General features: G+C 58.9%; 53 protein-coding genes (1 of these 53 only partly in view). 34 read left to right on the top strand and 19 right to left on the bottom strand.

The features are described from left to right. The 5 genes from DW189_RS02135 to serC form a co-directional block, all read right to left on the bottom strand. Positions 1–528 carry the start of a 3-methyl-2-oxobutanoate dehydrogenase subunit VorB gene (locus DW189_RS02135; protein ID WP_018695837.1) on the bottom strand. It extends 567 nt beyond the left edge of the window, so 528 of the gene's 1,095 nt are visible here — the first part of the coding sequence; it begins with the start codon at positions 526–528; its stop codon lies beyond the left edge, outside the window. Positions 529–530: 2 nt separating this feature from the next. Then, on the bottom strand, positions 531–758 hold the full coding sequence (locus DW189_RS02130; RefSeq protein ID WP_022333079.1) for a 4Fe-4S binding protein: 228 nt from the start codon (positions 756–758) through the stop codon (positions 531–533). 250 nt (positions 759–1,008) lie between these two features. After that, entirely contained in the window at positions 1,009–2,253 is a 1,245-nt protein-coding gene (locus DW189_RS02125) for a DUF1015 domain-containing protein (RefSeq protein WP_026318363.1), read from the bottom strand. A gap of 71 nt (positions 2,254–2,324) precedes the next feature. After that, the gene (locus tag DW189_RS02120) at positions 2,325–3,248 is read right to left on the bottom strand and encodes a 3-phosphoglycerate dehydrogenase (RefSeq protein ID WP_032135858.1); all 924 of its coding nucleotides are present in this window, start codon (positions 3,246–3,248) and stop codon (positions 2,325–2,327) included. A 90-nt stretch (positions 3,249–3,338) separates the two neighbouring features. Beyond that, positions 3,339–4,412 carry a 3-phosphoserine/phosphohydroxythreonine transaminase gene (gene serC / locus DW189_RS02115; protein ID WP_117506705.1) on the bottom strand — a complete coding sequence of 358 codons (1,074 nt, stop codon included), beginning with the start codon at positions 4,410–4,412 and terminating at the stop codon, positions 3,339–3,341. Positions 4,413–4,613: 201 nt separating this feature from the next. On the opposite strand from serC, the gene DW189_RS02110 reads away from it, so the two are divergent. From DW189_RS02110 to DW189_RS02085, 6 genes are read left to right on the top strand one after another with little or no spacing between them, the layout of a single operon-like run. Next, entirely contained in the window at positions 4,614–5,486 is an 873-nt protein-coding gene (locus tag DW189_RS02110) for a YicC/YloC family endoribonuclease (RefSeq protein WP_117506704.1), read from the top strand. Continuing rightward, positions 5,486–6,055, top strand: coding sequence for a guanylate kinase (gene gmk, locus DW189_RS02105; RefSeq protein ID WP_117506703.1), 570 nt, complete (start codon positions 5,486–5,488; stop codon positions 6,053–6,055). Before DW189_RS02110 ends, gmk begins: the two co-directional genes overlap by 1 nt. Further along, positions 6,052–6,861 carry a nicotinate (nicotinamide) nucleotide adenylyltransferase gene (gene nadD / locus DW189_RS02100; protein ID WP_117506702.1) on the top strand — a complete coding sequence of 270 codons (810 nt, stop codon included), beginning with the start codon at positions 6,052–6,054 and terminating at the stop codon, positions 6,859–6,861. The genes gmk and nadD overlap by 4 nt, the downstream gene beginning before the upstream one ends. Positions 6,862–6,863: 2 nt before the next feature. Next, positions 6,864–7,850 carry a D-alanine--D-alanine ligase gene (locus DW189_RS02095; RefSeq protein WP_117506701.1) on the top strand — a complete coding sequence of 329 codons (987 nt, stop codon included), beginning with the start codon at positions 6,864–6,866 and terminating at the stop codon, positions 7,848–7,850. Next, complete coding sequence (locus DW189_RS02090) at positions 7,847–8,419, top strand: DUF3109 family protein (protein ID WP_018695828.1); 573 nt, start codon at positions 7,847–7,849, stop codon at positions 8,417–8,419. Before DW189_RS02095 ends, DW189_RS02090 begins: the two co-directional genes overlap by 4 nt. 31 nt (positions 8,420–8,450) lie before the next feature. Continuing rightward, a complete protein-coding gene (locus DW189_RS02085) occupies positions 8,451–9,497 on the top strand; it encodes a M23 family metallopeptidase (protein WP_117506859.1) in 1,047 nt (348 codons plus the stop codon). Between the two features lie 219 nt (positions 9,498–9,716). Here DW189_RS02085 and proC read toward each other — a convergent pair whose 3' ends face one another. The 3 genes from proC to DW189_RS02070 all read right to left on the bottom strand — a co-directional run bounded on the left by proC (position 9,717) and on the right by DW189_RS02070 (position 12,538). Then, positions 9,717–10,499, bottom strand: coding sequence for a pyrroline-5-carboxylate reductase (gene proC / locus DW189_RS02080; RefSeq protein ID WP_022333089.1), 783 nt, complete (start codon positions 10,497–10,499; stop codon positions 9,717–9,719). Between the two features lie 4 nt (positions 10,500–10,503). Beyond that, positions 10,504–11,172 carry a YggS family pyridoxal phosphate-dependent enzyme gene (locus tag DW189_RS02075; protein ID WP_117506700.1) on the bottom strand — a complete coding sequence of 223 codons (669 nt, stop codon included), beginning with the start codon at positions 11,170–11,172 and terminating at the stop codon, positions 10,504–10,506. 112 nt (positions 11,173–11,284) lie between these two features. Then, the gene (locus DW189_RS02070; protein WP_055203407.1) at positions 11,285–12,538 is read right to left on the bottom strand and encodes a WD40-like domain containing protein; all 1,254 of its coding nucleotides are present in this window, start codon (positions 12,536–12,538) and stop codon (positions 11,285–11,287) included. A gap of 191 nt (positions 12,539–12,729) precedes the next feature. On the opposite strand from DW189_RS02070, the gene DW189_RS02065 reads away from it, so the two are divergent. The 3 genes from DW189_RS02065 to lpdA all read left to right on the top strand — a co-directional run bounded on the left by DW189_RS02065 (position 12,730) and on the right by lpdA (position 16,812). Then, entirely contained in the window at positions 12,730–14,424 is a 1,695-nt protein-coding gene (locus DW189_RS02065) for a C69 family dipeptidase (protein WP_117506699.1), read from the top strand. Between the two features lie 15 nt (positions 14,425–14,439). Further along, entirely contained in the window at positions 14,440–15,294 is an 855-nt protein-coding gene (locus DW189_RS02060; protein WP_117506698.1) for a hypothetical protein, read from the top strand. Positions 15,295–15,435: 141 nt separating this feature from the next. Further along, positions 15,436–16,812 (top strand): dihydrolipoyl dehydrogenase, encoded by a 1,377-nt coding sequence (gene lpdA / locus DW189_RS02055; RefSeq protein WP_117506697.1) that lies wholly within the window; start codon positions 15,436–15,438, stop codon positions 16,810–16,812. Between the two features lie 138 nt (positions 16,813–16,950). On the opposite strand, the gene DW189_RS02050 is transcribed toward lpdA, so the two are convergent. The 4 genes from DW189_RS02050 to DW189_RS02035 form a co-directional block, all read right to left on the bottom strand. Beyond that, positions 16,951–18,987 (bottom strand): sensor histidine kinase, encoded by a 2,037-nt coding sequence (locus DW189_RS02050; protein ID WP_232045591.1) that lies wholly within the window; start codon positions 18,985–18,987, stop codon positions 16,951–16,953. A 105-nt stretch (positions 18,988–19,092) separates the two neighbouring features. Further along, the gene (locus DW189_RS02045; protein WP_117506695.1) at positions 19,093–19,281 is read right to left on the bottom strand and encodes a hypothetical protein; all 189 of its coding nucleotides are present in this window, start codon (positions 19,279–19,281) and stop codon (positions 19,093–19,095) included. A 25-nt stretch (positions 19,282–19,306) separates the two neighbouring features. After that, positions 19,307–20,071 carry a tRNA pseudouridine(38-40) synthase TruA gene (gene truA, locus DW189_RS02040; RefSeq protein ID WP_117506694.1) on the bottom strand — a complete coding sequence of 255 codons (765 nt, stop codon included), beginning with the start codon at positions 20,069–20,071 and terminating at the stop codon, positions 19,307–19,309. A 40-nt stretch (positions 20,072–20,111) separates the two neighbouring features. Then, entirely contained in the window at positions 20,112–21,542 is a 1,431-nt protein-coding gene (locus DW189_RS02035) for an aspartate ammonia-lyase (protein WP_117506693.1), read from the bottom strand. 365 nt (positions 21,543–21,907) lie between these two features. Here DW189_RS02035 and dapB point away from each other — a divergent pair, with 365 nt between their 5' ends. From dapB to DW189_RS01995, 8 genes are read left to right on the top strand one after another with little or no spacing between them, the layout of a single operon-like run. Next, on the top strand, positions 21,908–22,663 hold the full coding sequence (gene dapB, locus DW189_RS02030) for a 4-hydroxy-tetrahydrodipicolinate reductase (protein WP_117506692.1): 756 nt from the start codon (positions 21,908–21,910) through the stop codon (positions 22,661–22,663). Positions 22,664–22,677: 14 nt separating this feature from the next. Further along, complete coding sequence (gene lepB / locus DW189_RS02025) at positions 22,678–24,030, top strand: signal peptidase I (RefSeq protein ID WP_117506691.1); 1,353 nt, start codon at positions 22,678–22,680, stop codon at positions 24,028–24,030. A 3-nt stretch (positions 24,031–24,033) separates the two neighbouring features. Next, positions 24,034–24,639 carry an IMPACT family protein gene (locus DW189_RS02020; RefSeq protein ID WP_055210448.1) on the top strand — a complete coding sequence of 202 codons (606 nt, stop codon included), beginning with the start codon at positions 24,034–24,036 and terminating at the stop codon, positions 24,637–24,639. Next, complete coding sequence (uvrA, locus tag DW189_RS02015) at positions 24,640–27,429, top strand: excinuclease ABC subunit UvrA (RefSeq protein ID WP_117506690.1); 2,790 nt, start codon at positions 24,640–24,642, stop codon at positions 27,427–27,429. A gap of 47 nt (positions 27,430–27,476) precedes the next feature. Beyond that, positions 27,477–28,691: a M16 family metallopeptidase gene (locus tag DW189_RS02010; protein ID WP_117506689.1), complete on the top strand. Its 1,215-nt coding sequence runs from the start codon at positions 27,477–27,479 to the stop codon at positions 28,689–28,691. A 7-nt stretch (positions 28,692–28,698) separates the two neighbouring features. Next, a complete protein-coding gene (locus DW189_RS02005; protein WP_117506688.1) occupies positions 28,699–29,295 on the top strand; it encodes a type 1 glutamine amidotransferase family protein in 597 nt (198 codons plus the stop codon). After that, positions 29,295–29,942: an O-methyltransferase gene (locus DW189_RS02000; protein WP_117506687.1), complete on the top strand. Its 648-nt coding sequence runs from the start codon at positions 29,295–29,297 to the stop codon at positions 29,940–29,942. The genes DW189_RS02005 and DW189_RS02000 overlap by 1 nt, the downstream gene beginning before the upstream one ends. A gap of 57 nt (positions 29,943–29,999) precedes the next feature. Then, complete coding sequence (locus DW189_RS01995) at positions 30,000–30,320, top strand: nucleotide pyrophosphohydrolase (protein WP_022333104.1); 321 nt, start codon at positions 30,000–30,002, stop codon at positions 30,318–30,320. 278 nt (positions 30,321–30,598) lie between these two features. Here the strand turns inward: DW189_RS01995 and DW189_RS01990 are convergent, their stop codons facing one another. The 4 genes from DW189_RS01990 to DW189_RS01975 form a co-directional block, all read right to left on the bottom strand. Beyond that, positions 30,599–32,836, bottom strand: coding sequence for a M56 family metallopeptidase (locus tag DW189_RS01990; protein WP_117506686.1), 2,238 nt, complete (start codon positions 32,834–32,836; stop codon positions 30,599–30,601). After that, positions 32,836–33,219 (bottom strand): BlaI/MecI/CopY family transcriptional regulator, encoded by a 384-nt coding sequence (locus DW189_RS01985; RefSeq protein ID WP_018697198.1) that lies wholly within the window; start codon positions 33,217–33,219, stop codon positions 32,836–32,838. The genes DW189_RS01990 and DW189_RS01985 overlap by 1 nt, the downstream gene beginning before the upstream one ends. Positions 33,220–33,366: 147 nt before the next feature. After that, a complete protein-coding gene (locus tag DW189_RS01980) occupies positions 33,367–34,278 on the bottom strand; it encodes a hypothetical protein (protein WP_174760558.1) in 912 nt (303 codons plus the stop codon). A 158-nt stretch (positions 34,279–34,436) separates the two neighbouring features. Then, positions 34,437–36,179, bottom strand: a complete 1,743-nt coding sequence (locus DW189_RS01975; protein ID WP_117506685.1) for a phospho-sugar mutase — start codon at positions 36,177–36,179, stop codon at positions 34,437–34,439. Between the two features lie 227 nt (positions 36,180–36,406). Here DW189_RS01975 and dnaA point away from each other — a divergent pair, with 227 nt between their 5' ends. The 15 genes from dnaA (at position 36,407) to DW189_RS01900 (ending at position 49,697) form a co-directional block, all read left to right on the top strand. Continuing rightward, positions 36,407–37,819: a chromosomal replication initiator protein DnaA gene (dnaA, locus tag DW189_RS01970; protein ID WP_055203390.1), complete on the top strand. Its 1,413-nt coding sequence runs from the start codon at positions 36,407–36,409 to the stop codon at positions 37,817–37,819. Between the two features lie 254 nt (positions 37,820–38,073). After that, positions 38,074–38,973 carry a helix-turn-helix transcriptional regulator gene (locus DW189_RS01965; protein WP_022333109.1) on the top strand — a complete coding sequence of 300 codons (900 nt, stop codon included), beginning with the start codon at positions 38,074–38,076 and terminating at the stop codon, positions 38,971–38,973. Positions 38,974–39,016: 43 nt separating this feature from the next. Continuing rightward, positions 39,017–39,544 carry a cupin domain-containing protein gene (locus DW189_RS01960; protein ID WP_117506684.1) on the top strand — a complete coding sequence of 176 codons (528 nt, stop codon included), beginning with the start codon at positions 39,017–39,019 and terminating at the stop codon, positions 39,542–39,544. A gap of 121 nt (positions 39,545–39,665) precedes the next feature. Then, positions 39,666–39,878, top strand: a complete 213-nt coding sequence (locus DW189_RS01955) for a hypothetical protein (protein WP_022333111.1) — start codon at positions 39,666–39,668, stop codon at positions 39,876–39,878. 174 nt (positions 39,879–40,052) lie between these two features. Then, on the top strand, positions 40,053–40,514 hold the full coding sequence (gene bcp, locus DW189_RS01950) for a thioredoxin-dependent thiol peroxidase (RefSeq protein WP_018697190.1): 462 nt from the start codon (positions 40,053–40,055) through the stop codon (positions 40,512–40,514). Positions 40,515–40,539: 25 nt separating this feature from the next. Continuing rightward, positions 40,540–41,115, top strand: a complete 576-nt coding sequence (locus DW189_RS01945) for a hypothetical protein (RefSeq protein ID WP_117506683.1) — start codon at positions 40,540–40,542, stop codon at positions 41,113–41,115. A gap of 32 nt (positions 41,116–41,147) precedes the next feature. Next, entirely contained in the window at positions 41,148–42,161 is a 1,014-nt protein-coding gene (recA, locus tag DW189_RS01940) for a recombinase RecA (protein WP_117506682.1), read from the top strand. A 3-nt stretch (positions 42,162–42,164) separates the two neighbouring features. Continuing rightward, complete coding sequence (locus DW189_RS01935) at positions 42,165–44,381, top strand: RelA/SpoT family protein (protein ID WP_055203388.1); 2,217 nt, start codon at positions 42,165–42,167, stop codon at positions 44,379–44,381. A 1-nt stretch (position 44,382) separates the two neighbouring features. Next, positions 44,383–44,853 (top strand): hypothetical protein, encoded by a 471-nt coding sequence (locus DW189_RS01930; RefSeq protein ID WP_117506681.1) that lies wholly within the window; start codon positions 44,383–44,385, stop codon positions 44,851–44,853. A 19-nt stretch (positions 44,854–44,872) separates the two neighbouring features. Continuing rightward, positions 44,873–45,121, top strand: coding sequence for a hypothetical protein (locus tag DW189_RS01925; RefSeq protein WP_055210468.1), 249 nt, complete (start codon positions 44,873–44,875; stop codon positions 45,119–45,121). 71 nt (positions 45,122–45,192) lie between these two features. Beyond that, positions 45,193–45,579 carry an HIT family protein gene (locus DW189_RS01920; protein ID WP_055203383.1) on the top strand — a complete coding sequence of 129 codons (387 nt, stop codon included), beginning with the start codon at positions 45,193–45,195 and terminating at the stop codon, positions 45,577–45,579. 661 nt (positions 45,580–46,240) lie between these two features. Continuing rightward, positions 46,241–46,717: a helix-turn-helix domain-containing protein gene (locus DW189_RS01915; RefSeq protein WP_022333118.1), complete on the top strand. Its 477-nt coding sequence runs from the start codon at positions 46,241–46,243 to the stop codon at positions 46,715–46,717. Between the two features lie 571 nt (positions 46,718–47,288). Next, positions 47,289–48,086, top strand: a complete 798-nt coding sequence (locus tag DW189_RS01910; protein WP_117506680.1) for a CPBP family intramembrane glutamic endopeptidase — start codon at positions 47,289–47,291, stop codon at positions 48,084–48,086. Continuing rightward, entirely contained in the window at positions 48,079–48,930 is an 852-nt protein-coding gene (locus tag DW189_RS01905) for a metal ABC transporter solute-binding protein, Zn/Mn family (protein WP_022333120.1), read from the top strand. Before DW189_RS01910 ends, DW189_RS01905 begins: the two co-directional genes overlap by 8 nt. Then, positions 48,927–49,697, top strand: a complete 771-nt coding sequence (locus DW189_RS01900; protein ID WP_117506679.1) for a metal ABC transporter ATP-binding protein — start codon at positions 48,927–48,929, stop codon at positions 49,695–49,697. The genes DW189_RS01905 and DW189_RS01900 overlap by 4 nt, the downstream gene beginning before the upstream one ends. A gap of 100 nt (positions 49,698–49,797) precedes the next feature. On the opposite strand, the gene DW189_RS01895 is transcribed toward DW189_RS01900, so the two are convergent. The 3 genes from DW189_RS01895 to DW189_RS01880 form a co-directional block, all read right to left on the bottom strand. After that, a complete protein-coding gene (locus tag DW189_RS01895; protein ID WP_117506678.1) occupies positions 49,798–51,030 on the bottom strand; it encodes an MFS transporter in 1,233 nt (410 codons plus the stop codon). Between the two features lie 593 nt (positions 51,031–51,623). Next, positions 51,624–51,914, bottom strand: a complete 291-nt coding sequence (locus DW189_RS01885; protein ID WP_018697168.1) for a hypothetical protein — start codon at positions 51,912–51,914, stop codon at positions 51,624–51,626. A gap of 289 nt (positions 51,915–52,203) precedes the next feature. Further along, on the bottom strand, positions 52,204–53,214 hold the full coding sequence (locus DW189_RS01880; RefSeq protein WP_259295420.1) for a hypothetical protein: 1,011 nt from the start codon (positions 53,212–53,214) through the stop codon (positions 52,204–52,206). Between the two features lie 139 nt (positions 53,215–53,353). On the opposite strand from DW189_RS01880, the gene DW189_RS01875 reads away from it, so the two are divergent. Then, complete coding sequence (locus DW189_RS01875) at positions 53,354–54,217, top strand: prohibitin family protein (protein WP_018697166.1); 864 nt, start codon at positions 53,354–53,356, stop codon at positions 54,215–54,217. A gap of 563 nt (positions 54,218–54,780) precedes the next feature. Then, positions 54,781–57,636, top strand: a complete 2,856-nt coding sequence (locus DW189_RS01870; protein ID WP_147326487.1) for a fimbrillin family protein — start codon at positions 54,781–54,783, stop codon at positions 57,634–57,636. Positions 57,637–57,671: the final 35 nt, after the last annotated feature.

The following is a 57,671-nucleotide window of genomic DNA, read 5'->3' as shown; positions in this document are numbered from 1 at the left end:
CGCCCCGTCGGCGAGGATCATCGCCGGGTTGCGGTATTTGAACGCGAGGTCGAACGCCTCGGCCACATGGTCGTGCATCTCCTGCACCGAATTGGGCGCCAGTACGATCATGTGGAAATCGCCGTGGCCGCCGCCTTTGCAGGCCTGGAAATAGTCGCCCTGCGAAGGCTGGATCGTACCCAGCCCCGGGCCGCCGCGCTGGCAGTTGATCACCAGGCAGGGCAGTTCCGCCCCCGCCAGGTAGCTCAGCCCCTCGGACATCAGGCTGATGCCGGGGCTCGACGACGAGGTCATCACCCGTTTTCCGGTCGATGCGCCGCCGTAGACCATGTTGATCGACGAGATCTCCGATTCGGCCTGCAGCACGACCATGCCCGTGGTCTCCCACGGCTTGAGTTCCATCAGTGTCTCCATCACTTCCGACTGGGGAGTGATCGGGTACCCGAAATATCCGTCGCAACCGTAGCGAATCGCCGCATGGGCTATCACCTCGTTGCCTTTCATCAGTTTTACCTCTTTCTCTGCCATAGCTACTCGAATTTTTGACGATAAACCGTGATGACGCTATCGGGGCAAATCACCGCGCACGAAGCACACCCCGTGCAGGCATCGGGATTCACCATCCGGGATATGGGATAGCCCTTGCTGTTCACCTCTGCCGACAATTCCAGCACGTCGCACGGACACGAAGCCACACAGACCCCGCACCCTTTGCACCGTTCCTTGTCGACAACGATTGTTCCTTTTATTTTAGCCATAAGCCGTAGTATTGTTAAGTTCCTTACAAATATAAGAAAAAATCCCGGAAATTCTAAACGAATGCAACAAATCTTATCATGAAAAACGGATAAATGAAAGCAGTGCGCCCGGAATAACCCGCCCGAACGCACTGCGTACAAAATATTTCCGCCATTTTATTCCGCCTTCGGACAGGGGTTCGAAAACGCGCCGGACAGGCGGTTCCCCGAGGGTTGAATGACTTACCGGCCCCCGACCATCGCGGGGCGGTTACTCTTCGAACGAGTGGATCACCACGCCCGAGCGGAGTTTCGGCTCGAACCACGTCGTCTTCGGGGGCATGATGTTACCCGTGTCGGCGATGTTGATGAGCTGTTGCATCGAAACGGGGTAGAGGGCGAACGCCGCCTTCATCTCGCCGCTGTCGACACGGCGTTTGAGCTCGCCCAGACCGCGGATTCCGCCCACGAAGTCGATCCGCTTCGACGTGCGCAGGTCTTTGATGTCCAGTATTTTGTCCAGCACGAGGTTCGACAGCACCGTCACGTCCAACACACCGATCGGGTCGTTGTCGTCGTATGTCCCGGGCTTGGCCGTCAGGCTGTACCAGTGCCCGCCGAGATACATCGAGAAATTATGCAGCCCCGTCGGACGGTACTCCTCCGTGCCCTTGTCCTCGACCGTGAAACTTTCAGCGAGCTTTTCGAGCAACTGCTCCGGCGTCAGGCCGTTCAGGTCTTTCACGACGCGGTTGTAGTCGATGATCCGAAGCTGCCCCGCGGGGAAAGTCACGGCGAGGAAATAGCAATACTCCTCGTTGCCCGTATGGCCGGGGTTCTTTGCCTGGCACTCCTGTCCCACGCGCGCCGCGGCGGCTGTGCGGTGATGCCCGTCGGCGACATAGAGCGCCGGGATGCCCGCGAAAATCTCCGTGATACGGTCGTTGGTCTTCTTGTCGCGGATAACCCACAGCTTATGGCCGAAGCCGTCGGCAGCCGTGAAATCGTATTCCGGGTCGTTGTTCTTCACCACGTCGGCCACGATGGCGTCGATCTCGGCGTTGTCGGGATAGGCGAAGAACACCGGTTCGATATTGGCCTGCTGGTTGCGGACGTGGATCATGCGGTCTTCCTCCTTGTCGGGACGCGTCAGTTCGTGTTTCTTGATCGCCCCCGAGAGGTAGTCTTCGTAATGGCAGCACATGGTCAGTCCGTATTGCGTGCGGCCGTCCATCGTCTGCGCATAGATGTAATAATACTCCCCGGGATCCTGTTCGAGCCAGCCCTTCTCACGCCATGCACGGAAATTCTCGACCGCCTTGTCGTAAACCTCCTGCGAATGTTCGTCGGCAATAGGCTCGAAATCTATTTCGGGCTTGATGATGTGCAGCAACGAGCGTTCGGTGGCCTCGGCCTTGGCCTCGGCGGAATTCAACACGTCGTAGGGGCGCGACGCCACTTCGGACGCATACTGTTTCGGGGGACGTATCCCGCAAAAAGGTTTGATTTTCACCATAATGAATTAATGTATTAAAGCGAAAAAGGCGGGCGCAGCCTTCGCTCCCGCCTTTCACGCGCCGTTATCCGCTATTTGTTCACCTGGAACCGCGTATTGCCGTTCCTGAAAAAATCGACGATTTGGGTGGCTGCGGCCAGACCCGCGTTGATATTGGCCTCGGCGGTCTCGGCCCCCATCTTTTTGGCGGTGGCAAACACCCGCTTGCCGAATTTCTCGTCCAGCTCGGCCTGGTTCCCGGCAGCGATGTCGGTAATGTATTTCAGGTCTTCGCGTTCGGTCAGCGCACGCACGACACCCTGTTCGTCGATCACCTCCTTGCGGGCGGTGTTGACCAGCGTGGCACCCTTGGGCATCGACATCAGCAGTTCGTAGCCGATCGAGCCGCGGGTTTGCTCCGTAGCCGGGATGTGCAGCGACAGGAAGTCGGCCTGCCTGTACAAATCTTCGAGGGAATCCACCTTCTTCACACCGTCGGCTTCGAACACCGCCGCATCCGTGATGAAGGGGTCGTAGGCGATGACGTTCATGCCCAGCGCCTTACCCTTGCGCCCCACGAGTTTGCCCACATTGCCGTAGGCGTGGATGCCGAGGGTCTTGCCCTGTATCTCCGAACCCGTACCGGGCGTAAAGCGGTTGCGCGACATGAAGACCATCATGGCGAGCGCCAGCTCGGCCACGGCGTTGGAGTTCTGCCCCGGGGTATTCATCACCACGATACCGCGCGCCGTGGCGGCCGCGAGATCCACGTTGTCGTAACCCGCACCGGCACGAACCACGATTTTGAGGTTCTTCGCCGCCCCGATGACTTCGGCCGTCACCTTGTCGCTGCGGACAATGAGCGCATCGACATCGGCCACGGCGGCCAGCAATTGGGCCTTGTCGGTATATTTTTCAAGCAGGGCCAGTTCATAGCCCGCGTCCTCGACGATCCTGCGGATGCCGTCGACAGCCTCCTTGGCAAAAGGCTTTTCGGTCGCAACTAATATTTTCATACCTGTACTTTCTATCAGATGAATAAAATCGATGTCCGTGGCCGCCTTTTTCTTCGGGGTGAACGTAAAGAAATGCGCCATGGCCGTCCGTTATTTCGCGTGTTTGGCGGCGAACTCCTGCATGCACTCCACGAGGACTCTGACGCTCTCGATGGGTAGAGCGTTGTAGCACGATGCGCGGAAGCCGCCCACCAGGCGGTGGCCCTTGATGCCCACGATACCGCGTCCCTTGGTAAATTCCATGAACTCGGGAGCCAGTTCCTCGTAGCCGTCGGCCATCACGAAGCAGATGTTCATCAGCGAGCGATCCTGCTTGTCGACCGTACCGCGGAACAGCGGGTTGCGGTCGATCTCGTCATACAGCAGGGCGGCCTTCTCCTTGTTGCGTCGGTAGATTTCGGGTACGCCGCCGATCGACTTGAGCCAGCGGAGGGTCTCCATGAGCACGTAGATCGGGAATACGGGGGGCGTGTTGAACATCGAGCCGTTCTCGACATGGGTGCGGAACGAAACCATCGTCGGCAGGTCGCGCACGACACGGTCGAGCATGTCCTCGCGGATGATGGCGAACGCCACGCCGGCCGGGGCGAGGTTCTTCTGCGCACCGCCGTAGATCATGGCGTATTTCGTGACGTCGACCGGACGCGAAAGGATGTCCGACGACATGTCGGCGATCAGGGGCACGGGCGAGGCGAGGTCTTCGTGGTATTCGGTGCCGTAGATCGTATTGTTGGAGGTGATATGCACATAGTCCAGGTCGGCGGGGATCGCAAACCCCTTGGGGATGTAGGTGAAATTGCGGTCTTCGGACGAAGCGAGCAGCTCGACCTCGCCGTAACGCTTGGCTTCCTTGATGGCCTTCTTGGCCCAGACACCGGTATTCACATAGCCGGCCTTCCTGCCCAGGAAGTTGGCGGGCACTTCGTAGAAAAACGTGCTGGCACCGCCGCCGATATAGAAGATCTTGTAGTTGTCGGGGATGCCGAGCAGCTCACGGAAGAGCGCGTCGGCCTCGGCCATCACGTTCTCGAAATCCTTCGTCCGGTGCGAAATCGAAAGCAGGGAAAGGCCCGAACCGTTGAAATCTACGATAGCTTTTGCTGCGTTCTGGATGACTTCGTCTGCGAGGATCGAGGGTCCCGCGTTGAAATTGTGCTTTTTCATAATATTCGGATGTGAATTTAGTGTTTCGGACTCCAGCCTGTTAGTTTACTAACACAAATATAGGTAAAATATTCCGGAGAATACAACAGTTGTGCAAAACTTGTTCAAAGAAATTTCACTCGGCGTCCCGAACGCTCGGCATTTTGAATTGTTTTTATTACTTTTGCCCAAACTTAACATCCTCCGCAAATGGTAAAATCCATGACGGGCTTCGGCAAGGGCGAAGCCACGCTGCAAAATAAGAAGATCACGGTCGAAATCCGCTCGCTCAACTCCAAACAGCTCGACCTCGGGCTGCGGCTTCCGGCCGTTTACCGCCAGTCGGAATACGAAATCCGCAATATCATCACCCGCACGGTACAGCGCGGCAAGGTCGATGTCTTCGTGACCGTCGAATCGCAGACCGTGGAGACCCCGGCGCGTATTAATAAAGAGGTATTCGCCGCCTATGCCGGGCAACTGCGCGACGCGGCGCAAAACGCCCGACTCAACTATGCGGGGATCGGATGGGACAGCGCCGCCCTGCAGGCCATCATGCGCCTGCCGGAGGTCGTATCGACCGAAGCGGAGAGCATCTCCGACGAGGAACACGCGGCGCTGGTCGCCGCCACCGAAGCCGCCGTGGCGCAGCTCGACGCGTTCCGCCTGCAGGAAGGCGCGATCCTGATCGCCGACCTGCTGAGCCGCGTGGACAAGATCGAAGGCTACAAACAGGAGGTCGTGCCTTTCGAAAAGGCCCGCACGGAGACGGTCAGGGCCCGCCTGCTGGAAAACCTCGAAAAGCTGCAGGTCGACGTCGACCGCAACCGGCTGGAGCAGGAGATGATCTTCTACCTCGAAAAACTCGACATCACCGAGGAGAAGGTGCGCCTGGCCAACCACTGCAGGTATTTCCGCGAGGTGGCCGCCCAGGAGGAGGGCGCAGGCCGCAAGCTGGGCTTCATCGCACAGGAGATGGGCCGCGAAATCAACACGATGGGCTCGAAGGCCAACGAATCGAACATCCAGATACTCGTAGTTAAGATGAAGGACGAGCTGGAAAAGATCAAAGAACAGGTACTGAACATATTATAATGGGCAAGGTTATCATATTCTCCGCCCCGAGCGGTTCCGGGAAGACGACCATCGTACGCGAATTGCTGAAGCGTTTCCCGCAGTTCGAATTTTCGGTATCGGCGACCAGCCGCGCACCCCGAGGCTGCGAGCGCCACGGTTGCGACTACCACTTCATGACGCACGAAGAGTTCATGCGCGCCGTCGCGGAAAACCGTTTCGTGGAGTGGGAAGAGGTCTACCAGGGCACTTGCTACGGCACGCTGCGCTCGGAGGTGGAACGCATCTGGGCCAAGGGCAACATCATCGTCTTCGACGTGGACGTCATCGGGGGGATCAACCTCAAACGCATCTTCGGCGACGACGCTTGCTCGATATTCGTCATGCCGCCCTCGATCGGGGAGCTGCGCCGCAGGCTCGTATGCCGCGGCACGGACGCCCCGGAAGTGATAGACCGCCGTGTGGCGAAGGCCGAATTCGAACTGACGAAAGCCCCCGAATTCGACCATGTCGTCGTAAACGACTCGCTCGACGAGGCGATCCGCCAGACGACCGCGATCATCGACCAATTCATCGCACGGCAGCCATGAAACGCGTCATGCTCTATTTCGGGTCGTTCAACCCCATCCATAAAGGGCACATCGCCCTGGCGGAATACGCCGTGGAAAAAGAACTGTGCGACGAGCTGGTGCTCGTCGTTTCGCCCCAGAGCCCCTATAAACAGGCCGAAGAGCTGGCCCCCGAGATGGATCGGTTCGAAATGGCCGAGGCGGCCTGCGCGGCGTCGCGCTATCCCGACCGGATAAAACCCTCGGTCGTCGAATTCCTGCTGCCCAAGCCGTCGTATACGATCGACACGCTGCGCTACCTGGCCGAGAACCACGGCGCGGATATGGAGTTCTCGATCCTCATGGGCGCCGACCAGATAGAACGGCTCGACGGCTGGAAAGAGTACGACCGCATCCTCGAATACCCGGTATACGTCTATCCCCGCCGCGGCGAAAGGGTAGACAGGTTCCCCGGCCGCATCATGGTGCTGGAAGACGCGCCGCTGCAGGATTTTTCCGCGACACAAATCCGCGAACGCATCGGGCGGGGCGAGGATGTCTCGCAGATGCTCGACAAGGGCGTCGCCGAACATATCCGCCGCAAGGGGCTGTGGAACCCGACGGCCCGCAAATCGGCCCTGACGGCACAGATCGCCGCCGATCCGGAAAACACGGCGCTCTATATGGAACGGGGCAAGCTCCACTACCGCCTCAACGAGTGGGGCGCAGCCCTCAACGACTTCAACCGCGTACTGCAAGCAGACGACAGCCACGCCGAGGCGCGGCAGTATGCGCAGATGGTACGGGAAATACTGGAATTCAGATATAAGGACATATACAACCCCTGACAATGACACGCCTGAAGATTGCCCTCATGGCGGGCGGAGATTCGCCCGAACGGGGGATCGCGCTCCAGAGCGCCGCACAGATCGAAGCGGCGCTCGACCATACGAAATACGACATCACGGTCATCGACCTCCACCACCGCGACTGGCACTACACGGCCCCCGACGGACGCGAGTGGCAGGTCGACAAGAACGATTTTTCGCTCACGGTGGAAGGCGAGCGCAAAGCATTCGACTACGCCCTGATCATCATCCACGGCACACCCGGCGAGGACGGCAAGCTGCAAGGCTACCTCGACATGATGGGCGTCCCTTATTCGTCGTGCTCGATGACCTCGTCGGTCATCACCTTCGACAAGATCACCACCAAGCGCACCGTAGCGGGACGGGGCATCAACCTCGCCCGCGAGATTTTCCTCCGCAAGGGCGAAACGGCCGACCCGGACAGGGTGGTCGCGGAGTTCGGACTGCCGCTCTTCATCAAGCCCAACGCCAGCGGCAGCTCGTTCGGCGTGACGAAAGTCCATACGCGCGACGAGGTGCTGCCCGCCATCGAGGCGGCCTTCGCCCAAAGCGACGAGGTGCTGATCGAAGAGTGCATCGCGGGCCGTGAAATGGGCTGCGGCATGATGGTGGCCGGAGGCAGGGAATACCTGTTCCCGATCACGGAGATCGTATCGAAAAAGGATTTCTTCGACTACCAGGCCAAATACACCGAAGGCTATTCGGACGAGATAACCCCCGCCGACATCGCCCCGGAAATTGCGGAGGAACTGCACCGCATGACCCGCATCGCTTACAGGGCATGCCGCTGCTCGGGTGTCGTACGCGTCGATTTCATCGTCACGCCCGAAGGCAAACCCTACCTGATCGAAATCAACTCCATCCCCGGCATGAGCGCCGGGAGCATCGTCCCCAAGCAGGCACGGGCCATGGGCATGTCGCTGGGAGAGATGTTCGACCTGATAATCGCCGACACCTGCCGCAAATGATCGAAATCGATGACAAAATCGTGAGCGCAGACCTGCTGCGCGAATGTTTCGCCTGCGACATCGCGCAGTGCAAGGGTATCTGCTGCGTCGAGGGGAATGCCGGGGCGCCGCTCGAAGCGGAGGAGGTCGGCATACTCGAACGCGAATATGCGGCCTACAAGCCCTATATGACGCCCGAGGGCATCGAGGCCGTCGAGCGGCAGGGCTTCATGGTCATCGACGAAGACGGCGACCTGACTACGCCGCTGGTCGGCGACGCGGAATGCGCCTACACCTACTCGGAGAACGGCATCACGCTCTGCGCCATCGAAAAGGCGTGGCTGGAGGGCAAGACCGCCTTCCGCAAACCGATCTCATGCCACCTCTATCCGATCCGCGTCGTGCGGTTTTCGAACGGCACGGCAGGGCTCAACTACCACCGCTGGTCGGTCTGCGCCCCGGCGCGCGAATGCGGCCGCAGGCTGGGAATCCCGGTCTACAAGGCGTTGCGCGAACCGATCGTGCGCCGTTTCGGCGAGGAATTTTACAAGGCGCTGGAAGCTGCCGAAGAATTTATCCGACAACAATAAAATACAGATGAAAAAATACTGCCTCACCTATATGGCCGCCGTTGCGGCACTCTCGGCATCGGCCGCAGCGCCGCAGGCCGAACGCAAAACCGATTCGCTGCACATCGCATCCCTCTCGCCCAGGGAGGCTGCGACCATAGACTCCATCGTCGCAATGCGCCTGCGGCTCCAGCCCAAGCAGATCGAGTCGATTTTCGACACCAACGACGTGGTGGCCATCGACACGCTCGATTCGGGCAACGACGCCATACAGGTGGTGCTTTACAGCAACAACACGTGGAAATACGTCCGCAACCGCGAGATAGCCAAGGACAGCACCATCTTCGAGAAATACTGGGATACGACAACGCTCTTCCCCTACAAGGAGGTGGACATGTCGTCGATGCCCAAATCGGTGGTCATCGACCTGGTGGACTCGGTCACGAGCTACCACTGCCCCTACCAGGGTTCGGTGCACCCGCGCGGCAAATACGGCCCGCGGCGGCGGCGCCAGCATCAGGGCGTCGACCTGCCGCTCAAGGCGGGCGACCCGGTCTACGCCACGTTCTGCGGCCGCGTGCGTATTTCGGAATATAACAAGGGCGGCTACGGCAACCTGGTCATCATCCGCCACGACAACGGGCTGGAGACCTACTACGGGCACCTTTCGGAGCGCATGGTCGAACCCAACCAGTGGGTCGAGGCCGGGCAGATCATCGGCCTGGGCGGCTCGACGGGGCGCAGCACGGGGCCGCACCTGCATTTCGAGACCCGCTATTACGGGCAGTCGTTCGACCCCGAGCGGCTCATCGACTTCAAGAACGGACTGCTGTGCCGCGAGACCTTCCTGCTGAAAAAATCGTTCTTCAGCATCTATTCGAACGCCGGGCAGGACTTCGACGACGAGATCGCCAACGAAGAGCAGGACAAGAAGGAGGCGGCCGAAAAGGCAGCCATGAAGTACCACCGCATCAAGTCGGGCGACACGCTGGGCGCCATCGCCCGCAAGTACGGTACGACCGTGACGAACATCTGCCGCCTGAACGGCATCAAGTCGACCACCACGCTGCGCATCGGACGTTCGCTGCGGGTGCGGTAGACGGCGAAGTGCCGATGGGATACGGCACGGCTGCTCCCACACATAGACGAAAAAGGCCGGGGCTTTGGGGCCTCGGCCTTTTTTACTCGTCCCTGAGGAGAGCAATGCGGAATTACGGTAAAACGGTTTGGTGCCCGTTTATGCGACAGGAAGCCTCCGGAAAACGGCATGTTCCCGGGCGACAAGCAACTACTGGTAACAAGCAGCGCCCGGGCGAACCTATTTCTTATCCTGGATGGCGTCGATGGCGTCGATCACGGCTCCCCGGAAACGCTTGCGCTCCAGCTCCCCCACACCGACGATGGTCGTACCGCCGGGCGAACAGACGGCATCCTTCATCATGGCGGGATGCTGTCCCGTGGCGAGTTGCAGTTTTCCCGTACCGACGACCATCTGGCTGGCCATGCGGTAGGCATCGGCACGCACGATGCCGTGCTTGACGGCGGCGTCGGCCAGCGCCTCGATGAACATCGCCACGAAAGCCGGGCCGCAACCGCAGACCGTCCCCGCAATGCCGAGCTGGGCAGTATCCACCGGTATCACGAGCCCCACGTGCGACAGCAACGCCTGCACCGACTGCCACTCGGCTTCGGACAGCGAATGGCGGCGTTCGCAGACGACGATACCCTCGCAGACGGCCACGGGCGTATTGGGAATCGTGCTGAGGTGATGCGTCCCCGGCGCGAGGATCTCCTCGTAGCGGTCGAACGTCATCCCGGCGGCTACCGAAACGACGACCTTGCCCGCCAGCATCCCTTTGACGGGGGCCAGCACGGCTTCGACCTGGTACGGTTTCACCGCCACGACCACCACGTCGGCAAACCCCGCGACTCCCGCGGCATCGTCGAAAGCGAGGAACCCGTGGGGTTCCGTATTACGGTGCAGCTTCGCCCGGTCGCGGGCGCATGCGCCGATCTGCCCGGGCTGCAAAGCCCCCGATGCGGCAAGCCCTGCGGCCAGGGCCTGCGCCATGTTTCCGAATCCGATAAATCCTACCTTCATATCATCATTGTTTGGAATAATCCCTCTCCCCGAATATCAGCGACCCGACGCGCACCATCGTCGAGCCGCACTCGACGGCGATGGGGTAGTCGTGCGACATGCCCATCGACAGGATGTTGAACCGCGCCCCGAAATTGGGCTGCAACAGGTCGAAACAGCGCTTCAGCTCCCTGAAGTCGCGGCGTATCACCTCCCCGTCGTCGGTATTGGTCGCAATGCCCATCACGCCGCGTACGCAGATGTTCGGCATCTGCGCGAAAGGCGCCGTGCGGAGGTACTGCATCAGGTCATCCAGCTCCCAGCCCGATTTGCTCTCCTCGTCGGCGACGCGGATTTCGAGCAGTATCTCGATCGTGCGGCCGCATTTGGCGGCTTCGCGCTGGATGGTTTCGGCCAGCCGCGCACTGTCGACCGAATGGATCAGCGACACGAACGGGGCGATATACTTCACCTTGTTGGTCTGCAGGTGGCCGATCATGTGCCACTCGATATCCTTGGGCAGCACGTCGTATTTTTCACGCAGCTCCTGCGGACGGCTCTCGCCGAAAATGCGGTGCCCGGCATCGTAGGCCTCGCGGATCGCCCCGGCGGGGTGGGTCTTCGACACGGCGACCAGCGTGACATACTCGGGCAGGGTGCCGCGCACGAAGGACAATTGGTATGCTATCGACATAATCTATTCGGTTTTGGTGTGTAAAAATACGCAAAATTCGTACAAGACGAAACAAGCCCGGAAAAAATCCGGGCCTGCATACCGTTTTTATCCGTCCGGAATCCCGGACATGCTATCGGGCCAGTACGATTTCGGAGCAGGGGACGGCTCCGTCCAAGACCCGCTCCGAGCCGGACTCCATGTCGTAGACCCGGATCCGGTTGCCGCCGTCGCCGGTGTCGCAGAGCATGAACAGCTCCTCGGTCTTCCCGCCGTCATGGCGGACGGCGATCGAGCGGACGGTGCCCTGCACCGCCGCCAGCGTCCTGTCGAACTCCATCGACACGGGGTTATACAGACGCAGTTCGGTCACACCGCCCTTCGCCACGGCATAGCCGCCGACGGCGTAATAGGTCTCGCCGTCCTGCCCTTTGTCCAGCACTCCGAACGGCACCATCGCATCGGCCTGTTCGGCATCGCCCGTTTTTACGGCGTATCCCTCGCCGCTGCGACCGGTAAGCACCAGCGGCGTATAACTATCCGGGGCAGTGTGTGCCGCGAGCAGAAGGTAACCGCCGTAGACGGTCACGAAAGGATTTTCGCCCAGCATCTCGGGCGCAATGTCCGAAGGCAGCATCCACGACGGGGGCACAGGTGCGACGTTGGTACGGGTCATATTCAACTCCATGAGGACGAGCCGGCCGGCCTCATGGCGCAGGAAGGCGGCGAAATCGGAGAGGGTGCCCGCGACGACGACATTGTCGTAGCCCGAATCCCGGAAGTAACGCATCGTGAGGTCGTAGAACGCCGCAGCGCCGATATTTCCGCCGGGCGCGAGGCCGTAGATACGGTTCGAACCGGGGGTATTCACCACGCAGTGCATGCGGCGCAAAACGCCCAAGGTCTCAATGCGGGTTAGGTCGCCCGTCGTCAGGTCGATCCGGTCGATCCCGGTTTCGTCGCAATCGTACTGGGTGATGCCGTAGAGCGACGGCTCCTCGGGCGGGCGGCCGTCGGATACGGATATTTTACCCAGCGTCATGGCCTTGCCGCGGCGGAAGAGCTTCACCTCGGTCGTAGAGGCGGGGTAGCCTCCGGGGGCCAGGAACGTGATGTCCGATTCGGTACGTTCCGTCACGACGGCCCAGACACCGTCGGCATATCCTTCCGGGAGAGCCGCCTGCGACAGGGGCCACGCGATCCGCAGCATGATGTCGTCGTCGGCCTCGAAGCCGCGCGCCGCAACGGTCACCTCGTCGCCGGGCGCGAATAGCTGCGATGACGGGGGCATCACCACGTCGGTGACGAACGGCGCACCATCGCCCTCGTCCGTGGTACATGCCAGCAGGAAAAGCCCGAAAAAGGATAAAAACAATAGTTTCTTCATATAACCTACTATATAACAATTACATACCTCCGCACCGGGGGGGGGTATCCGCCGGAATGCAATGCGCTTGCATACGTCGTAAAGATACGACATAAAGCCCTAATATCCAAATAAAATGCGACATATTGTACCCGCTGCGTTTTGCCGTTTAGGATTTGTTTCGTACATTTGGGATCAAAACCGGAAAACCTATGAGAAAACTCCAGTATTGCCTCGCGGCGGCAGCCCTCTTCGCCTATGGCGCAGCCGCGGCCTGTACCAATTTCATCGTAACCAAAGGGGCATCGACCGACGGCTCGGCCATGGTCTCCTATGCCGCCGATTCGCACGCGCTCTACGGCGCCCTGTACCACACCCCCGGCGGGAAATTCAGGGCCGGGGCCATGCTGCCCGTCTACGAGTGGGACACGGGACGCTACCTGACGGACATCCCGCAGGCGGGCGAAACCTATTCGACCATCGGCAACATGAACGAGCATTCGCTCATCATCGGCGAAACGACCTACGGAGGCCGCCCGGAACTGGAGGACTCGACAGGGCTGATCGACTACGGGTCGCTGATCTACATCACGCTCCAGCGCGCCAAGACCGCCCGCGAGGCGATCCTCACGATCGCTGAGCTGGCCAATACCTACGGATATGCCTCGAGCGGCGAGTCGTTCTCGATCGTCGACCCCGAAGAGGCGTGGATCATGGAGCTGATCGGCAAGGGCTACAAGGACGACGGCAAGGGCGGCAACGCCCGCAAGGGCATCGTATGGGTAGCCCGCCGCATCCCCGACGGCTATGTCTCGGCGCACGCCAACCAGGCGCGTATCACGACCTTCCCGAAGGACGACCCCGAGAACTGCCTCTATTCGCCCGACGTGGTGGCGTTCGCCCGCGAGATGGGTTACTACGACGGCACGGACGAGGATTTCAGTTTCTGCGAAGCCTACGCCCCGGCCGATTTCGGCGCGCTGCGAGGCTGCGAGGCCCGCGTGTGGGCATTCTTCCGCACGGTGGCCGACGGAATGGACAAATACGTGGACTATGCGATGGGGCACAATGCCGAAAACCGCATGCCCCTGTGGGTGAAACCCCGCACGAAGGTGTCGCCCAAGGTGGTCTTCGACTGCATGCGCGACCACTACGAAGGCACGCCGATGGACATGACCACCGACATAGGCGCCGGGGGCAGCGCCTGCCCCTACCGCTGGCGGCCGATGTATTTCGAGGTCGACGGCGTGGAATACTGCAACGAACGTGCGACGGCCACGCAGCAGACCGGCTTCTGGTTCGTGGCACAGGCACGCCCCAACGTGCCCGACAACATGGGCATCCTCTGGTTCGGCGTGGACGATGCGGCCACGTCGTGCCTGACGCCCATCTACTGCTGCACGCAGGGCGTCCCCGAGTGCCTGAGCGAAGGCAACGGTTCGATGCTCGAATATTCGCCGACGTCGGCGTTCTGGCTCTTCAACCGCGTTTCGAACTTCGCCTACATGCGTTACGACATGATCGCGGGCGACATCCGCAAGGTCGTGGACAAATGGGAAAACGAGGCGCTCCGCCTGGTGCGCGACGTCGATGCCGAGGCCATGACGCTCTCGCCCAAGGCCCGCGGCAAATTCCTCTCGGAGTTCAGCATCGCCACGGCGCAGCAGTTGTTCGACCGCTGGTCGAAGCTCGACAAGTACCTGCTGGTGAAATACATGGACGGCAACGTGAAAAGCGAACATGCGGGCGTGCTGGAATACCTCGACGGCAAGGGCGGCCCGGCGCATTTCGTGGACAACGGCAACGGCAAACAGATCCCCGACAAGATCCAGTTCCCGGGTTACAACGAGAAATGGAAGCGTGCCGTGGCGGCCGATAACGGTGAAGTACTGAAAGTCATCGACTAAAACTCCACAGAGAAAATGAAGGAGAAAATAAACAGGAGAACCACGATCCTCGTCGCTCTGTTTTTAATAACAACCGTTTTCATCGCTGCATCTTTATACGCCGTCTCAAATCGGCCTGCAGAAAACGCTAACCGGATAAGCGCATGCGACGATCCTACGCCGGACTCACTGCATGCAGATTCGGTATTCGAACAGGACTACACCCGGTTACCCGTCGATGAAGAGACGGAAATCGACATTTTGCTGCCGGCGGGATACAGGGGTTCGCAAGCCTCGGATTTCGACCATATGTATTCGGAATCTTGGTATGACTTTTATGAGGACGGCGCTGGTTATTTCGACCTGAAAAAAGCGGATTTAGAGATCGGAAACTACTATGACGACTGCATTGGGGATTCGGTCGCGTATGTCGGTTCCGCCAGAGACGGTTTGCTGCTGATAAAGGGGATAAAACCTGCAGCAAGCGGTGTGGAAACCATGAAAGCGGAACAGGACAATGTTCCGGCAGGCGAGCAAATGGAATTTGAATTTCACGGCCGGAAGTATCGGCTGCATGCAAGCGGAGTCAATACGGGCGACCAACCAGAGGGAGATGAAAGTTCGTGGGATACGGTAAAAAACTACAAACTCTATCTGTCGGAAGCAGGGTCGGGAAACGAGCAATTATTGATCGCCATGCCGGGATTCTGGGACACCAAAGCGCTCATTCTCTGGATCGGAGATTTGGATGCCGACGCAAAGCCGGACTTCGTCTTCGATGTTTCGGACGACTACGAATCCAAATGCGTAGTCTTGTTCTTATCGTCGAAAGCCGACGAATCTCAAATCGTAAAATGCGTAGGCCGGTCATATTATGCATTCGACTGTTAATACCGGGCCTCACAACCCGATAAAAGATCCGGGAGAGGGAAACGGTGCATGGCAGGAGTGGGAACGCCATATACTTTAAAACCGCACGGATTTCCATGAAACGAGTATGAAGATATCACTTAATAAAACCTCACAGACTCCATGAAATACGACATCATCATCGTGGGCAGCGGCCCGGGCGGTTATGTAGCGGCGATACGCGCTGCGCAGTTAGGTAAAAAGGTGGCGCTCGTGGAGCGTTCGGAACCGGGAGGCGTCTGCCTCAACTGGGGCTGCATCCCGACCAAGGCGCTGCTGAAAAGCGCACAGGTCTACACTTATTGCAAATCGGCCGAACATTACGGGATCTCACTCACGGGCGAGGTGCATCCCAATCTGGAAAAAATCGTGGCGCGCTCGCGCGGCGTGGCCGAAACCATGTCCAAGGGCGTGGCCTTCCTGCTGAAGAAAAACAACATAGACCTCATACAGGGCTTCGGGCGCCTGACGGCGGCAGGCAGGCTCGACGTCGGCGGCACGCACTACGATGCCGACCATATCATCCTCGCCACGGGGGCGCGCCCGCGCGAAATGGCGTTCATGCCCGTCGACGGCGAGCACGTGATCTCGTCGCGCCAGGCGCTGACGCTCACCCGGCTGCCCGAAACAATGGTCGTCGTGGGTTCGGGCGCCATCGGCAGCGAGTTCGCGTGGTTCTACGCCGCGCTGGGCGTGAAGGTCACCGTGGTGGAGTACATGCCCCGCATGATGCCGCTCGAGGACGAGGAGGTATCGAAGGCGATGGAGCGCGCATTCCGCAAACTGCGGGCGGCGGTGATGACCTCGACGACCGTGAAATCGGTCAGGGTCAACGCCGAAGGGCGTTGCGAGGTCGAGATCGAGGGCAAAAAGGGCCCCGAAACCCTGACGGCGGACATCGTGCTCTCGGCCGTGGGGATCAAGTCCAACATTGAGGGGATCGGCCTCGAAGAGCTGGGTATCGCCGTGGAGCGCGACAAAGTGCTCGTCGACCAATTCTACCGCACCAATGTCCCGGGCGTGTACGCCATCGGCGACATCGTGGGCGGCCCGGCGCTGGCACACGTGGCCTCGGCCGAGGGCATCTGCTGCGTAGAGGCCATCTGCGGCCTCGATCCCGCCCCGGTGGATTATTCGGCCATCCCGTCGTGCGTATTCACCTCGCCCGAGGTGGCTTCGGTCGGCATGACCGAGCAGCAGGCGCAGGAGCGGGGTGTCGCCTATAAGGTAGGGCGTTTCCCGTTCACGGCTTCGGGCAAGGCGACCGCCGCGGGCGACCGCGACGGCTTCGTGAAACTCCTCTTCGGCGAGGACGACACCCTGCTGGGGGCGCACATGGTCGGACAGAACGTCACCGAGATGATCGCCGAGCCGACGCTGGCTCGGATGCTGGGTGCCACGGCACACCGGATCGCCCGCACGATACATGCACACCCCACGATGAACGAAGGGGTCATGGAGGCGGCCGAGGCGGCATTGGGGGAGGCGATACACCTCTAACCCGCATGGCAGACAAAACGCCCCTCCGGTAACGAGGGGCGTTTTGTTATAACGGTATTTCCACAGGGCGACACACCGATCCGGCTGCAGGTTCACAAACGCCGCACGACGTCAGAAACCCGTTCCGGAAACCGCAGGTCAGGCATCCCGGAGCGTCACCACGAACCGTGCGCCCCCGGTATAGGAGGTGTCGAGGACAATCGTACCGCCCAGTTTCTCCACGATCAGCCGGCAGAGGCTCAAGCCCAATCCCAGCCCCTGCGCAAAGGGATCGCCCTTGTAGAAGCGATCGAAAACCTTTTCCGCCAGCCCGGGTTCCACGCCGCAACCCGTGTCGGTGACCGACAAGGTCAGCGTATCGGGCCCCGTCAGGCCGCATTCGACCGTCACGGATCCCTGTTCGGTGAATTTGACGGCATTCTTCAGCAACTCGCGTACGAGCAGCGACACATAACTCCGGTGCAACGGGAATACGATCTCCGGGGCCGCGAGCTCCAGCCGGTATTCCACGCCCTCCTTTACGGGCAGGTGTTCCATTTCGGCGCGGATAATCTTGCTGATGTCGAGCAGCTTCCGGGGCATTTCGGCACTCGTATTATCCAGCTGCGACACTTCGAGCATATCGTTGATGAGCGAAGTGAAGAGCTGCGTATTGTCGCGGATGATCTGTGCGAACTCCCGGCGTTCCTCCTCCGTGAGATCCTCCCCGGCGATCAGCTCGGCAAAACCGCTTATGGCATTGAGCGGCGTACGTATTTCGTGGCTCATCGAACCCATGAAATCCCGCTTGAGCCGCTCGCTCTCCTGCGCGCGCTGCGATTCGACCGACAGGTTGTGCTGCAGGTGCTTGATGTGCAGCAGGTTCCGCCACAGGTAGACAACGGCGATGACGGCCAGCAGCAGGATAGTCAGGGCGAAGTAGAGCGAGTTCTGCCGTTTTTGCGCCAACAGCAATGCTTTATCACGCTCCGCCTTGTCCAGTCCGTACTGCACTTCCAGTTCGCCCACCTTCTCGGCATACCTGTGCGACGAGAGCGAGTCGCGCAGGCCGACCACTTCGTTATAAACCCCGCATGCCTCCTTGTAGCGTCCCATGCGCTCGAGGATCTTGCCCTTGTTGGCGTATATCGTCACCAACTGCGACGTAACACCGCCCGGACGCAACTGTACCGTCAGCGAATCGAGGTAAGCCAGCGCCCTGGGGTAATCGCCCCGGCGGTTGTAATACTCTGCGCTGATCGTATAGAATCCCTGCCTGTTGGTCAGCAGGTTGCCCGCATCCGCCGCCGCGGAGTCCGCGAAACGGCGGTAACGCTCATAATACGCCTGCAGATTGCGCTCGTCGAGCAGCGGCGAGGTACACATCGTGTAATAGCAGACCAAATAGGACATCTCCTTGGAAATATAGGGCCTGCGCCGCACGATCTCCGGATCGCGGTAATAATCGTCGAGCATCGCAAGGTAACCGTCGGCCGCATGCACCAGCCCGCTTTGATCCTTTACACTGCTGTAAGCCGCAATCAGGCAGGTAATCAGGTTGGCATGGAAATTCCGGCGTGCCGTGGGGCGCATCCGCTCCAGAAGGGCGAGTTCGTCGTTCCAGAAAGGCAGGCCGCGCTCCATCTGCAGGTTTCCTTCGGCCGAGACCAGCCTGAAGGCGGCTATGCCTTTCAGGAAGAGCCGCGACGCCTCTTCGTACACATCGCCCGGAGGCAATGTCCGTACCGAGTCGATATATTCACGGCACAGCCGCGCGGACTCCTCCGCCCCGGCAACCTGTATCCTGCGTGCCAGCTCCACCATGCGGTAATAAGCCCCGAGCCCCTCCATGCCGCTGCCCCGCATCAACGGTTCCGCCTGCGCCAGCACCCGGGCGAGCGAATCCCCGGCACCGGGCGAAGAGATGTAATGCGAAGCGAGCGACCCCAGCGACGCCCCGACGGCAAATCCGTCCCCGACGGCGGCGGCCTCGTCGAACAGTTTGCGGCTGTAATACAATTCGTCTTCCGACGAGTCGTTCAGGTCTTTCAGGTTCAGCAGGATATCGACCCGTTTGCGGGCATCCGGCTCCGATTGGCAAGCAGATTTCAGCGAATCTATGAGATGCGCCGGAGGTGTCGCGGAAGAAGTGGCCATCCATCCGACAGCCAACAGCGTCCACAGGGATTTTTTCATACAAGTTGGAATTGGCTTCCAAATATAGCTATTTAATTCCCAATATCAAAAAAACGAGGGAGGTTTCCTGGCGGAACCTCCCTCATTTCGAATCCTTTCAGTTTTTTACCTGAACCACTCCTGCAAGTGGTCTTTGGCGTAGAAGTAATACACCGCAAAACCCAGCCAGCTGGTGAGCAGCACCACGATCGAAGCGATCACCTTGCCCGCGGTCGAAATGTTTTTCTTGAAGATGTCCATCACGCACCATATTGCGCAGAAGACACCGATAAGCCAAATAACAGTCCCAATCATAGTCGATAATATTTATTTATTAAAATCAGTAAAATACCTTACGTTCAAACACGTCCGCCGGATAGACCACGTCGCTCAGGAAAAGCCCCTGCGCAGGGGCGCCGCCGCTCGAGCGCGACAAGTCGCGGCTTTCAACGATCTCGCGGAACTGCTGCGGGCTATAACGCCCGCGCCCCACGTCGACCAGCGTCCCGACCAGCGACCTCACCATGTTGCGCAGGAAACGGTCGGCACGGATCGTAAAGCAGAGCACGCCCTGCCCGTCGACCGTCCATGCCGCGTGCATGACGCGGCAGATGTTGGTCTTGTTGTTCGAATTGAGCTTGGCGAACGACGTAAAATCGTCGTAGCGCAGCAGCGATGCCGCCGCCTCGTTCATCCGCCCGACATCCAGCGGCACGTAATACTGCCACGTCGTGCCCCGCGTAAAAGGGTTCTTGCGCGGCTCGATGTAGTAGCGGTATTCGCGCTCGCGCGCCGCGAAACGGGCGTGCGCACCGTCGTCCACGGGCGTCATGCTTCCCACGGCAATGTCCCCCGGCAGCAGGAAATTCAGTTTGTAGACCGTCTGCGCCGGATCGGGCACGGGGGCCGCACAATCGAAATGCGCCACATAATAGGAGGCGTTGACACCCGTATCGGTACGCCCCGCCCCCGTCACCTCGATTTTCTCGCGCAACAGGGTAGCGAGCGCCCGCTCGAGCGTCTGCTGCACCGACGGCATGTCGGGCTGCCGCTGCCAGCCGCAATAGGCGGCCCCGTTGTACCTGAGTTCCAGAAAATAGCGCATCGCGATCGGAGTGGTTTGCGCAAAAATACAAAAAAATCGGTTAGCGCCGCGGTTTTATGTCCAGTTTTACGGGATGAATCATATTCTCGGGGCGGAGCACCTCGTCCAGTTCGTCGCGGTTCAGGATGCCGTGTTCGAGCACCAGCTCGTAGACGCCGCGCCCGGTTTCCAGCGCCTCCTTGGCGATCTTCGTGGAGTTCTTGTAGCCGATGATCGGGTTGAGCGCCGTCACCACGCCGATGCTGTTACGGACATATTGCAGGCACTTCTCCTCGTTGGCCGTAATGCCGTCAACGCAGCGGATGCGCAGCGTGTCGAAGCCGTTGATCAGCAGTTCGGCCGACTCGAAACAGCACTGCGCCATCACCGGCTCCATGGCGTTGAGCTCCATCTGCGCCGCCTCGTCGGCCATCGTCACGCACAACTCGTTGCCGATGACCTTGAAGGCGATCTGGTTCATCACCTCGGGAATCACGGGGTTGACCTTGCCGGGCATGATCGACGAACCGGGCTGGCGTGCCGGGAGGTTGAACTCGCCCAGTCCGCAGCGGGGCCCCGACGACAGCAGCCGCAGGTCGTTGCAGATCTTGTTCATCTTCGACGCGATGCGCTTCATCGCCGAGGAGTAGCCGACCATGCAGACCGTATCGGACGTCGCTCCGACGAGGTCTTCGGCCAGCGTCACGTCCCAGCCGGTGATCTCCCGGATAGCCGCCGTACAGCGCTCGGCATAGCCCGGCTCGGCGCAGATGCCCGTGCCGATGGCCGTGGCGCCCATGTTGATCGACAGGAATTCCTGCGCCGCGTGGTCGAGGTTGTCGACCTCGCCCCGCAGGACGCTCGCAAAACCGTGGAACGTCTGCCCGAGGGTCATGGGTACGGCGTCCTGCAACTGCGTGCGCCCCATCTTGAGCACGCGGGCGAACTCGTCGCCCTTGCGGGCAAAGGCTGCGATCAGCGCTTCGAGGTGCCGGCGCAGTTCGAGGTGCGTGGCGTAGAGCCCGAGGTGGATGGCCGAAGGGTAGGTGTCGTTGGTCGACTGCGAACAGTTGACGTGGTCGTTGGGCGAGCAGTACTGATATTCGCCGCGCGCGTGCCCCATGATCTCCAGCGCACGGTTGGCGATGACCTCGTTGGCGTTCATGTTGGTCGTGGTGCCCGCGCCGCCCTGAATCATATCCACGGGGAAAAACTCGTGGAACCTGCCCGCCATGATTTCGCGGCAGGCCTGCGATATGGCTCCGAAAAGTTCGTCGGAGAGAAGCCCCATCGCGTGGTTGGCGATGGCGGCACCCAGTTTGACGATGGCCAGCCCCTCGATGAAACGCGGGTATTCGCACAGGCGAAATTTGCTGATGGCGAAATTCTCCAGTCCGCGCATGGTCTGCACGCCGTACAATACGTTGTCCGGCACTTCTACGCAACCGAGCAGGTCGCATTCGGTGCGTGTTTTCTTTGATTCGTTTTTCATATCCCTTACAATATAAAAATATTTCGACTTGTTTCTATTTCACATTAAAAGCTGAAAGCAGCAGAAAGTTAACAATTATTTCTCAAATAAAGAAGTATTTCGCATTTTCGTGCCAAAATCGACGAGAAGGACGGAGGAGAAGCAGGGCGGAGGTATGCCGTGCGGGCGCCGATTCCCCCGAAAAATAAACCGCACGGCCACAACCGCCAAATAAATTTGGCAGTCGGCGCAGCTTGTATTATCTTTGCGAACAATAAATTCCCGCTTAGGCAGGCGGCCCCGGCAGCGTGCAGGCAAAGTCTGCACCTGCGCCCGGCTCCGCAGCCCCCGTACGGGATTTGCACGACTTTATAATCCGGAAAAATATGAAAGCAGCTATCATAGGTTACGGCAAGATGGGGCGCGAGATCGAGAAGATACTCCTCGAACGCGGCCACAGCGTAGCGCTCGTGATCGACACGGACAACGCGTCCGACCTGAACGCCGCCAACCTCGCACAGGCGGACGTGGCGCTGGAATTCACCATGCCCACGACCGCCTACGGCAATATCCGCACCTGCATCGAGAACGCCATCCCCGTGGTGAGCGGCACGACGGGCTGGACGGATCGTCTGGCGGAGCTCCAGGAACTGTGCCGCGAGAAGGGCGGGGCGCTGTTCTACGCCTCGAACTACTGCCTGGGGGTAAACCTGATGTTCCGCCTCAACCGCCAACTGGCGGAGATGATCGGCCGCGTGGGCGGCTACGGCGTACGCATCGGGGAGGTACACCACACCCAGAAGAAGGATGCGCCGAGCGGTACGGCCATCACGCTGGCCGAGGGCGTCATCGCCGGCCTGCCCGCCAAGACGGAGTGGGTGAACTACGCCCCGGGGATCGAACACGCCGCGAACCGCATCGGAAGCCCCGCGGAAGCGACGCCGGAACAAGTCGTGATCGGCTCCGTACGCGAGGGCATGGTACCGGGCATACACACCGTGACCTACGAGTCGGAGGACGATATTCTCGAGCTGAAACATACGATTAAGAACCGCCGCACGTTAGCAATGGGGGCCGTAATAGCCGCCGAGTTCCTTTGCGGCAAACAGGGCGTCTACTCGATGGACGACCTGCTGAAATAAGATAAGATTAGGACATGGGAAAGATCAAGGCATTCTTCCGTAACAAATGGGTCGGCTTCACGCTCGCCTCGCTGCTCTACACGCTGTGGTTCGTCGTATGGACGGGCAACCTATGGATGCTGCTGGGGCTGGTGGTGATCTTCGACCTCTACATTTCGAAGTTCTTCTACCGCTACGTGTGGTGCCACAACGTGCGCCTCTGCCAGCGGAGCAAGACCTACAAGACCGTCTACGAATGGGTCAACGCCATCATCTTCGCCACGGTGGTGGCGTCGCTGGTGCACATCTTCATCTTCCAGATGTACGTCATCCCCACCTCGTCGATGGAAAAGTCGCTGCTGATCGGCGACTACCTCTACGTGAGCAAGGTGACCTACGGTCCGCAGATGCCCAACACGCCGCTGTCGTTCCCGTTCGTACACCACACGATGCCCTTTTCGAAGACGAAAAAATCGTTCTCCGAGGCGGTCAAGTGGCCGTACCACCGACTCAAGGGGCTGCGCAGGATCAAACGCAACGACGTGGTAGTCTTCAATTTCCCGGCGGGTGACACCGTACTGCTCGAGAACCAGGCCGTGACCTACTACGACGTGCTGCGCGGCTACGAAGAGTCGTTCGGCAAGGAGGAGGGACGCAAGCGCCTCACGGAGAAGTACACCATCGTCAGCCGCCCGGTGGACAAGCGCGAGAATTACATCAAGCGCTGCGTCGCCATCCCGGGCGATTCGCTCGAAGTGCGCGACGGGCAGGTGTGGGTCAACGGATCGCCGCAGGAGCCGTTACCCGGCATCCAGTACCAGTATGTCGTACAGGTCACGTCGCCCCTGACGCAATATGCCCTCGACAACCTCGGCATCACGGAATATACCGGCAACGGTTCGATGTACTACATGTTCCTCACGGACGAAGCGGCCGAAAAGGTCAAGGCCCTCGGCAACGTGCTCTCCGTGCGCCGTTATATCTACACGCCCAACACGGACGTTTTCCCGCAGTGGGCGGAGCCGCGCTGGAGCCAGGACAACTACGGGCCGATCTGGATTCCGCAGAAGGGCGCCACGGTGCAGCTCACGGCCGAAAACCTGCCTCTGTACCGCCGCATCATCGAAACCTACGAAGGGCATGAGCTCGAAGAACGCGACGGGCGCATCTACATCGACGACGCCGAGGCCGGCAGTTACACGTTCGGCATGGATTACTACTGGATGATGGGCGACAACCGCCACAACTCGGCCGACTCGCGCTTCTGGGGCTTCGTGCCCGAAGACCACATCGTCGGCAAGGCTTCGTTCGTATGGCTGTCGCTCGACGCGAACAAGTCGTTCCCGTCGAATATCCGCTGGGAGCGCCTCTTCAAGAAAGTACGCTAAAGGGTGGAAGCAGGGGACAGCTATCTGACGATCGCGGCACCCGCCGAGGCGGCATCGAGGGAGCGGAGCAGCAAATTCCTCGCCTATGCCTATCCCGTGCAGGACGAGGGACAGATACGCGAAATACTCGACGCCCTGCGCAAGAGATACTACGACGCCACACACCATTGCTATGCGTGGAGGCTCGGGCCCGGGGGTGAGCATTTCCGCGCCAATGACGACGGGGAGCCTTCGGGGACGGCCGGGCGGCCGATCCTCGGACAGTTGCTCGCGAACTCGCTGACGGACTGCCTGGTGGTAGTCGTCCGCTATTTCGGCGGCACGAAACTGGGCGTCCCGGGGCTGATCGCAGCCTACCGGGAGTCGGCGGCCGCGGCGATCGGGGCCGCCCGGATCGTGGAGCGCACCGTCGACCGCACCGTCCGCGTGGAGTTTCCCTACATCGTCCTGAACAACATCATGCGCGTCGTGAAGGAGCAGCAGCCGAAAATCGTATCGCAGGAGTTCGACAACCTGTGCACGATGGTCTTCGCCATCCGCGAAAGCCGTGCGGCGGAACTGATTGAAAAACTGAAAAAAGCCGGGGGATCCGTCCCCGAAGAGCAATAAATGGCACACGAAAAATCCATCTATATCAAAGGTGCGCGGGTGCACAACCTCAAGAATATCGAGGTGGAGATCCCGCACGAAAAGCTGGTCGTCGTCACGGGCCTGTCGGGCTCGGGAAAATCGACGCTGGCCTTCGACACGATCTTCGCCGAAGGGCAGCGCCGCTATGTCGAGAGCCTCTCGGCCTATGCGCGCCAATTCCTCGGGAAGATCAGCAAGCCCGACGTGGACATCATCACGGGCATCGCGCCGGCCATCGCCATCGAACAGAAAGTCAACACGCGCAATCCCCGTTCGACGGTGGGTACCACGACCGAAATATACGACTACCTGAAGCTGCTCTACGCCCGCATCGGGCACACTTTTTCGCCCGTGTCGGGGCAGGAGGTGCGCTGTTACAGCGTGGACGACGTGGCGGCCTACATCCAGCAGCAGGGCGAGGGCGGCCGCGTCGTGATCGCGGCGCCGCTCACGCTGGGCAGGGGGCAGGGGATCATCGAGAAACTCACGCTGCTGCTCTCCGACGGCCTGATGCGCGTCTGGACGAAGGGCGAAACGCGGCTCATCGAGGATATCCTGCCCCAGGTCGACGAAAAGACCCGGGCGGAGGAGATCCTCGTGGTCATAGACCGGGCACGCATCGCCGCGGACGACGATACGCAGACCCGCATGCGGGACTCCGTAGCCCGGGCGTTCTCCTACGGCGAGGGGATCTGCACGGTCATCACCGACAAGGGCGCCACGGAGTTCTCGTCGCGCTTCGAGGCCGACGGCATCCAGTTCGAGCACCCCTCGGAACACCTTTTCAGTTTCAACAACCCGCTGGGGGCATGTCCCCGGTGCGAGGGGTACGGCAAGGTGATCGGCATCGACGAAGACCTGGTGATCCCCGACAAGAGCAAGACCATCTACGAGGACGCCGTGGCCTGCTGGCGCGGCGAGACGATGCGCAAGTGGAAGGAGCAGCTGGTGGAGAACGCCTACAAGTTCGATTTTCCGATCCATACGCCGTTCCATGAACTGACGCAGGAGCAGAAACGCCTGTTGTGGCGCGGCAACGAATATTTCCACGGGCTGGACGACTTTTTCGCCTACATCGACTCGGAACGCCGCAAGATTCAGTTCCGCGTAATGAAAGCCCGCTATACGGGCAAGACCACCTGCCCCGAATGCGGCGGCTGCCGCCTGCGCAGGGAGGCGCTCTACGTGAAGGTGGGCGGCAAGACCGTCGCCGACCTGGTGGTGATGCCGGTCGACGAACTGATCGCGTTCTTCGCCGGGCTGGAACTGGACGGGCACGACACGAAGACCGCGGCGCGAATCCTCGTGGAAATCCGCAACCGCCTGCAATACCTGGCCGACGTGGGGCTGGGCTACCTGACGCTCGACCGCCTTTCGTCGACCCTATCGGGCGGCGAAAGCCAGCGCATCAACCTCTCGACGTCGCTGGGCAGCAACCTCACGGGGTCGCTCTACATCCTCGACGAGCCTTCGATCGGCCTGCACCCGCGCGACACGAACCGCCTGATCAAGGTCTTGCAGCAACTGCGCGACCTGGGCAACACGGTGATCGTCGTGGAGCACGAGGAGGAGGTGATCCGCGCCGCCGACTACATCGTCGACATCGGCCCCAAGGCGGGCTACAACGGCGGCGAGGTGGTCTTCAGCGGCACGCTGCCCCAACTGCTCAAAAGCAGGAAGAGCCTCACGGCCGACTACCTGACCGGGCGCCGCGCGATAGCGCCCCCCGCCACCGAACGCGGCTGGAGCAACTCGATCCTCATCGAAGGGGCGCGTGAGAACAACCTGCGCAACATCGACGTGCGGATTCCGCTGGGCGTCATGACCTGCATCACGGGCGTGAGCGGCAGCGGCAAGTCGTCGCTGGCCAAGGGCATCCTTTACCCGGCGCTGCGGCGCCTGCTCTTCGACACGGGCATCAAGCCCGGCGACTTCGACGGCATCGGCGGCGACGTGCAGTTGCTCAGGTCGGTCGAGATGATCGACCAGAACCCGATCGGCAAGTCATCGCGGTCGAACCCCGTGACCTATATCAAGGCCTATGACGAGATCCGCAAGCTGTTCGCCGACCAGCCCTACGCCCAGCATACGGGACTGGGGGCGTCGTCCTTCTCGTTCAACATCGCGGGAGGCCGCTGCGAAGAGTGCCAGGGCGAGGGGGTCATCAAGGTCTCGATGCAGTTCATGGCCGACGTCGAACTGGTGTGCGAGGCCTGCGGCGGCAAGCGTTTCCGCGACGAGATACTCGAAGTGAAATACCGCGGCAAGTCGATCTACGACGTGCTGGAGATGACCGTCGACGACGCCATCGCGTTTTTCGGCGAGGACAGAAAGGACTCGACCTGCAAACGCATCGTCGAACGGCTCAAACCGTTGCAGGACGTGGGGCTGGGTTACATCAAGCTCGGGCAGTCGTCGTCGACCCTTTCGGGCGGCGAGAGCCAGCGCGTGAAGCTGGCATCGTTCCTGACCAAGGACAGCGCCCAGGGCGGCGTGATGTTCATCTTCGACGAGCCGACGACGGGGCTGCATTTCCACGACATCAACAAGCTGCTGGCGGCATTCAACGCCCTGATCGAACGGGGGCACACGATCGTCATCGTGGAGCACAACATGGACGTCATCAAATGCGCCGACTGGGTCGTCGACCTCGGGCCCGAAGCCGGCACGGGCGGCGGCAGGGTCGTATTCGAGGGCACGCCCCGCAACCTGGAGCAATGCCCGGCGAGTTACACGGGAAAATACCTCCGCCTGCGTACGAAATTATAACGAACACCGCCCCTGTAAAGGCGGAAATTCCCCGACAAGCAACAACAATGGAATTCTTCACATACCGACTCCCCAACGGCATCAGGGGCATCCACCGCCAGGTGAAAAGCAACGTGGCGCACTGTGCACTGGTCATCAACGCCGGCAGCCGCGACGAGCATCCCGACCAGTACGGGCTGGCGCATCTGACCGAACATGCGTTTTTCAAAGGCACGCAGCGCCGCCGTGCCTGGCAGGTCAACTGCCGGCTGGAAAACCTCGGCGGCGAGCTCAACGCCTTCACCACCAAGGAGGACACGACCATACACGCCACGACGCTGCGCGGCGACTTCCCCAGGGCGGCCGAACTGATCGCCGACGTAGCCTTCCGCTCGACCTTCCCCGAGCGGGAACTGGAACGCGAAAAGGAGGTGATCGCGGACGAGATAAACACCTACAAGGATTCGCCTGCCGACCTGATCTACGATACGTTCGAGGACATGCTCTTCGCAGGGTCGGAGCTGGGGCACAACATCCTGGGGCGCAAGAATGCGCTCGCACGCTACGACGGGGAGGCGATACGCGCCTTCACGGGCCGCACGCACACCACCGACCAGATGGTATTCTCGTCGATCGGGAACTTCTCGGCCAAAACCGCCGAAGCCGTCGCGGCACGTTATTTCGCCGAGCAGGCGGCTTCGGCACGCGGCTTCGGCAGGGTAGCCCCGGCACCCTGCGCGGCCTTCGAAAAGACAGTCGTGAAGCACACGCACCAGACGCACTGCATCATCGGCAACCGCGCCTACGGCATCGGCGAGGAAAAGCGGCTGCCGCTGGCACTGCTGATTAACATCCTCGGCGGGCCGTGCGCCAACTCACTGCTCAACGTCGTGGTACGCGAGAAGAACGGGCTGTCGTACAACATCGAAGCCAGCTACACGCCGTACAGCGACTCGGGCATCGTGGCGATCTACTTCAGCTCCGAAAACGGCAATACGGCGCAGTGCATCGACCTGATCGAAGGAGAACTGCACAGGCTGCGCACGACGCCGCTCACCGCACGCCAGCTGTCGATGGCGAAAAAACAGTTCATCGCACAGCTGGCCATATCGAGCGAGAGCAACGAAGGGTACATGCTGGGAGCCGGAAAAAGTTTCCTGACGCACGACGACGTGGATACCATGGAACAGGTCTACGCCAAGGTGCGCGCACTGACCGCCGCGCAGCTCACCGAGGTCGCCGAAGAAGTTTTCTCCGGCATGTCGAGACTCATCTATAAATAATAGGGATATGGAAAAGGAGATCGTATTCGTCCTGCTCGACGATTTCGCAGACTGGGAGGCGGCATTCCTCGCCCCGGCGCTGCGGGCGGGCACGATGCCGGGACGCCCGGCATCCTACGGCGTGAAATACATGACACCCGACGGCCGTCCCGTCCGGTCGATCGGCGGGTTGCGGGCCGCGGCCGACTGCGACGCCTCGGCGCTGCCCGAAGCGTGCGCAGGGCTGATCCTCGTCGGGGGTATGCAGTGGCAGTCGGAGGCGGCGCAACGGATCGTGCCGCTCGTCGGCGAAGCGCTTGCGCGCGGGATCGTCGTCGGCGCCATCTGCAATGCCGCGTCGTTCCTGGCCGCACACGGCTTCCTGAACGGTATCCGGCACACGGGCAACACCCTCGGAATGCTGCAAAAGTGGGGCGGGGCAAACTATACGGGCGAAGCGCTCTACGAGGAGCGGCAGGCCGTGCGCGACGGCAACGTCGTAACGGCCAACGGCACCGGACAACTGGAATTCACCTGCGAATGCCTGCTCGCCCTCGCGGCCGACACCCCTGAGGCCATCGAAGCGTCGTACAAGTTCAACAAGGAAGGGTTCTGCAAGCAGTAATGGACGCGCTCGAACAATACATCCACGACCACACCTCGCCCGAAGAGGAGTTGCTGCACGAGCTCGACCGTGAGACCAACCTGCGGGTCGTACAGCCCCGCATGTTGTCGGGCCATATACAGGGGCGCCTGCTGGAGATGCTCGTGCGGATGCTCCGGCCACGGCGCATCCTCGAGATCGGCACCTTCACGGGGTATTCGGCGCTCTCGATGGCCGCAGGGCTCGAAGAGGGCGGGGAACTGCACACCATCGAGGTGGAGGACGAGCTGGAAGAGCTGGCGCAATCCTTTTTCGACCGCAGCCCGCACGGCGCGAAGATCCGGCTGCACATCGGCTCGGCACTCGACATCGCCCCGGCGCTGGGCATGGAATTCGACCTGGTATTCATCGACGGGGATAAACGCGAGTATCCGGACTACTACCGGATGCTGATGGGGGACGGCGGCACCGCCCCCCTGGTTCACAGCGGCTCGGTGCTGATCGCGGACAACATCCTCTGGTCGGGCAAGGTCGTGCAGCCCATAGCCCGCAGCGACCGCCACACGCAGGCCGTGGTGGAGTTCAACCGCATGGTCTCCGAAGATCCGCGGGTCGAAAACGTGATCATCCCCCTGCGCGACGGGCTGAACCTGATACGGGTAAAATAAGCCGGGAAATAGCAGGGAGCGGGATTTTTTCGTACCTTTCGGGAAAAATCAGCAACGATGGAACTGAGTGAATTGCAGCAACGGGTAGACGCATGGATCAGGCAGTACGGCGTGCGCTACTTCAGCGAGTTGACGAACATGACCGTGCTCACCGAAGAGGTGGGGGAGCTGGCACGCATCATGGCACGCAAATACGGCGACCAGTCGTTCAAGGAGGGGGAGAAATGCAACCTCGCCGATGAAATGGCCGATGTGTTATGGGTACTGGTATGCCTTGCGAACCAGACGGGTGTAGACCTCACGGCGGCAGTGGAGGCGAATTTCGCCAAGAAAACCTCGCGCGACAAAGAGCGGCACCTGCACAATCCGAAGCTCTGACCCCGAAAAACCGCCTGTCCCAGGAGTCATTCCGAAACCACGGCCGCACCGCGGCACAAAACACCCCGCGCAAGGCCAAGGGCTCCGTACGGGGTGTCCGCTTATGGTAAATCGGTAAACCGGCCGTTGTCAGCCGTGCGTTGGCTGGCGTCGGTCTGGGGTGGCGATCCGGAATAACGGAGGACGGAAAGCGGTCTGCCGGCGGTCTGAGGCGGCGATCCGGGGTGCCGGATACCGGACACCGGCCAACTGCCAACGGGCGGCGGCAGGGTGTTCGACTATCGGGAAACGTGGGGTTCGGCTTCGGAAATCTTCAGCGGAACGGCCCGCATGACCACCTGGCGCTGGGCATCGGAAAGCTCCCCGTAAGGCTTCCCGAACTGCCGCTGCGCCAAGTGGGTACGGATATCGTCGAATGCCTGCGCAATGCGATTCTGAACATCGAGATAACTGTCGAACGGGGTGTCGCTCGCCGTCTGCAACGATACGATCCCCTGGCTCACGGGGTATTCCATCTTCCCGCCGCCCGGTAGGTCGAATTCCGTCACCACCTTCTCGGCCAGCCCGGAGTTGTCGGACACATTGCGTACAAACGCCCCGACGCGCGACGTGAGCTCACGGGGGTCGATGAGCTCCAATGCGTCAGCCGTCCCGACCATCATCTTCCCGTTCCCGTTTAGCAGCACCAGAAAAACATTGCGCTCCTTGACCCGGATCTCAGGCCGTACCGTAGAGCTATCTTCCCCCGCGGCACTGCCGGGCACGACCGCCAGCACGTCGGCAACCACATTTACGCCCGGAGAAGAAGCGGAGCGGGGCGGCAGCATGCGCATAACCATGCGCTCATCGGTTCCGTTATACATGACCCGCAGGATATTGGCAGCACGCAAAGCTTGTTTTATGTCGGTCACAACGCCCATTTTCGCCTCTTTCCCTGCTATAATCCAGGCACCGACATCGGCGGGCGAACGCTCGCCGCGCCAAGCCACGAGTTTCGGCTCCAGCTCGGCAACGGATACGGGGCCTCCGTTCAGCAGGATATTGCCGTCGGGCAATACCTGTATCAGGGCGGTATTCAGCGATGTTTCCACAACATTTTCCATCTCGCGGCTCCAGCCGAGGCCGGAATCGCCGGCCAGGAAACGATACCATTTACCGAAGGAAAGCATGGACGCATTGCTGAAACCGGCATCGAAGCACTCGAAGTTCCGGCCGGCAGGGTTCACGACCAGGCTGTCGCAGCGTATTTCCGTAAGCACCTCCTTCAAGGCCGGGTCGGGCGTTCCATCCCGGAAGCGGGCTTGTACGTTACCGGCGAATATCATTGTCCGGACATCCGACGGATAGGCCCTGTCAGAGCGGAGCACCTCCAGTTGCCCCGCGGCACCGAAGGTCACGGTCTTGCCGACGGCAGCAGCAGGGCTGCCGGATGCGTCGGACGTCAGGAGCACCTGCATGTCCGCACGGTCGGACTCGGAAAGTTTGGCGCGTTCGGCCGCGACATAGCCCGCCAGTCGGTCGATGGATACGGGACGCCCGTTGAACGTCACCGTCCTGTCGGCGGAGATATGGATACGGGAGGCAGTGCCCGGCTCGGAAGATCCGGAGGTTTTGGTCGTAAAGCTGCAAAGCATCATCATCCCGGCCACCACGGGGATGGCCGCACCGAAGCGCACGAATGCGAACCGGCGCCTTGTGAATTGTGTCATCATGGCAAATCGGTTTTTTGTGAGTGAATGATTCAACCCGCAGGCTATATCCGGATTATAACCGAAGAGTTGACGGAAAATGATCGTCCTGTATTCCGTGAGGCCGTACCCCGCATCGAGCACGTCGCGGTCGGCCTCCCACTCCTGCACCTCCGAAAGCCAGCGCCCGGCGATCCAGACAAAGGGATTGAACCAGAAGAGGCTGCGCACCAGTTCGAGCGCGATGCGTTCGGCGGAGTGGCGGTGGCGCACATGGCTCGCCTCGTGGCAGACCACGATCTCGCGGCGGCGGCCTTCGTAACCCTCGCCCAGAAATACCGTCCGCAGAAACGAAAAGGGCGTCCCGACGCGAGGATTCTCCGCCACGGCATATGCGCCGCAATCGGTGATCCGCGAACGGCGGCGCAGACGTCTGATCCCGAGGATGCGCACGGCAAGGATCGCAAGCGACACCGCGGCGGTCAGCAGGTACAATGCGGCCGCGGCGATGCGTGCCACGCGTCCCCAGTCGGTGGCAGGGGCCGTTGTGCGCACAACGGCGGCCGGCTGACCCGCCTCCGCGACGAAAGGTTCTTCGGCAGGCGGGACGGCCTGTGAGGCAACCAGCGGCAGCGGATCGGCCTCCGTACGGGCGGGGTAGAGGGGGATATCGAGCGCGGGGATCGCCGCCGAAAGCAGCATTGCCGCCACGAGGTAACGGCGACAGGCCGCGAAGGAGACTTTGCGGACGAGCAGCAGCCGGTAGAATGCCAGCAGCATACCGCTGCAAAAGAACACTTCGAGCAGGTACAGGGCAGGGGATTTCATCACTTGCGGTTTTTGAGCATGTCCAGAATGGCGTCGGTCTCCTCCAGCGAAATGGCCTTGTGTTCGGAGAAGAACGAAACCAGCCGGCTGACGGAACCGCCGAAAAAATTATTCAGCACGGTGTCCATATAGCGGCGCGCATAGTCGTCCTTCGAGACGACGGGGTAGTATTCGTGGGTCTTGCCATAGGCCTTGTGTGCGACGAAGCCCTTTTTTTCGAGAATGCGGACGATGGTCGAAACGGTATTGTAGGCGGGTTTGGGTTCGTCCATCTCGTCGAGGATGCCGTGTACGACGGCGGCGCCCCTGTTCCACAATACCTGCATGATCTCCAGTTCGGCACGGGTCAGTTCCTGCGGCCGGTTCTTTACTATTCCTGTCATAACTATACTTTTAGTTGATTTACCTGCAACGAAGATAAAACTAATATTTTAGTTATACAACTATTTTTTTAATTATTTTGCCGGAAAACAAAAAAACTGCCCGCAATGCAATGCGGACAGAGTATCGGGCGAAGGGCAGCCCCGGGGCTATTCAGCCAACTCGACGCAGATCGCACCGTATTTACCCGCCAGCCCGTAGATTTGCACGGCCTCGACGGGCAGCATGTAGAAATAACGCATGGGCACTGCGGCATCTACCGAAAAAGCATCGGTATGGCAGATTTTCAGCCACGATTCGATCGTCGAGGGCTGGCCGCCGAAGACCACCAGGGGTATCCGGTCGGGGTATACATCCCCGAGGACAACCCCCTGGTCGGTATCGTACCGTGCCATTGTCCCGCGGTCGGTATGGACTTCGAGCGTGCGCAGGAACAGCCCGTCGATAAACTGGAAGACGCTGCCCGGGACACGTACCCCGTCGAGCACATAGACGGCTTTAGGAGACAACCGTCGCCACAGCTCCTCGGGCACCTGGAACATGGACACATCACCGCCGGCTCGGCGTACCGAATCATACTCGTCGCGCAGGGTATAGGTCGCAATGTGCTTGGGCACCGTGCGCCGTGTTCGCGCGGTTTCGTCATAGATACGGTTAGACCAGGTATACCCCGCAACATTGCCCAGCAGGTGGGGGCGGGCGCCCTTTTTCCGGTCGCGCTCGGTAAAAAATTTCAGCAGCCGCACCTTTTCGCGCCGGGTGGAGTCGGTAAGTTTCATGCGGCGATCCCGGATTTTGACCTTGCGGACGTTCCACAGGGTCACGGCGTCGTAAGCCGCGGCCTCCGTAGTGCGTTTCCGGTTGAGTTTATAGGCAAAGGGGCGGCCTGCGACGGCAGAATCTACGGCGACGGCGGGGAAGGGCTCATCGGCAAGTTCCTCGCGCTGCGCCTGGTCGAAGCGCAGCTCCGCCTCGTGCTTCTGCGGCTCCTGCGCCGACACGCCATGTACGGCCATCGCGGCGCCCAACAGGGCGACCAGCCGGATAAACAGATTTTTCATGCTACGGTCGCTTTACGCTACTAAAATTTTAGTAAAAATAAAACTAAAAATTTAGAAATACAAATTTTCGGGGCAAATAACGGCCTGGGAATAATTGGAAACGGCCATGAAAAAGCCCCGGCAAAATTGCCGGGGCCTTATGCAGCAGGGTAGCGCGGCTACTCCAGCTTGAGGTCTCTCTTGATGCCTTCGATCTTGGCGTCGAGCTCGGCCTGCACCTCATCGAAATCGGCAACCGACGCCAGGGGAGCCTTCACGCCGAAGTAGAACTTGATCTTGGGCTCCGTGCCCGACGGACGCACCGACACGGTCGTGCCGTCCTCGGTGAACCACTGGAGCACGTTGCTGCGATCCTGCACGATCGGGGTCATGGCGCCGCTCTTCACGTCGGTCGTTTCGAGCGTCAGGAAATCGTTGATCTTCACGACGGGCGATCCCAGGATCGTCTTGGGCGGGTTCGCGCGGAATTCGACCATCATCTTCTGAATCAGTTCGGCTCCCTCCTTACCCTTGCGGACGACCGACACAAGCCCTTCGCGGTAGAAACCGTATTTCACGTAAAGCTCCTGCAGCCACTCGTAGAGCGTCAGCCCCATCGTATTCATGGCCCACGCAGCGGCTTCGGCAGCCAGCGAGCAGGCCGATACGGCATCCTTGTCACGCACGTAATCCCCGGCAAGGTAGCCGAACGACTCTTCGCCGCCGCCGATATACTTGGCCTTGCCTTCGTTCTCGCGGATGATCTTGGCGATATACTTGAACCCCGTGAGGCAGTCGTAGCATTTCACCTTGAAATGGTCGGCCACGGCATTGGCCATCTGCGAGGTGACGATGGTCTTCACGACGTACTGGTTCCCGTCCAGCTCGCCGCGCTCGGCCCAGCGGGTCAGCTGGTAGCTCATCAGCAGCACCAACGTCTGGTTGCCGTTCAGCAGCACGTATTCGCCCTTCTTGTTGCGCAGGGCGACGCCGATACGGTCGGAATCGGGATCGGTAGCCAGGACGAGGTCGGCCCCCTCCCTGGCCGCGAGGTCGATAGCCATCGACATGGTCTTGCGCTCCTCGGGGTTGGGCGACTCGACGGTGGGGAAGTTCCCGTCGATGACGGCCTGCTCCTTCACCATGATGATGTTCGTGAAGCCGAATTTCCGCAGCGACGCGGGCACCAGGCGGACGCCTGCGCCGTGCATCGGGGAGTAGACGATCTTCATGTCGCGGTGCTTCTTCACGCTTTCGGGCGAGAGCGACAATTCGTGCACCTTATTTAAATAGATCTCGTCGAATTTCTCGTCGAGGATCGTGATGTTTTCGGGATTCTTACCCGTGAGTATCATGTCCACGTCGGTGATCTTCTCCACCTCGGCGATGATGTTCTTGTCGTGCGGCTCGGTAACCTGCGCGCCGTCCGTCCAGTAGGCCTTGTAACCGTTGTATTCCTTGGGGTTGTGCGAGGCGGTCACGACCACGCCCGAATGGCATTTCAGCTCGCGGATGGCGAAGCTCAGCTCGGGCGTCGGGCGCAGCGTATCGAACAGGAAAACGGTGAATCCGTTCGAGGCGAAAATGTCGGCCACATGCTCGGCGAACATGCGCGAATTGTTGCGGCTGTCGTGGCCGATCGCAACCCGGATCTGCTCGCCCGCGAAGTTCTTCTTGAGATAGTTCGAAAGCCCCTGTGTAGCAGCCCCCACCGTGTAGACGTTCATGCGGTTGGTGCCCACTCCCATGATGCCGCGCAGGCCGCCCGTACCGAATTCGAGGTCTTTGTAGAAACTCTCGGTGAGTTCTTTCATATCGTTATCGATCAGGTATTTAACCTGCTTTTTGGTAGCTTCGTCATAGTGGCCGTCAAGCCATGCCTGCGCTTTTTTCAGCACCAATTGTTCCAGTTCGTTAGCCATAAGTTTTATTGGTTTTATTTATAACTTGATTATAGGACTGCCTAAAAAATTGATATGCAAATATACGAAATTTATTTCTATTATTCACTATCAGGGAGTTAAAATTGAATGTCCGGAAACCGTTGTTTTTCTATATATAAAAAAAGTGAAAATACAACACCTTTTTGGAAATCTTTTTGCAAAATTATTCACAACTTTGTCACATCAAAAACAGTGCAACCCTTATCATGTTAAACAACACGCAGACATATAGCGATATGTGGCAGAACTGCCTTGACCGGATCAAGGCACAGACCTCCGAAGAGGAGTTCGTGAAGTGGTTCCAGCCGATCGTACCGCTCGAGTTCGACGGCACCAACCTGCGCCTGCGTGTTCCCAACGAGAGCTACGTACACCAGATCGAAAAGAACTACATCCCGTTCCTGCGTCCGATCATCTCGCAGCTCTACGGACAGCAGACCCGGCTGCACTATGCCGTGCCGCGTTCGACACCCCCGGCCGTACCCGTTACCGCCGATGCCGACACCACGGCCATTTCGCGTTTCAACACGCAGACCAACACCGCAAATATAAAGAATCCCTTCGTAATTCCGGGGCTCAAGAAGATAATCATCGACCCGCAGCTGAATCCGGGGCTCACGTTCGCGACCTTCATCGAGGGCGAATGCAACCGCCTGGCACGTTCGGCGGGCATGTCCGTGGCCGTAAACCCGGGCAACAACCCCTTCAACCCCCTATATATATATGGGGACTCGGGACTGGGCAAGACGCACATCGTACAGGCCATCGGCCACGAGGTACGCCAGCGCCATCCCGAGTTGCAGGTGCTGTATGTCTCGATGAACAAATTCCAGGCGCAGTTCCAGACCGCGTACAAGAACGGCGAAATCCCCGATTTCATCCATTTCTACCAGATGATCGACGTACTGATCATCGACGACATCCAGGAACTGACCGGGAAGACGGGCACGCAGAATGCGTTCTTCAACATCTTCAACCACCTGCAGCTGGCGGGCAAACAGCTGATTCTCACCTCGGACAAGCCGCCCGTGGAGCTGAAAGACATCGAACAGCGCCTGCTGACGCGCTTCAAGTGGGGATTGTCGGCACAGCTCAACACGCCCGACTACGACACGAAGCTCAAGATCATCCGCGTAAAGGCGCAGAAGTTCGGGGCGCAGATTTCGGACGACGTGGTGGCCTACCTGGCGGACAACATCTCGGCCAACGTGCGCGAGATCGAGGGGGCGCTCTCGTCGCTGGTGGCCAACGCCTCGTTCCTCGGGCGCAAGATCACCACGTCGCTGGCCAAGGAGATCCTGAAGGTCTACGTGCAGCTCTACCAGAAGGAGATCACGCTCGACCACATCATCGAAGTGGTGTGCGAATACCTGAACCTCGATTTCGCTCGCTTCAACTCCACGGAGCGGACGCGCGAGATCGCCCAGGCACGGCAGATCGCCATGTACCTCGCCAAACAGCACACCAAGGCACCGCTCACGACCATCGGGGCCGCCATCGGAGGCCGCAACCACGCCACGGTGCTCCACTCGTGCAAGGCCGTATCGAACCTGATCGAAACCGACAAGGCGTTCCGCCGGCAGGTCGAGGAGATCGAAAAGAAAGTGCTTGCGCAATAACCGGTTACAGGGAGGGGCTTCCGCCGGGAGGGGGTGCCCCCGCCACGAAGGCGCATCGCACAAAGCAGCCCCGGGCCGGAACAATTGCGGACACATACCGTAAAATCCAAACAGGGAGCCGTGACAGGTTTTGTCACGGCTTTTTTTTATATATTTGCGGCCTGGGCAAGCGGGCAAACCCGCCGCCCGCAAAACATCCTGAAAACTCCGGAAGCCCGCCACGGGCGCAACCGGAAAAAACAAGCGACCACCGCATGGATCAACCCAAACTCGAACGCCTGCTGCGGCTGATGAAGCTGCTCACGGCAAACACCACCTACAACGTCGACCAGCTGGCCGAACGGCTCCAGATGTCGCGCCGCACCATCTACCGCTACATAGACACCTTCCGCGAGGCGGGTTTCGTCATCAAAAAGGCGGGCGACTGCATCCGCCTCGACAAGGAGTCCCCGCACTTCCGCGACATCTCGCAGCTCGTGCATTTCACCGAAGAAGAGGCCGTGATCCTCAAGAGCGCCATCGAGAACATCGACGACACGAACCTGCTGAAACAGAACCTCAAACGCAAGCTCTACTCGGTCTACGACAACAAGACGCTGGCCGACACGGTCGTGCGCGGCAAGAACGCCCCGAATATCCGGACGCTGATCGAGGCCATCGACCGGCAACGGCAGGCCATACTGCACAGCTACCAGTCGCCGCATGGCGGGGAAGTCCGCGACCGCCGCGTGGAGCCCTTCGCCTTCACGACCAACTACGTGCAGGTGTGGTGCTACGATCCGGAGGCCGGGGCATGCAAGCTCTTCAAAACCTCGCGCATCGGGTCGGTGGAGCTTACCGCAGAGGCCTGGGAACACGGGGCGGAGCACCGCGAAGGGTTCATCGACGTCTTCCGCATGCACGGCGGCGCACGCCACCGGGTGCGGCTGGAGCTGGGGCTGCTGGCCTACAACCTGTTATGCGAGGAGTACCCGCTGGCCGAACGCGACGTCCGGCCGCTGGGGCGGGGAAGATGGCTGCTCGACACGCAGGTCGCCGGGTTTGCCGGCGTGGGACGCTTCGCCGTCGGGCTGCTGGACGACATCCGCATCGTCGACTCGCCGGAGCTGACCGCCTATATCCGCGATTATATCGCGGCAAACAAGTTGCTATAAGATTTTTTGCTATATTTGTAATACACATAAAACATCCGACATCATGAAAATAAACACGATCGCAACGCTGGGTGTGCTTTGCACGGCATTAGCAGCCGGTTCCTGCTGCCGGCAAACACCCCGAACGACTGAAACGCTGCCGGCAGCAGCGGCCGTCGTACTGCAGGATTACGGGACGGAACCGACCGTCCTGAACATCGAAAGCTACACGCTCGGGAACGAGAATTTCAGGACGGTGCTCTGGACGGGCAACAACCTGCAGGTCACGCTGATGACGATTCCCGTAGGCGGGGATGTAGGGTTGGAGCAGCACATGGGCATCGACCAGTTCCTGCGCATCGAAGAGGGTATGGCACAGGTGATGATGGGCGACAGCCAGGATAAGCTCGACTTCGTACGCGACGTGGAAGACGACTATGCGATCTTCGTCCCGGCCGGGAAGTGGCACAACATCGTCAACAAAGGCGACAGGCCGCTGAAACTCTATTCGATCTACGCCCCGGCGGAGCATCCCCACGGCACGGTACACAAGACCCAGCAGGAAGCCATGGAGGCCGAACACGCCCACTGACCCCACAGGATTCCGGCAAAAAACGCATGTTTCACAAAAAAACATGCGTTTTTTAATTCCGTGTCACAAGTTGTCACTACGGCGCTGTTCCTTTGTACCGTGAACCTAAAAGAAAACGATTATGGGAACAGCTTACAAAATCAGGTGCAGGCACTGCGGGGCGCAGTTCGAGCACCACATGCAACCGGGCTACGGCGTACTGCCGGTGTGCGTGGGATGCGGCGAATATGTCGAAACCGAAACGGCGATCCGCTGCCCGGCTTGCCGCAAGAAACTCAACACCACGCAGGAAGAGTTCAACGAACAGATCGAGGTGACCTACATGTGGGACTGAGCGGCGCGCGGCACACGCGGCAGGGCAACAAAAAAGTAGGCACGGAAGGGTGAAAATCCGCGGAAAATTCCTATCTTTACCCAAAATAGGCACTGCCCGGGCCTTGCCCCGGAAACGGGGTACAGCGCAGGGCTTGCACTATTTTTGCGAAAACGAACCTTTTTTCGGAAACGTATGACACAGTTACAGGCGGGGGATATGGCCCCGGATTTCAAGTCCACGACCCAGGACGGTGCGGCGCTGACGCTGGCCGACCTGAAGGGACAACGCACGATACTCTATTTCTACCCCAAGGACAACACCTCGGGGTGCACGCTCGAAGCCAAGAGCCTGCGCGACGGCAGGGCAGAACTCGCCCGCATGGGATTCCGGATCATCGGCGTAAGCCCCGACAGCGAAAAATCGCACCGGAACTTCTGTGCCAAGCACGACCTGAATTTCACGCTGCTCGCCGACACCGACCACAGCGTCTGCGAAGCTTACGGGGTCTGGGCCGAAAAGTCGATGTACGGCCGCAAATACATGGGCGTACTGCGCACGACGTTCGTCATCGACGCCGAGGGGCGGATCGAAAAGGTATTCACCAAGGTCGACACCGCAAACCACTACCGGCAAATCCTGGACGCATACAAATAGGACGGCACCAACCGACGACCGAGACATGAAATTCTTTGCGGGCATACTACTTTCGGCAGGCAGCCTCCTGGGGCCCCTGCAGCTTCCGGCACAAGGGCGGCCGGCGGCACCCGCGCATGAATTCGTGCAAAATCCCGCACGGGAATCCGCAGCGGAGCCGGGGCGCCACCAACCGGCGGAATTCGCAGCAGGGTATCCGGGCGTGCCCGCGACAGAACTTCCGGCCGAGTTCTCGGCCAAGGCGCATGCCGCCGCAAGTTCGCTGCGGATGCTTCCCCCCGAGGAGTTCGGGCTCCGGTGGCTGCAGGAAGAGGTAAACCCCTACCTGCGCGCACGCCGCAAACTCCACCGCACCATGCAGGAGCGGGCTGCGCAACAGGAAGAGTCCCTGATCCGATCCCGGCAGAAATACCCGCACGACCTGAACAGGCGAACCGGGCTCTGGGGAATAGGCAACACATCGGTCAACAACTGGAGCCCCTTCCAGGACCGGATGCTGGATGCCCGGACAATCAGCTTCCCAATGCCGCGCGGCACGAAAGCCGACAAGCGCACCGACCAGATGAAAGCCCTGGACAGGATGCGGCAACAAAAACGATAAAAAAAATTTCAAATAACGAGGAACTACACAAAATGGCAGAAAAAGTACAGGTAAATGCGGATAAGCTCAAAGTGCTTAACGCAGTGATGGAAAAAATAGAAAAGGACTTCGGCAAGGGCTCGATCATGCGCATGAACTCGCAGGAGGTGAACGACGTACCGGTCATCCCGACGGGTTCGATCACGCTCGACATGGCGCTGGGTGTGGGCGGCTATCCCAAAGGCCGCGTCGTGGAGATCTACGGCCCCGAGTCGTCGGGTAAGACGACCCTGGCGATCCACGCCATCGCCGAGGCGCAGAAAGCCGGCGGCATCGCGGCGTTCATCGACGCCGAGCACGCTTTCGACAGCTTCTACGCACAGAAACTGGGCGTGGACGTCGACAACCTGCTCATATCGCAGCCCGACAACGGCGAGCAGGCGCTCGAAATCGCCGATTCGCTGATCCGGTCGAGCGCGATCGACATCATCGTCATCGACTCGGTGGCGGCGCTGACCCCCAAGGCCGAGATCGAAGGCGAGATGGGCGACTCGAAGATGGGCCTCCAGGCCCGCCTGATGTCGCAGGCACTGCGCAAGCTGACGTCGAGCATCTCGAAGACCAAGACGGTCTGCATCTTCATCAACCAGCTGCGCGACAAGATCGGTGTCGTCTACGGTAATCCCGAGACCACGACGGGCGGCAATGCCCTGAAATTCTACGCCAGCGTGCGCATCGACATCCGCCGCATGTCGGTCATCAAGGACGGCGAGGAACAGTTGGGAACACGCACCAAGGTGAAGGTCGTGAAGAACAAGGTGGCACCCCCGTTCAAACGTGCGGAATTCGACATCATGTTCGGCGAGGGCATCTCGAAGATCGGCGAGATCGTCGACCTGGGCGTCGACTACGGCGTGGTCAAGAAAGCCGGCTCGTGGTTCTCGTACGGCGACCGCAAGATCGGCCAGGGACGCGACGCCGTGAAGGAGCTGCTGAAAAACGACGACGCGCTCCGCAACGAAATCGAGGCCAAGGTACGCGAGGCCATGAAGGCACCTAAACAATAAGGTATGGATTATACTGCCGAGGATGAAGTTATAATCAAGGAAAAGTGGGACGATCTGCTCCTCTCGTGCACCAAGATATGTAAGAACGACGAGGACTGGAATTTCATAAAAAGGGCATTTTTCCTGGCCAAGGAGGCACATCAGGGGGTAAGGCGCCGCTCCGGCGAGCCATACCTCCTGCATCCTATTGCAGTAGCCAAGATCGTCATCGAGGAGATCGGACTGGGCGTGAAATCGGTCGTGGCGGCATTGCTGCACGACGTCGTGGAAGACACGGAATACACCGTGGAAGACATGGAACGCATCTTCGGGCCGAAAATCGCCTCGATGGTCGACGGGCTGACCAAGATGTCGGGCGTGTTCAACGCCGAAACCTCGGAACAGGCCGAATATTTCCGCAAGGTGTTGCTGACCCTCTCGGACGACGTGCGGGTCATCCTCATCAAAATCGCCGACCGCCTGCACAACATGCGCACGCTGGGGGCGATGCCGATGAACAAACAGATCAAGATCACGGGCGAAACGATCTACCTCTTCGCACCGCTGGCCTACCGGCTGGGGCTTTATTCGATCAAAAGCGAACTGGAAGACCTCTGCATGAAGTACCGGTTCCCGCAGCAATACGCCGAGATCACACAGAAACTCAATGAAACCGAGGCGTCGCGCCAGGAGTTCATCAGCAAGTTCAACGCCCCGATCATCGCGGGGCTCAACCGCGACAACATCAACTACGAAATCTCGGGGCGGGTAAAGAGCGTCTACTCGATATGGAGCAAGATGCAGCGCAAACAGATCCCCTTCGAGGAGATATACGACCTGTTTGCCATCCGCATCGTGTTCAAGCCGCTGCCGTTCCCCTCGGAAAAGACCCAATGCTGGCAGGTATACTCCACCATCACGGACATCTACACCCCGAAACCCGACCGGCTGCGCGACTGGATCTCGATGCCCAAGGCCAACGGCTACGAGGCGCTGCATTCGACCGTGATGGGGCCCGACGGCGTATGGGTCGAGGTACAGATCCGCACCCAGCGCATGGAGGACATCGCCGAAAGGGGATTCGCCGCGCACTGGAAATACAAGCATGCGACCATCTCGCAGGACGAGGACGAATTCGACAAGTGGCTCAAACAGATCCGCTCGGCGCTGAACAGCCCCACGGAGAACGCGGTAGACTTCCTGGATAACTTCAAGTTATCGCTGTATACCTCGGAAATAGTGGTGTTTACACCCAAGGGAGAGGCCCGAAAAATGCCGTTCGGCGCCACGGCGCTCGATTTCGCATACGACATCCACTCGAAGATCGGAAACAGCGCCATCAGCGCCAAGATCAACCACAAGCTCGAACCGATCACCACGCAGATCAACAGTGGCGACCAGATCGAGATCATCACGGCCGACAATGCGCGTCCCAAGCCCGAATGGCTGGAGATCGTAACTACGGCCAAAGCCAAGCAGTCGATCAAGAGTTTCCTCAAGCGCGAGCGGCAGAACAACATCGAGCGGGGTATGCACATGCTCGATGAAAAGATGAAGTCGCTCAATATCAAGCTCAGCGGCCGCGTTCTGCGCAAAATAGTACCCATCTACGAGAGTAACAACAAGGAGGAACTGTACAGCAAGATCGGGGCGGGGATCGTCAACCTCGACAACCTCGAAAAAGTCCTGAAGGTCAACTCCAAAAGCAAAATCCTCAAATTCTGGACGCTGTTCATCAACAAAAAGGAGGAGGAAGACGGCGACGACGCCACCGCCCCGGGCGAAACCGCCCCGGAAAAGGAACCGGCGGCAGAACCCCAGTTCGAAATCGCCGAATGCTGCAAGCCGATCCCCGGAGACAAGGTCGTGGGGTACCGCGACCCGGCGACGGGCAACATCATCGTACACAAAGCCAACTGCGACGAGCTGGACAGGCTTGCAGCGCAATTCGGCAAGAACATCGTCAAGGACGAAATCAAGTGGTCGCAGCACAAGGCCATGTCGTACCTGGTCACCATCGAACTGCGGGGCATCGACCGCATGGGCATCCTGCTCGACCTGGCGAAGGTCGTGAGCGGCGATTTCAGCATCAACATCCGCGAGGTCAGCATCCACAGCCACGACGGCATCTTCGAGGGCAGCATAAGCCTCTATGTGAAGGATGCAGAGGGCCTGCACGACGTGATGGACAAACTGCGCAAGATAAAAGGTATTGAAAGTGTCAAACGAACCCTGAGCTGATATGGAAAACTTCTCGACCGTCCTATGGATCGTAGTGATCGCAGCGGCCATGATATTCAACGTGGTATCGCAGAGCCGCAAACAGGCGAAGAAACAGGCCCGGCAGGCCGGCGACAGGCACGCCGGCAGCGAGGCATGGCCGTCATGGGATCCGGCTGCGGGGCCGCAACCGGATTCAAGGGAGGACACTCCCGTCCGGCAGGCTGTGCAGCCGGCCGTGGCACCGGCGGCAACCCCGACGATGGCGCCGTCTGCCGGATTCGAAGATGCGGCCCCGGCGGCCGGTTCCGGGCACACTGCACCCCTCAGCGGGCGCAGCGACGTGCAAAAAGGCAGCATGACAGCCACGGAGCATCCCCACGCCGCGTATGACGACGCGCAGGAGGATGCTACAGCCGAAATAACCGAGGATTTCGACCTGCGCAGGGCCGTCATCTATTCGGAGATACTCAAGCCAAAATTCGACGAATAACGGGAAGGAGGATTTACCTATGACACCCGAGGAGACTAAATGGCGGGCAAGCGTTTACGCCCCCGAAAAAATAAGGCGGAAGCTGAAGCTGCAATACTGGCTGCTCGGCGCCTGGAGCGTCCTGGCCGGAGCATGGGTCGTAGTGTTATGCACGGGGAGGGACACATTCGGCTGGATGACCGCCGTGGTACTGCTCGCCGGTTATGCCAACATACTGCTCGGCATCGTCAACCACAGGCGGCTCCTGGCCGGGAAAAAGCCGTTTTAGAGTGGGTGGGGACAACAAACGCAAACGGCGAAAGAACGCAAAAAAATACGGAAATCACAAAAAACGAAGCTATGTCATCCATCTTTACACGCATCATTGCCGGCGAGATCCCTTCGTATAAGGTCGCCGAAGACGAAAACTATTACGCATTCCTCGACATCAACCCGCTGACCAAAGGGCACACGCTGGTGGTACCCAAAATGGAAGTGGACTACATTTTCGACCTCGACGACAAGACACTGGCCGGCATGATGCTCTTCGCCAAAAAGGTCGCGGCCAAAATCAAGCAGGAAATAGCCTGCAAGAGGGTCGCAGTGGTCGCCTTAGGGCTCGAAGTACCGCATGCACACATCCATCTGATCCCCATACAGAGCGAAAACGACGTGGATTTCCACCGCGAAAAGCTCAAATTGACGCCGGAAGAGTTCCGGGAAATTGCAGCAAAACTCTTCGGATAAGGGGCTGTTTACAAAAATATAATTACTTATATCATAAGCGGATAGTGGGTTATTAACACTATCCGCATTCTTTTTATTTAACATAATATTTGCGAAGAGCAGGAGTTTGCCGAAAAAGCACTTGCTGTTTACCGGGAATACCGGGGAAAATCGAATTTTTTATCGAAAAAGGGTAGTGTATTTACAAATGTAAATATCAAAGTGGAGGGCACTTTCCAATTGTAATTACAAATGTTAATCAACAACAAGCGTAATCCCTGTTGATTTATATTTTTGTAAAAACAGTAGGGGAGTGCAGACAAAGCCTGTCCGCAATGCAAAGTACATGAGTTAAATTGTTAAACAATCACACATATACACACTAAATACCAGCAAGTTATACTATTTATATACAAATTAAGTTAAACAATATCGGAATGGGTATAGAGTGGTTGTGCAAAATAGATTCCCAAGAGTAATTTTAGCATATAATTATGCTATTTATCAGCAATATACATATATTTATATTAACTAATAGTGGATAACAATCTGCCCGGATGAATTTAACGATATTATTTCTTTTACAGATGTAAACATTATCAACAATTATTAACATTTTACAAATGTAGATCTTACTTGTTTTACAAAAGAAAAAACTTTATATTTGTAAAAAATTACGCTGATGAGGGAAAAATTGCTCGATTTGATGAAAAACGAAGGATTGAAGCCGAGCCAGCTTGCAGAGCAGCTCGAGATCAATCCCGCCGGAATATCCCACATTCTCGCAGGACGCAACAAACCGGGCTTCGATTTGCTGCAAAAGATCCTCAGGAGGTTTCCCCGGATCAATCCGGATTGGCTGCTGCTCGATTCCGACAAAATGTATCGGGATGAATATCCGGCAGCCTCGTCGGGCCAGCAGGCCTCCCGTACAACGGCGGCACAAAGGTCGTCCCCCGAATTGGGCAACGACCTTTTCACGCCGACACTGCCGGGCGGACTTCGGGCGGATGAAAAACAAACGCAGGACGCCGACGGGCATGACGGATCTGCGACGCAGTTTCCGCCGGCGTTGTTCGGCAAAGCGAATATCAAACGCGTCGTCGTGCTCTATGATGACCAGACCTTCGAAAGTTTTACGCCATCGACAAAGCGTTGAAATAATCCATGCGGGCAGATGCCCGGAATATTCGATTCTCGGAAAGATAAAATTCGGACAACCCGGTTTCCGCTTCGAAACGGACGGTACGTGGTCTATTCCCGAAACACTTGGCAATTACTTATTAATAGGTAAGGAGAAATTCCTGGCAACGGTACAATTGCCTGTCTTCATAACCCGCTTTATTTAACATAATGTTAATATTAATTCAATAAAAAACCCCACAACGGTACAATCGCCTAAATGCGAACCCTCCCGAAACGGCGATAAAATTACGCCCCAAACCCTGAGCGCCTCTATGAGACTGGAAACGTGCGCCTAACGGGTTACTGTTCCGCAACGTAATAGCGATCCGGCGTTTCAAATATCGCCTGCGCAGGAATCAAGCTACGCTTCGGTCGTGCTCCAAATCCCTTGCAGGATATGCGCGCGCAAGCACGCCGGAGACACAAAAGCACAAATTTTATCCGCCTACATACCAACACCTTAACAAAATACCAATACGGCACATGGCGATCGTATGTCATTTCCGTGTTTTTTTGCTATTTTTGTAACGGTTAAATCAAAACAAATGGCTGGAAATGACTGCTGTATAAAACGCTCGGCAATTATCCTCGGGGCTTTCATGCTTTTTTTCGTGCTGTGGTATTTCAATATAGCCGTGAGGCCGTTCGAAGGCTGCATCGGCAGTTCGCAGACGCTCCATTATACACTGAATTACCTGTTGGCGGGGCTTATTCCGTCCGGGGCATTGTTCCTGCTGCACGCACGCCGGGACATCGCCTCGTCGATGGGCCTGTCGCACGGTTTCGGCACAGGGCTGCTCTTCGCCGTAACGGCGACGCTGCCGATGATCGCCGGGTATGCCGTCATCGGCGAGTTCGACCGGGAACTCTCTGCCGACGAAGCATTTACATGGATATTCATTGCCGGGATGTTCGAAGAGCTGGTATACAGGGGATTCGTCTTCGGACAGCTCTTCAGGTACGCCCGCTGGGGGTTTCTGCCCGCGGCACTGTTGGCGGCACTGGCATTCGGATCGTTGCATCTCTACCAAGGGCACGACCCGGTATCGGCACTGACGGCCTTCGGGGTTACGGCACTGGGCAGCATTTTTTTCAGCTGGCTCTATGTCGAATGGAACTACAACCTCTGGAGCGTAATCTGGCTGCACACTCTGATGAACCTACCCTGGATAGTGTTCCGCGTAAGTACGAGCGGCGCCGTCGGCGACATAGGGGCCAACGCGTTGCGGCTCTGCACCATAATTCTGGCAATCGGCCTGACTGTTGCATACAAGAGGAAACGGGGACTACCCTACCGAATACAGATCAATACATTAATTACCAACAAGATACAAGATGCGTAAAATCTACATCGCCCTACTCATAGCCATCGTGTGCGGCGGCTGCACATCACGCCGCCAGGCGGACGGCGAGCCGCTGTACGTCTCGATCCTGCCGCTCCGGAGCCTCGTACAGGGAATTGTCGGCGACGATTTCGACATCGAGGTACTCGTACCGCCTGGAGCGAGCCCCGAAACCTTCGAGCCGACACCCCGACAGTTCGTCGGCCTGAACAAAGCCCGCATGGTCTTCAATGTCGGGCTTATCGACTTCGAAACCACGCTGTTGGCAAAGATCGAAGACCAGGCGAAGGTGGTCAACCTCAGCCGCGGCATCGAGCTGATCGCCGGCACCTGCTCGCACGGCAGCCACGGCCATACGCATACGCACGGCATCGACCCGCATGTCTGGACATCGCCCCGGGCATTGCAGAAGATGGCGGAAAACGCCTATGAGGCGATCCGGGAAGCCTATCCAGACTCGGTAAAGTATGAAACGAATTACAGGCTGCTGCAACAGGAACTGAAGGCACTGGACGAACGGACGGCGGCACGGATCGCCGCAAGCGACGTGGAATATTTCATCATCTACCACCCCGCCCTCACCTACTACGCCCGGGACTACGGGTTACGGCAGATTGCCATCGAAGCCGACGGGAAGGAACCGTCGGCAAAACAACTGACACAGCTTATCCGGCAGGCGCGCGAGGACGGCGTGCGGCGCATCCTCTACCAGAGCCAGTTCCCGGCATCGGCCGTGGAGGTCATTGCCCGCGACATCGACGCCGAGTATGCGGAGGTAGACCCGCTGCGTGAGGACGTGATCGCAAACATCGAAGAGATAACCGGCATAATCACACGGAGATGAACCTGGTGACATTACACCACGTCGGCGTAGCGTACGACGGGTACGAGGCGCTGAAAAATGTCGACCTCACGATCGCACAGGATGATTTCCTGGGAATAATAGGCCCCAACGGAGGCGGGAAAACGACACTCGTGAAGGCGATCCTCGGGACGGTACCCCACACCGGCGAGGTCGTGCTCTCCCCGGAGTTGTTCCGCGGCAAGGAGCGGCTGATCGGATATATGCCCCAGATCAGCAATTTCGACCGGACATTCCCGATCTCGGTGCTGGAGGTGGTATTGTCGGGGCTGCAAGGGCACCGGGGCTTCGTTTCCCGGTACACGAAGGCAGACCGGGCAAAAGCCCTCGGGCTGCTCGAAACATCGGGGATCGGGGAGACGGCACGCAGCCCCATCGGCGAGGTTTCGGGCGGGCAGATGCAGCGGGCGCTGCTGTGCAGGGCGGTGATTTCAGACCCGAAGCTGCTGATACTGGACGAGCCGGCGAATTTCGTGGACAACAAATTCGAAAACGAGCTTTACCGGACGCTGCGCGAGTTGAACAGCCGGATGGCGATCGTCATGGTGTCGCACGACATCGGCACGATCACCAGCGTGGTGAAGGAGATCGTCTGCGTGAACCGCCGCGTGCACCGCCACCATTCGAACGTCATCACCGAGGAGCAGCTGCGCAATTACGACTGCCCTATTCAGATCGTATCCCACGGGCATATCCCGCACACCGTGCTGGAGCACCATCCGGGCGACTGCTGCTGCGACCACGACTGATCCGGGGCGGGACAGCGCACACGCCTGCCTGCGGCTGGGGCGCGATGCCGGCAAGGCCGGCTCCGCCAGCCGCCGCCCAAATGTACCCGCCGCAGACCGGTTACACGGTCTTCGCATTCCCGGGCAGGGTTATGAACTTCGTCAGGAAAGCCCCGAAAAAATAAAGCCCGGCCAAAATCCATACGACGCCCTCGCCGCCGACCAGCCGGTAGAACACCCCGACGATGGCGGGGCCGACGAAAACCGGAAGCCCCGCACCGAGGTTCAGCACGGAAACAGCCGCCCCCTTGTCCTTTTTGACAAGCGAGGGCATCAGGGCCGACAGCGGGACATATCCGGCAAGCAGGGCGCCCCAGAGTACGCCGGCAGCCATCACCACCCAGAAATTGCCCGCCGAAAACTGCGGCGAATAGTAGAACAGCAGCGTGGTGATACCGCAGCCCACGCCGCCGAACCAGATAATGGTGTTGCGCCACCCCACTTTGTCGCCGACAAAGCCGAAAATGAGGTTGAAGACGATGTTGGCCGTGAAAATAGTGCCCCAGATCCGGAGCCACTCGGTCGTCGTGAACCCGTAATCGGCCATATACATCGGGAGGAAAACGGGAAAAGCGAATTGCGCCGTGGTGTTGATTACACGGACGATGCCGCCCAAGAGCACCTTCGGTTCCTGCTTCATGATGGTGATACCCTTCAGCAACTCCCTCATCTTCTCACGGGTACCGCCCGCAACGGCAAGCCGTTTCTGCGACTTGTTCATCACCAAGGCGAAAAACGCCCCCAGCAAAGCCCAGAATACGGATGTCCACAGCGTATTGATATTGCCGATGCGCTCGATGGCCCAACTGGAATAGTAGGCCCCGAGGACGTTGAGCCCTCCGGTAAATACGAACCAGAACCAGCCGACGGCCTTTCCGAGGCCGTCCTTGGGCGCGGCATAGGCGATCCAGACCAAAAAAGAATAGGCGAACAGCGGATAACCGAACCCGCGCAGGGCATAGGTCGCGAGCATCAGCGGGTAATGCAGCCCGGGCAGCGACAGACCGACGAAGCCGCAGGTACCCAGCAGGTAGAGCACGAGCCCGGCGAACATCGTCCGTTTGACGCCGTACGCCTCGGCCAGGACGCCCGAGAACCACGCAGAAATAGCGATGGTCACGCCGTACATGGTGAAAAGCCCGGCGGATTGCTCCAGGGACAAACCCCGGCCGATGAGGTACGGGCTCAGCCATCCCTGCTCGATGCCGTCGCCCATCATGAAAATAAGAATTCCCAAATACGCCCAGGCAAGGGGTTTGGGCAAGCCGATCTTGTCAAAAATTGTCCGGTTCATAGTAAGTATGGGTTTACGCTGGTCTGGGGTTTCGTCGATATTCCGGCGTCATCGCCGTTGCGCCCTACCCTTTCCGGAAAATTCCGGATAAAAATAGCCGCGATGCTCCGGGTAGACAAAGGAACAACAAACGAAATATTAATTTTCTTTTTACAACCCAACAAATATACTTATTTTTCATAAAAAAGCAAAAATAAGAAAACAAAACACAATAATAAAAAGCAATCCATAAACCGGGGTGTTTGATTTCAGTATAGAACCGGCATGAAAAGCGCACGCGAGGATGCGAGGGAGGACAGACGGGAACAGGGGCGAAAAGGGAGCGCGCGAGGACGCGGGGGGGGGCAGGGAAAGGATAAGGGAGGAACAGACGCGGTACAGGAAAATACAACGGGGAGAATCGCGGAGAGAAGTGGCGGGAAGGACGAGAGATGGAGCGAGTAACAGGCAGGAAAGGGTGCCGGGAGCACTGCCCAGGAAACAGCTGGGGAAAGGCTGTCGAGAAAGGCTTTCAGGAGAGCTGCCAATGCCGGATGAAGGCAAAAAAAGCGGTTCCGCCATGCAGAACCGCCCGTATTCGGAACGAACAGGCTTTACTTTTTCGCCTCGTTGATCTTGCTGAGCTTCTCGAAGAGTTTTTCGAACTCACCGACCATCTCGGCACGCAGCGCAGCATAGTGCTTGCGGACAAGCGAAGGGTTATGCGGCTCGGCGGGATTGTTCGCCTTGGTGAAAAGGTCGTTGCGGATAGCCACGGCTTCCTGCATCACCTCGAAAATCTCCGTCTCTTTCGAAGGCTGGAAACAAATTGCCATATCGCAGTCGAAAACCACCTCTTCCAGACGATAGTCGATCTCCTTTTTCAGGTACCTTAAATTTGCCATATTATCGTGTATTTAAAAATTTCCTGGACAAAGGTACGAAAAAGCTTTGGATTACCAAAGGTTTATCGGGCGGGGACGATTATTAAAAACTTTTATTATCATTTGCAGCGGTTCGGAAAAAGGCCAACCGGGGCTCCCGAGATCGGATCATCAGAAACCGGAGGAAAACCACTGCGGCTGGCAGCGGAGCCGCATCGGCATCGGCATAGATTGCACCCGCCGCCGATGCGCACCTACGAAAAAAAGGATTCCCTTCTTTAGGGAATCCTTTTTATCGGCGGATACCGGGCTACATCCTTTCGAGTTCCCGATAGGTCTTTTTGCCGGCTTTGGCGGCGGCCTTGGCGGCCTGTGCCTCCTTCCTGGCGATCTTGCGCGCGGCACGTTCCTGTTCGCGGGCGATGCGTCGGGCTTCATGGAGTTCCTTCTTTGAATAGTGGCCGGCCTCCTTCAAAGCTTTCCCCGCCTCGCGCCGGGCTTCGCGAAGGTCTTTCCGGTAATCGGTATCTCCGGGCATCTCGACGATGATACCCGTTATCGACTCGTCGACAACCTCGCATCCGCACGGCTCGCAGGCCTGCTCGGCAGGCCGGGGTGCGATTTTGGGCTTGGGGATCATCGTGCGCTGCTCGACAATGCTGCCCGCACCGTAATTGATCGTCAGTTCGACGCGGCGAAGCGGCGGCAGGATATGCTTTATCATATACTCCCAGGCCGCAGGTATCTTTTTCAGTGCCAGTTCCTTGGCATCGGACGACTGTTTCCCGTCGAGGATTCCGAGCACGGCCTGTTTGTCGGGCACGGGCGACTGGGCGACCAGCGCACGGCACATCTCCCAATCCTCGGCGACGGAATTCAGCGTGACGTCGTACTTCTTCGAAAAACCATACTTCTTGTCAACGTAACTCTTGAAATCCCGGGCACGGTTCCGAGCGAGGGTCTCGTTGAACGCCCGGGGCCCGTCGGGCGAAGAATAGCCCGTAATTTCGACCGATTTGACATTCATCAGCGTATCGCGCATGAGGTTGTCCACAAAGGCGTTCAGCCCGTCGAGTTCGCGCGAATTGCCGTCGAGCGCCGCGGAAAGGCTGGCCAGGTTGATCTGGTAACGGATCGAATAATCCGTGTCGCCCTGACGCTTCACAAGGAACCTGCGGACGATGTAATCGCCGTCGGTGGCCTCCGACAGCATCACGGTGTCGGCCGCAGGCGCCGGCACCGCGCTCCCGGCCCGGGCCGTCGCTCCGGCAGCGGCACACAACGCAAGGGATAGAGCGAATGTTGTAAAGATTGTTTTCACGCAATAATGGTGTTGGTTAATTCATGCCACCCTATTCGCAAGATTCGTACCACGCTAAATGCCCCGGTGCGGAACAGGATCAGGATTTTTCGTTATATTTGTAAAACCTTATTTACCATAAATCTATCCCGACAAGCAAATGGATCTCCTCGACAATCCCAAAATCAAGCAGATAAAACCCCGCTATCTGCTGCTCGCACTCATCCCCGCAGTGCTGTTGTTAATCGCATTCATAAGCTGCACGACGATCGACAGCGGTTCGGTCGGCATCCGCTTCAAGAAATGGTCGTCGGACGCCAGCCAATACGGAGGCGTTCTCGGAACGTGCAAAGGCTGGGTGTGGTACAACCCCATCACGCAAAAGATCTTCGAATACCCGATCTACGTCCAACGCAAAACCTACGAACCGTTCCGCGTCAACGCCAAGGACGCCTCGGAATTCACGATGGATCCGACGATCGCCTACCGGCTCGACCCGGACAAGGCCACGGCCGTATTCACCAAATACCGCAAGACCCTCGGGGAGATCGAAGACGGTTACATCCGCACCTGCATCTACGAGGCATACCGTACGTGTGCCAACCAGTATACGTCGGACTACCTGATGTCGCACCGCGGGGAATTCGAATCGGAGGTGCGCAAACGCCTGGAGGTGAGCCTCTCGTCGGAAGGATTCCTGGTGGAGGAATTCACGTCGCAGATCACCCCTCCGCAATCGCTCGCCGAAGCCATCAACGCCAAGAACGAGGCCGTACAGAATGCGCTGAAGGCGGAAAACAAGGTCAAGGAGGCCGAGGCGAACGCCAAGATCGAAATCGCCAAGGCACAGGGCGAGGCACAGGCACTGCGCATCAAAGGCGACGGCGAAGCCTATTACAACCGCGTCGTGGCACAATCGCTGAGCCCGCTGCTCGTGCAGCAGGACGCCATCGACAAATGGGACGGCAAACTCCCGACATACAGCGGCGGCGGCGCATTACCGTTCATCAACATCGGGAAATGACCCGGAACTGCATGCCGGGAAATAATCCCGGAAGCGATACATGAGGGGAGGGCATATACCCTCCCCTTTTTATATATAAAGGTATGGATCATATTCGCATGGGGGGGGGAAATGCCCTCGCCCAAACAAATACGTCTTTTTAATAAACATTTCAGACCGGAATCATATCCCTCTACGCCAAAATTGCTACTTTTGTCAAACAATGGGAAATTACCGGACATATCTGAAACACACTTCTGCGGAACATTCGCTCCGTAAGGCCGGTCATTTTACCCCCCCCACGGGACTGGGCACATAGTACACTAACAACCAACGTATTACACCCATATTCAGGGATGCTCTCAAAAGAGCATCCCTTTCTTGCGTTTACCTGTCACTTCCCTTTTAACAATAATCCTACAAAATGAAAAGAAAAAGCTATGAGATGCCCTCCGTCGAGGAGGTGCTCGTGCTCGTCGAACAAGGTTTCGCAGCGAGCCAGGTAGAAAAACCGGATGACGACACCAATGAATACTGATGTGTCCGTTCGGGAAACTTATGTGTATGACTAAAAAAATAAGACGATGAAAATTAACAAATTATCGTATTTATTGCTTGGGGCAGCCCTGTGCGGCTGTACGACGGACACGACAGAAGAGTCGGGAGCGAAGCAAACCGATGCGGACTTCATCGTACGCGCCACCGTCGGGGACGACGGACAGACCAGGGCCGATATGACGGAGGACGGGCTGAGGTTCTCGTTCAGCGCCGAGGATGCCGACCGGATCGGCCTGTACCTGAACTATCCGGCCAACGACTGGACGGATCAGAACCTCTGTTTCGAAGCCGTGAACTCGCAGACAAAAGGCTGGGTGGATTTCAAGCAGGTGTCTTCCTCGACATTTGCCATCCAGGAAGGGCTGAATGTTTACGCCTACTACCCGTACGAAGAAAACGAAGCCCAGGTATCGGGGACAACGGACGGCACGGCCGATTCGCGCGCGGCCGTGTCGAGCAACTGGGCGGGTACGCGCAACCTCGAAGTCCCGGCCGAACAGCAGCAGGTTGCCGGCGACGACTTTTCGAATCTGGCAAAATACTATGCACTGGCGGCCGTGCCCACCACGGTGGTCAACGATACGGACAATACTCCCACGGTAAAACTGAGTTTCTCGGGGATATTCGCGCTGCTCCGCATCCGGCTGGTGAACGATACGGACAACGACGTAACGATCGGCCGGGTCGATTTCGAGGCAGCCCGGAACCAGCCCCTGACGGGGCTCTATACGGCAGACCTGACGGCGAACCCCCAATTCGGGAATACGGACTACAAGACCACGGCCGTAGCGGGCAGAACGGACAACAAGGTATCGGTGACGCTCGCCGCCCCGGCGACCATCGCGGCCGGAGGAGACACCTATATTTACGCCGTAGTACATCCGCTGGTGGTCAGCTACTGCGTGATTACGGCATGGACGACCGACGGCTACAAGTTCGTGGAACGCAAGACCTTCAACGACAATACCACGGTATCGTTGCAGCGCGACATCCGCAGGACGTTCAGATGCCCGATGTCGGAGAGCAACAAACTCCCGGTAAATGCCCCGTCCCAGGATGCAGAGGGGTATTACGAGATCGACTCCTACGAGGACATGCTGTGGGTTTCGGAGAATGCCACCGACGCTGCGAAGAAATATAAAATGACGCAGGATATCGACATGACGGGCAAAATCTACACCCCGATCGGATTCGGCACCAATTACACCGAAGGCGCCAAGGCACAGGAGTTCGCAGGCGAATTCGACGGCGGAGGCCATACGATCAGCAACATCACGGTCAATCCGTCGTACCACACCTGCGTGGGGATTTTCGGGGCTACGAAATCGGGCGCCGTGATCAAAAACCTGAAGGTCGCCAACCTCACCTACGAGAGCGACCTGCCGTCGGAGAAGGCAGGCCAGCGGAAATGGATCGGCGGACTGATCGGGTATGCCCTTCCCGGAACGACGGTTTCGGACGTGGCACTCACGAACATCAGTCTGACGGCAAACGGGAGCAAAGAAAGTGCCTCCACCTCCTACCGCATTGGCGGCGTGATAGGCCTGATGGAACTGGGATCGGCGGAGGTTTCACTCTACAAGAACATCACGGCCGACGGCGTGACGCTGACGGGCGGCTACGCACTGGGCGGTTTCGCGGGGACGATGCAGCAAAACGCCCGTATCGAGGAGTGCTCGGTGAAGAACGTCACCATCCGGCATAAGAACCAGATACTGTACGGGGAGACGAGCTATCCGGCTACCGGAGGGTATGTTTATGCCTCTTCGTATTTCGCGGGCGACGTGAACCAGGGAACGATCGACATCACCTGCTCCGGGGAGCTGGTCAGCGGGACGAATTCGCGCGAAGACCTCGACGGGCTCGGGTCGATGTACGAGTCGACGTGGGACATACAGCCCTATGTCGGCGAATTGTGCATCAGTACGCTGACCCTGAACGGCGAGGCGCTGAGCCGCAAGGTGGAGGTCGCAACACCGGAAGAACTGGCCGCAACGCTGGCATCGCGCGGCGGCGAGATCGCCGTGACCGCCGACCTCGACCTGACCACCGCGCAAGCAGTGCAGGTCAACTACCCCACCGTGCTTACGCTCGGCCAAGGGACGAAGATAACGGTCTCGTCCAACAAGCTGAACAACTACTCGGATCTCACGGTTTCGGGCCCAGGCTCCATTACGGGCGATTACGGCCTGATCCGGAATTACGCAGGGGCAAACCTGACCATCGACGGGGGCGCGACGCTCGAAACGACCAATAACCAGCAGGGGTCGGGTATCCTGAACAACGGCGGCAAGGTCGTACTCGAGGACTGCACCGTCAACGCGGCTTTTTACGCCGTTGCCAACCAGGGCGGCGGCTCGCTGACTGTCAATAACGGGAAGTTCTCCTCGACGGCGCACAACGGAAACGGCCAGTGGGCATATTGCATCCGCACGTTGGGCGAAGGCACGCAAACCGTCATCAACTACGCCGAGGTATCGGGCGTACAGGGAGCCGTGGCGGTCGACTCGGGCGGCAAGGTGACGATCAACGACGGTATCTTCTCGACCTACGATCTGTCAGGCATGGGCAACAATTTCCACGGACTGGCCGTACTGGCCGACGGACATGCGGTCGTGAACGGCGGTAAATTTTACAGCGAAGGGCACGACTACTGCGTACGCCTGGGCGACGACGGTGCGGCAGCGGCTTCCGACCCGAGCACGGTCGAGCTGAAAGGCGGCTATTTCGGCGACATGGGGCTCGACAAGATCAAGGGTGGCACGACGATCACCCCGGCTGCAGGTTACAAATTCGAACAACTGGCTGAACCGATTGTCGAGCAGTCCGCGACCGTACCCGGAAGAACCAACACCTACAAATACCGGATCGTGGCCCAATGACGGGCATGGTCATCACGAAACGCCTGCGGCGGCCG

Origin of the sequence: Alistipes sp. AM16-43, from assembly GCF_003435745.1 — a bacterium.
GTDB lineage: Bacteria > Bacteroidota > Bacteroidia > Bacteroidales > Rikenellaceae > Alistipes > Alistipes onderdonkii.
Note: the sequence above shows the minus strand (reverse complement) of the source record. Positions and strands in the feature narration are given on the sequence as shown.

Coding starts and splice junctions, on each gene's coding strand:
- DW189_RS01975 (WP_117506685.1), bottom strand. CDS start 36,179: ATGGCTAACGAACTGGAACAATTGGTGCTGAAAAAAGCGCAGGCATGG.
- recA (WP_117506682.1), top strand. CDS start 41,148: ATGGCAGAAAAAGTACAGGTAAATGCGGATAAGCTCAAAGTGCTTAAC.
- DW189_RS02010 (WP_117506689.1), top strand. CDS start 27,477: ATGGAATTCTTCACATACCGACTCCCCAACGGCATCAGGGGCATCCAC.
- dapB (WP_117506692.1), top strand. CDS start 21,908: ATGAAAGCAGCTATCATAGGTTACGGCAAGATGGGGCGCGAGATCGAG.
- DW189_RS02075 (WP_117506700.1), bottom strand. CDS start 11,172: ATGTCGATAGCATACCAATTGTCCTTCGTGCGCGGCACCCTGCCCGAG.
- DW189_RS02085 (WP_117506859.1), top strand. CDS start 8,451: ATGGCCGCCGTTGCGGCACTCTCGGCATCGGCCGCAGCGCCGCAGGCC.
- DW189_RS02090 (WP_018695828.1), top strand. CDS start 7,847: ATGATCGAAATCGATGACAAAATCGTGAGCGCAGACCTGCTGCGCGAA.
- lpdA (WP_117506697.1), top strand. CDS start 15,436: ATGAAATACGACATCATCATCGTGGGCAGCGGCCCGGGCGGTTATGTA.
- gmk (WP_117506703.1), top strand. CDS start 5,486: ATGGGCAAGGTTATCATATTCTCCGCCCCGAGCGGTTCCGGGAAGACG.
- DW189_RS01955 (WP_022333111.1), top strand. CDS start 39,666: ATGGGAACAGCTTACAAAATCAGGTGCAGGCACTGCGGGGCGCAGTTC.
- DW189_RS01925 (WP_055210468.1), top strand. CDS start 44,873: ATGACACCCGAGGAGACTAAATGGCGGGCAAGCGTTTACGCCCCCGAA.
- DW189_RS01895 (WP_117506678.1), bottom strand. CDS start 51,030: ATGAACCGGACAATTTTTGACAAGATCGGCTTGCCCAAACCCCTTGCC.
- DW189_RS01980 (WP_174760558.1), bottom strand. CDS start 34,278: ATGAAAAATCTGTTTATCCGGCTGGTCGCCCTGTTGGGCGCCGCGATG.
- DW189_RS02045 (WP_117506695.1), bottom strand. CDS start 19,281: ATGATTGGGACTGTTATTTGGCTTATCGGTGTCTTCTGCGCAATATGG.
- DW189_RS02130 (WP_022333079.1), bottom strand. CDS start 758: ATGGCTAAAATAAAAGGAACAATCGTTGTCGACAAGGAACGGTGCAAA.
- DW189_RS01885 (WP_018697168.1), bottom strand. CDS start 51,914: ATGGCAAATTTAAGGTACCTGAAAAAGGAGATCGACTATCGTCTGGAA.
- DW189_RS02060 (WP_117506698.1), top strand. CDS start 14,440: ATGAAGGAGAAAATAAACAGGAGAACCACGATCCTCGTCGCTCTGTTT.
- DW189_RS01945 (WP_117506683.1), top strand. CDS start 40,540: ATGAAATTCTTTGCGGGCATACTACTTTCGGCAGGCAGCCTCCTGGGG.
- DW189_RS01960 (WP_117506684.1), top strand. CDS start 39,017: ATGAAAATAAACACGATCGCAACGCTGGGTGTGCTTTGCACGGCATTA.
- DW189_RS01900 (WP_117506679.1), top strand. CDS start 48,927: ATGAACCTGGTGACATTACACCACGTCGGCGTAGCGTACGACGGGTAC.
- DW189_RS02000 (WP_117506687.1), top strand. CDS start 29,295: ATGGACGCGCTCGAACAATACATCCACGACCACACCTCGCCCGAAGAG.
- truA (WP_117506694.1), bottom strand. CDS start 20,071: ATGCGCTATTTTCTGGAACTCAGGTACAACGGGGCCGCCTATTGCGGC.
- DW189_RS01930 (WP_117506681.1), top strand. CDS start 44,383: ATGGAAAACTTCTCGACCGTCCTATGGATCGTAGTGATCGCAGCGGCC.
- nadD (WP_117506702.1), top strand. CDS start 6,052: ATGAAACGCGTCATGCTCTATTTCGGGTCGTTCAACCCCATCCATAAA.
- DW189_RS02005 (WP_117506688.1), top strand. CDS start 28,699: ATGGAAAAGGAGATCGTATTCGTCCTGCTCGACGATTTCGCAGACTGG.
- DW189_RS02065 (WP_117506699.1), top strand. CDS start 12,730: ATGAGAAAACTCCAGTATTGCCTCGCGGCGGCAGCCCTCTTCGCCTAT.
- DW189_RS01910 (WP_117506680.1), top strand. CDS start 47,289: ATGGCTGGAAATGACTGCTGTATAAAACGCTCGGCAATTATCCTCGGG.
- dnaA (WP_055203390.1), top strand. CDS start 36,407: ATGTTAAACAACACGCAGACATATAGCGATATGTGGCAGAACTGCCTT.
- DW189_RS01935 (WP_055203388.1), top strand. CDS start 42,165: ATGGATTATACTGCCGAGGATGAAGTTATAATCAAGGAAAAGTGGGAC.
- DW189_RS02050 (WP_232045591.1), bottom strand. CDS start 18,987: ATGAAAAAATCCCTGTGGACGCTGTTGGCTGTCGGATGGATGGCCACT.
- serC (WP_117506705.1), bottom strand. CDS start 4,412: ATGAAAAAGCACAATTTCAACGCGGGACCCTCGATCCTCGCAGACGAA.
- DW189_RS02125 (WP_026318363.1), bottom strand. CDS start 2,253: ATGGTGAAAATCAAACCTTTTTGCGGGATACGTCCCCCGAAACAGTAT.
- DW189_RS02070 (WP_055203407.1), bottom strand. CDS start 12,538: ATGAAGAAACTATTGTTTTTATCCTTTTTCGGGCTTTTCCTGCTGGCA.
- DW189_RS02035 (WP_117506693.1), bottom strand. CDS start 21,542: ATGAAAAACGAATCAAAGAAAACACGCACCGAATGCGACCTGCTCGGT.
- DW189_RS02120 (WP_032135858.1), bottom strand. CDS start 3,248: ATGAAAATATTAGTTGCGACCGAAAAGCCTTTTGCCAAGGAGGCTGTC.
- DW189_RS02095 (WP_117506701.1), top strand. CDS start 6,864: ATGACACGCCTGAAGATTGCCCTCATGGCGGGCGGAGATTCGCCCGAA.
- DW189_RS01920 (WP_055203383.1), top strand. CDS start 45,193: ATGTCATCCATCTTTACACGCATCATTGCCGGCGAGATCCCTTCGTAT.
- DW189_RS01990 (WP_117506686.1), bottom strand. CDS start 32,836: ATGAAATCCCCTGCCCTGTACCTGCTCGAAGTGTTCTTTTGCAGCGGT.
- DW189_RS01905 (WP_022333120.1), top strand. CDS start 48,079: ATGCGTAAAATCTACATCGCCCTACTCATAGCCATCGTGTGCGGCGGC.
- DW189_RS01875 (WP_018697166.1), top strand. CDS start 53,354: ATGGATCTCCTCGACAATCCCAAAATCAAGCAGATAAAACCCCGCTAT.
- uvrA (WP_117506690.1), top strand. CDS start 24,640: ATGGCACACGAAAAATCCATCTATATCAAAGGTGCGCGGGTGCACAAC.
- DW189_RS01915 (WP_022333118.1), top strand. CDS start 46,241: ATGAGGGAAAAATTGCTCGATTTGATGAAAAACGAAGGATTGAAGCCG.
- DW189_RS02110 (WP_117506704.1), top strand. CDS start 4,614: ATGACGGGCTTCGGCAAGGGCGAAGCCACGCTGCAAAATAAGAAGATC.
- DW189_RS01965 (WP_022333109.1), top strand. CDS start 38,074: ATGGATCAACCCAAACTCGAACGCCTGCTGCGGCTGATGAAGCTGCTC.
- DW189_RS01995 (WP_022333104.1), top strand. CDS start 30,000: ATGGAACTGAGTGAATTGCAGCAACGGGTAGACGCATGGATCAGGCAG.
- proC (WP_022333089.1), bottom strand. CDS start 10,499: ATGAAGGTAGGATTTATCGGATTCGGAAACATGGCGCAGGCCCTGGCC.
- DW189_RS01870 (WP_147326487.1), top strand. CDS start 54,781: ATGAAAATTAACAAATTATCGTATTTATTGCTTGGGGCAGCCCTGTGC.
- bcp (WP_018697190.1), top strand. CDS start 40,053: ATGACACAGTTACAGGCGGGGGATATGGCCCCGGATTTCAAGTCCACG.
- lepB (WP_117506691.1), top strand. CDS start 22,678: ATGGGAAAGATCAAGGCATTCTTCCGTAACAAATGGGTCGGCTTCACG.
- DW189_RS01985 (WP_018697198.1), bottom strand. CDS start 33,219: ATGACAGGAATAGTAAAGAACCGGCCGCAGGAACTGACCCGTGCCGAA.